This is a genomic window from Actinoplanes sp. NPDC020271 (genome assembly GCF_044388125.1).
Lineage (GTDB): Bacteria > Actinomycetota > Actinomycetes > Mycobacteriales > Micromonosporaceae > Actinoplanes.
This window is the reverse complement of sequence record NZ_JBIRWQ010000005.1, coordinates 114788-172458: the sequence shown is the minus strand read 5'-3', so window position 1 is coordinate 172458 and position 57671 is coordinate 114788. Positions and strand designations below refer to the sequence as shown.

Below are 57671 nucleotides of genomic sequence, written 5' to 3'. Positions count from 1 at the left end.
TCGCCTTCGACCTGCCCCTGTGCTACCTGCTGCTGGGCGCCGACGGCCTGATCCGCGACGGCGCGCCGCTGGTCGCGGCGTCCGCGCTGGCGCTGTACGCCCTCACCCGGATCCAGCGCACCTCAGCCCGGGCAGCCGCCTGAGTCAGGTCTGCCGGTTCCCACCTCGGTCACCGAGCGAGTTCGGCCCGCCGTTTGATGTGGGTCGCGCGTTCCACCAGGAGTCGCTTCAGATAGGGAGCGAGCACCAACCGGGTGACCACCGCACCCAGCGGCCCGAGCGGTGCCCGGATCGTCATGCGGTCCGTCATCCGGGTCGTTCCGTTCCCGAGGTCGTCGAAACAGTGCTCGTGACGCATGACCCGGAACGGCCCGCGGGTCTGCTCGTCGACGAAGCGGAACGGCCGGCGATACGCCGTGATCCGGCTCGTCATCCGCCAGGACCGGCCGAGATGCCGGGCCTGGAACGTCACCTCGTCGCCGAGGCCGAGCCGCCGGTGCCCGGTGCTGGTCGTCGCCGTCTCCCCGCTCCCGGCCAGCGACTGAGCGTGCACGTCGACGTCGAGCTCCAGGTCGAAGACGGTGGCCGCGGGGGCGTCGATGACGGTCACCACCTCGATCACCCGGGCAGCCTACCCACCTCGGTGACGCGGGAGACGAAACGGCGGGGGTTTCCGGGGTGGGCACGGGACGGCGGCTAGTCTCGCGGCGTGCTGATTCTGCTGCCGCCCTCCGAGGGGAAGACGCCCGCCGCCCAGGGTGACCCGGTCGACCTGGACCGACTGTGGCGGCCCGAGCTGAGCGCGGCGCGCAACCGGGTGCTGTCCAAGCTCGTCGCGATGTGCAAGCGGAGCAGCGCGCGGTCGGTCGCCGACTCGCTGAAGGTGCTGGGGCTCAGCGACGGGCAGCGCGGGGAGATCGCGCGGAACGCGGAACTTCTCGAGGCGCCGGCGGCCCCGGCGGTCGAGGTGTACACCGGGGTGCTCTACGAGGCGCTGGACGCGGGGACGCTCGGCGACGCCGCGCGGGCGTGGCTGTTCGAGAGCGCGGTGGTGTTCTCCGGCCTGTGGGGCGTGGTGCGGCTCGGGGACCGGATCCCGGCGTACCGGTGCTCGGTCGGGGTGACGCTTCCGGCGCCGGTCGGGGGGCTCACGGCGTACTGGAAGAAGGGTCTGGCGGGTTTTGATCCGGACGGCCCGGTGCTGGATCTGCGCTCGGGCGCCTATGCGGCGATGTGGGCGGCCCCCGCGGGGAGCGCGGCGCTGCGCGTCCTGCACGAACGCACGGTCGGCGGCGTGACGAAACGGTCCGTGGTGAGCCACTTCAACAAGGCGACCAAGGGCCGGCTGGTGCGCGCCCTCGCGGTCGAGGGCACACAGCCGGAGAACGTGGACGAGCTGGTCACGGCGATGCGGGACCTGAAGTTCACGGTCGAGGAGCGGCCCGCCGCGGAGGGCAGGCCGCGCCAGCTCGACATCGTGGTGGCCGAGCTGTAGCCGCGCCGGGAAGCCTTACTGCGCGGCGAGGATGTCGACGACGAAGCGCAGGTCCTGGTCCTTGTAGGCGAGCGCGGCCGGCACGTCCATCTGGATCCGGCTGCCGACGGTCTGGCCGGGGATGCCCTGGTCCCAGCCGGCGATGAGCTTGCCCGCGCCGATCTGCGAGGTGAACGGCTCCTTCCGGCTCCAGGAGGAGTCGATCACGGCGCCACCCTTGTACGGGATCAGCTTGTAGTTGAACGTCACCGTCTGCCCGGACCGGACGACCGGCCCGGTGCCCTTGACCAGCGGCGTCACGACCAGCTGGGTGAGCGGCCCGCCGGTCCCGGCCGGCACCTCGGGCTCGGTGGCGAGCGGGTCGGCCGAGGTCTGCGCGGCCGCCGGGCGCGGCTCGTCACCGCCGGAACGGACCACGGCGAACACGACGATCAGCGCCACGAAGACGAGCGCGCCGGCCACCCCGCCCAGGATCGCTTGGCTGCGGCGTTTGCCGGCCGCGGCAGTCCGGTCACTCATCCACGAACTCCTCAAGACGTAGGTCAGATCGGGAAACTCCGGACACCGTACTCGGAGTCATCCGGAAAGCCGCAGGTAACTCCCCCGAATCGCCGATGCGGATGATCAACCGTATGGGCCGTACCCGATCCCGCCCTTCACGCCCCGCACGGAAGATGAGATCGTTTCACCCGCCGCCGTCCGATCTTTGGGCCGAATCACCGGAGTCTGGGAGAAGCGTTGCTGCGCCGTCGTCGCATCGAGGTGCCGGATGTGCTGCTCAAACCGGGCCGCCCCCGGTGGCGGGAACACCTCGGCCCGGCCGTGGTGATCCTGGTCGGTGTGCTCGTCGTCGTCCTGGTCGGCGTCGCGGCGATGGTCAGCCGGTCCAGCGGTCACGCGGACGCCGGCCCGGTGGTCGGTGCGGTGAACGACCCGACCGCCGAGCAGGTGCCGATCCCGCTGCCCAGCCCGTCGATCTCGACGAGTCCCGCCCCGATCAACGCGATCACCATCGAGCAGGGCGCGGTGCCCGATACGGTCGATCTCAGCAACGAGGGCACGATCGACTGGGTGCACTGGGGCGAGGACGGCATCTACTCGCTGGAACGCGACGCCAAGGGCGGGTTCGCCATCCTGGAGGGCACGCCGTCGGCGCCCCGGCAGCGGCACACCCTGAGCCCGCAACGGTTCACCTGGACCGGCGGCACCCCGGCGGCCGGCAACGAGGGCACGACCAGCGGCGTGCGCACCTGCGGCGCCGGCAACGGTTTCACCCTCACCGCGCCGGCCACCACCGAACCGAGCAAACTGCGGCTCTACCTCGGGGTTTCCGGCGGGCAGGGCCTGCTCAAGCTCAAACTCACCACCGGTGGCCTGATCACCGGCGGAGAAACCGTGACCAGTCGGCTCGTCGGCGCCGGCAGCTCGCTGACGACCGCGCGGTACTCCATCAGCTATCGCGCGACCCGTCCTGGCAAGATCTCCATCGAGTGGATCACCGAGAAGACCTCCGGCTCCGGCTGCGGTGGTGTCGCACTCGAAGCGGCGAGTCTCTCCTAGGACATTTTTTCAAACTTCATTCCGTACGGGACCGGTGCGCGTGCCTCGCCACCCACCGGGAAAGGGGAACAGGGTGTTCGCGGGCTGGGGATCGCGGGTCGCCCGCCTCCGATGGCCGGTGCTGATCGTCACGCTCGTGACGATCATCGGCGCCGGAGTCTGGGGCCTGGGCGTTTTCGGGCAGCTCACCGAGGGCGGATACGCCGATCCCCATAGCGAGTCGGCGCGCGCCGCCGACGTCGTCGCGCAGGCCACCGGCGGTCAGGGCGGCGACGTGATCGCCATCTGGACCCCGGCGCGGGGAACCACGATCGACGACGCCGCGCTGACCGAGCGGGTCAAGGACCGGCTCGGGGCGCTACCCGAGTCGGCGGTGACGGCGACCGTCTCGTACTGGGACGCCAAGGACCCCGCCTACGCGGCGAAGGACCGGTCCAGCGCGGTCGCGGTGATCACGCTCGCCGGCGAGGACGACGCGGACAAGCTCGACGCCTACGGGACGGTCGCGAACCAGTTCACCGTCGACGGCGCCACCGTGCAGCTGGCCGGCGGCATCCCGCTCGCGCACACCAGCAACGAGCGGTCCACCGACGACCTCGGATCGGCCGAGCTGATCTCGATGCCGATCGTGCTGATCCTGCTGCTGTTCATCTTCGGATCACTGATCGCCGCGTCGCTGCCGGTGATCGTCGGCGGCTGCGCGGTGCTCGGCTCGCTCGGCGTGCTCCATGCGATCAGTCTCGGACACGACGTGAACTCGTTCGCGGTGAACGTGGCGAGCCTGCTCGGGCTCGGCATGGCCATCGACTACGGCCTGTTCATGGTCGGCCGGTTCCGCGAGGAGCAGGCCGCGGGGCACGACCCGGTCGAGGCCGTCCGCCGCACCGTGGGCACCGCCGGGCGTACCGTGCTGTTCTCCGCGACGCTGCTGATGACCGCGCTCGCGGGTCTGCTGCTCTTCCCACAGGGATTTCTCAAGTCATTGGCGTACGGCGGACTGGCCGCGGTCTTCCTCGCCATGCTGCTCTCGTTGACGCTGCTCCCGGCCATCCTCGCCATCCTCGGGCCGCGCGTCGACCGGCTGCCCGTCCGGCTCCCCGGCCGCGGCAAGGCCGACGGCGGCACCGGCTGGCAACGGCTCGCCGGGTTCGTCCTGCGCCGCCCGGTCGTCGTCGCGATCCCCATCCTGATCGGCCTGATCGTGCTCGCGTTGCCGATCCGCGACGTCCGGTTCGGCGAGAACGACGAGCGGGTACTGCCCGCCGGGGACCCGTCCCGGGTCGCGGTGGAAACCCTCAAGGCGTCGTACCCGCAGTTCAGCAGCGACGGCGTGCAGGTCGTCATCCAGGGCCCGCCGGCCGCCTCGTCGAAATTCGCCGCCTCCTCCAAGTTCGCCGCCGAACTCGCCAAGATCCCGGGCGTGGCCGCGGTCAACCCGGCCGGGGCGGGCACCGACGTGCTGGTCTACAACGCCGCCCTGACCAGCACCGACTCGTTCAGCACGTCAGCCCGCCAGGTCGTCGACGCGATCCGCGCCCTCCCCGCCCCGGTCGGCACGCAGGTCCTCGTCGGCGGCGTCACCGCCCGCAACGTCGACAGCCTCGACGCCATCGGCGACCAGCTCCCGCTGATGATCGGACTCCTGGCCGGGGCCACGCTGCTGCTGATGTTCCTCGCGTTCGGCTCGATCCTGCTGCCGATCAAAGCGGTGATCATGAGCGGGCTCAGCCTCAGCGCCACGTTCGGCCTGCTCGTCTGGCTGTTCCAGCAGGGCCACGGCGCCGGGCTGCTCAACGTCACCCCCGCGCCCCTCGAAGCCGGGATCGTCGTCCTGATGGCCGCGGTCGTTTTCGGCCTCTCCACCGACTACGAAGTGTTCCTGCTGTCCCGGATGGTCGAAGCCCGCAGCAAGGGCGCCACCACCGCCGAAGCCGTCACCACCGGCCTCAGCCGCACCGGCCGGGTCATCAGCGCCGCCGCCCTGCTGCTCATCGTCGTCACCGGGGCGTTCGCGCTCTCCACGATCACCACCATGCGGTTCGTCGGCGTCGGCATGATCATCGCGCTGGTGCTGGACGCCACCGTCGTGCGCATGCTGCTGGTCCCGGCGGTGCTCGCGCTGCTCGGAGACGCGGCCTGGTGGGCGCCGGGCCCGCTGCGGCGACTCCAGGAACGGGCCGGGCTCGCCGAACACGCCGGGGAACCCGAAGACCCGGCAACCGAGATCATTCAGTACGACGGGATCGCCGCGCATCCGGCGGAGAAGCCGTATTCGGGGGGCGACGCCGCGACGACCGTGCTGCCGGTGGTCACGGCGGACGAGGAGTCGCTGGTCACGGCGCCGGACGAGACGTCGATCATCGTTTGGGATCCGGACGGTGAGGATGAGGCGGACGGGGCGGCCTCCTCGGATTCAGGCGAGAAGGCGATCGTTTCCGGTCAGGATGCCGCCGCCGAGACGCAACTCCTTCCCGTTGTCACCAGTTCTTCCGACTCGGTCGACTCGCCTTCCGACTCGGTCGACTCGCCTTCCGACAGCGTCGACTCGGTCGACGCACCTTCCGACAGTGTCGGCTCGGTCGACTCGGCCGACGCTCCTTCCGCAAAGCCCGCCGAAGAGGCACCTCAGCCGTCGGCCGAAGCCGATCAGCCCACCGAACCCACGCCCGAGCCGAAGCCTGAACCCACCGCCGAGCCGGAGCCTGAACCCACGGCCGAGGCGGAGCCTGCGCCCGTGAAGGAAGCGGAGTCCGGGCCCGCGAAGGAAACCGAAGCAGCCGCCGACGTGGACTCCGCGCCCGAGAAGGCAACGCCCGAGATAACGGACAGCGAAGCCATCTGGGCCCAGGTGGAGGCGACCCTGACGGCCGGCGCCGAAGCGGTGGCCGCCGCCGAACCCCAGCCTCAGCACTACATCTCGGAGGACTCCCCGGCCCCGGCTGAGGAGACCCCGGAGCCCTCGGACGAAGTGGTGACCGAAACCGCATCCGAGACCCGGACCGAGTCCGAGGCGGAAGCCACCGGTGAGTCCGGAGCCGAGCCTGAGGCCGAGGCTCCTGGGACCGAGGACGCCGACGTCACGGAGCAGTCCCCGGCTCCCGAAACCCGGGACCGGGAAGCCCGGGACCGGGAAGCCCGGGAACCGGATACCTCGGAGCCGGAGCAGGACGGGAAAGCCCAGGACCTGGACCAAGACAGCGCGGACGAGGAGCAGAAGCCGGAGGCAACGGCGCCCGAAGCCGCGGGGCTGAACGAGAACGAGGTGGTCGAGGCGGCGCCGGCCAGCGCGATCCCGGCCGAGGTCGCGGATGCCTTCACCTGGATGTCCGATCCCCGGATCGCCGGGATCGTCGGCGGCGGGGAGGACGCCGGCCCGACCACGGCTTCGGATTTCACCTGGCTCGCCGCTACGGCTTCGCTGCCCACCATCTCGGCCGAGCCGGAAGAGGCGGGGCAGACCGTCCCGGCCGCGCCGGAAAACCCGGAGCACAGCGCCCCGGCCGAGCCGGCGGACGCGGAGCGAGCCGCCCCCGAGCCGGACGATTCTGCCGTTGCGGCTCCGGAAGCAGTCGAGTCGGCGGCTGCGGAACCGACCGGGCCGACCGTTCGTCGTCCGCAGACGCTGGACGACTGGCTGGGTGGCCGGGCCGGCGACGCACGGACGCGCAGGCCGACGACCGAGGTCGCCGCGGTACAAGCCGAGGCACCGGACACCGCCGAGGTGGAGGCCGCGGGAGCCGAGGGCGAGGCGGCGGAAGATGCGGAAGCCCCGGCCGCAACGGTCGACGCGCCGGAAGCCGCAGAGGCCACGAGCGACGCAGTGGAAGCCGTAGAGGCCCCCGGCAACGCGGTGGAAGCCGCAGGGACCACAGGCAACGCGATGGAAGCCGCAGGGACCACAGGCAACGCGATGGAAGCCGCAGGGACCACAGGCAACGCGATGGAAGCCGCAGGGACCACGAGCGGCGCCGTGGAGCGTGTGCGGCCGGTGAGTCCGGTCGCCGCCCGCCGCCCGCAGACGCTGGACGAATGGCTGCACGGCAGCCCGGGACAGCCTCGCCCGACCAGCCTCGACGACTGGCTGGCCGCGGACAACCGCCCGGTCAGTTCGGCCGGTCCGCGCCCGCAGAGCCTCGGGGACCTGTCCGGCCGGAACGATCGGCGAGTGGGCTCGGCCAGGTCGTCGTTCCAGGGTTCCGGCGCGAACGCCGGGGCCGGCGAGAACCGTCCGCAGAGCCTCGGCGACCTGCCCGCCGGCGGGAAGCCTCCGGCGGGTGAACGGCGCCCGGCCACGCTCGCCGACCACTCCCCCACCACGAAGCACGCTCGCCGCTCCAACGGCGGCCCCGCACACCACGACCGCCCGGAAACCACCGACCGCACCGGCACCGGCGACCGGACGGGCAACGCGGAACGGACGGGCAACGCGGAACGGACGGGCAACGCGGAACGGACGGGCAACGCGGAACGGACGGGCAACGCGGAACGGACAGCGAGCACCGACCGGGTCGGCAACGGCGACCGGACGGCGAGTGGCGGGCCGGGCGTGAAGGACGGGCTGAGCGACCAGGACCCGATCGCCCCCTGACGCCGGGACCGCTTCACCGCAGGGAAGCCCGCCACCCACCGTGGCGGGCTTCCGCTTTCCCACGGGGTGCGGCTCACCGCCGTACCCCCGACATAAATCGGGAGAGCGTGAGAAAAGCCGCAGGAGCTAGCAAAAGCAAACCGGTTTTGTGGTCGATAGGGGCGCAGGTAATAAAGTGCCAGCGGCACTACAGCTGATGAGGAGAAGTGGCGCATGACCGGCAGTGACCCGACCCTGGGCGTGGATCCGGATCGCCTGGCGATCTGCCTCGCCGTCCTGGCCGAGGCGGAGAATCTGCCGGTGGAGCATCCGGACGCGGTGGCGTTGCGGCGGGCCACGGCCGGGCTGTTCAAGACCGCCAAGATGCAGCGGCGCAAGGAGCGGCGGCAGGCCGTGCTCGACAACGATCGGGCGGTGACCGAGGCGACCGCGACCGGCGCGCCGGGGCGGATCGACGACGAGACCGCCGGGATTCCGTTGACGAGTTCGACCGCCGGGGCGACCGCAGGGGTGCTGAAGCAGGCGCGCGGGTGTTACGTGTGCAAGCAGCGGTACACGGTCGTCGACGCGTTCTATCACCAGCTCTGCCCGGATTGCGCGAAGCTGAACCACGAGCGGCGGGACGCGCGGACTGATCTGACCGGGCGGCGGGCGCTGCTGACCGGCGGGCGGGCGAAGATCGGCATGTACATCGCGTTGCGGCTGCTGCGCGACGGGGCGGATCTGACGATCACGACGCGTTTCCCGCACGACGCGGTGCGGCGGTTCACCGCCATGCCCGACAGCGCCGACTGGATCGACCGGCTGCACGTGGTCGGCATCGATCTGCGGGACCCGGCGCAGGTGGTGGGTCTGGCCGACTCGGTGGCGGCGCGCGGCCCGCTGGACATCATCGTCAACAACGCGGCGCAGACGGTGCGGCGCACCCCGGGGTCGTACTCGGCGATCGCGGCGGCCGAGGCCGAGCCTCTGCCGTCCGGCAAACTGCCCGAGTTGGAGTACTTCGGGAGTGCCGGCGTCTCCCCCGCGGCCGTGCTGACCGCGGGTTCGTCGACGCTGACCGCGCAGCAGATCACCGAGCTGGCGCTGACGGCGCGCTCGGTGGCGATCGACGCGGGCGGTCTGGTGCCGGACACCACGGCGACCAACAGCTGGAGCGACCGCGTGCACGAGGTCGACCCCTTGGAACTGCTCGAGGTGCAACTCTGCAACGTGACCGCGCCGTTCATCCTGATCAGCAAGCTGCGACCGGTGATGACCCGATCACCGTTCCCCCGGCGGTACGTGGTGAACGTCTCCGCCATGGAGGGCATCTTCGCCCGCGGTTACAAGGGGGCGGGTCACCCGCACACGAACATGGCGAAGGCCGCGTTGAACATGCTGACCCGCACCAGCGCCGTGGACATGTTCGCCGACGGCATCCTGATGACCAGTGTGGACACCGGCTGGATCACCGACGAGCGCCCGCATCCGACGAAGATGCGGCTGCACGAGGAGGGGTTCCACGCACCGCTGGACCTGGTGGACGGCGCGGCCCGCGTCTACGACCCGATCGTGCGCGGTGAGCAGGGCGAGGACGTCTACGGCTGCTTCCTGAAGGATTACGCGCCGGTCGCCTGGTAGTGCCGCGGGCCGCACCCCTGACCAGGGGGTGCGGCCCGTTCCGAACGGAGTTACGGCTTCGGCCAGGTGGGCGGGTGATCGTTGTCCCGCGGCGGCCCGTTGCGGTCGTCGTTACCGCGTGGGCCGTTGCGGTCGTCGTTACCGCGTGGGCCGTTGCGGTCGTCGTCACCGCGTGGGCCGTTGCGGTCGTCGTTACCGCGTGGGCCGTTGCGGTCGTCGTTACCGCGCGGGCCGTTGCGGTCGTCGTCACCGCGTGGGCCGTTACGGTCGTCGTTGCCCCGAGGCCCGTTACGATCGTCGTCACCGCGCGGCCCGCCGCGGTCGTCCCACGGGCCGTTGCGGTCGTCGTCACCCCGCGAACCGTTACGGTCGTCGAACGGTCCCCGGTTCGGGAAGCCCGGCCGCCCGTGCGGCCCGCGGACGTGGAACGTCTGACCGGCGAAGTCCGGCCGGTACGGCCATCCGCCCGGCCACGTGCCACGCCAGTCGTTCCACTGCCAGTCGTCGTCGTCCACGACCAGCTGGAACACCCAGCCCCGCCATCCGTAGTTGATCGGATCGCAGTCGTAGTCCCACCAGGCGTGGAACCGTTTGCCGGTGAATCCGGCCCGTTCACACGCCCATTCGGTGCGGTAGTACCCGACCACGTGCTCGCCGAAGGCCCGGCCGGCGGTGCTGCCGCCGGTGGACGACTGGCCGGCCGCCGGGGCGGCCTGCGCCGGGCCCATGCCGATCATCGCGCCGGCCGCGAGGCTCATGCCGGTGAGCGCGAGGAAACGCTGTGCCTTTTTCATGTCACACCTTTTCCGGACATAACGTTATTGCGTAGTCAGCGCATCACGCTCGTCCGGCGGGTTCCGGCGTTTCCGGCGATCTAGTCCGTTCGACCGACCCCCGACGTGTCCGAAAGTGCCCGATAAGCCGGGCGGAGAACCTCGTTCAGCGGCCGTCCACGATGGGCGAGCCGCGGCGGGTCCAACTGATCGAGCAGCGCGTCGGAACGGCCACCGGCAACGTCCTGAACAGGTGATTCACCAAGATCCAGGGACCGGCCCCAGAACGCGTCGGGGTCGCCGGCGTCGATCAGCGGCGGCTCCGGCTCGGCGGAGGTTTCCGCCCGGGTGACCGTTTTCGCATCATCGGCGACCTCGGAGTCGTTTACCGCGGCCTCCTCGCGGAGACGGCGCAACCGCATCAGCAGCTCGTCCCGGTGCCGGCCGCGCCAGGTGAACACCTCGAACGGATCCGACTCGAACGCCCGGGCCAGCGCGTAGATCGTCGCCGCGAGGTGGATGCACGGCACCGGCCAGCGTTCGCAGGTGCAGTCCATCGCCACCTCGCCCAGAGACAACGGCAGCAGGGTCAGCCCGGCGTCGCCGAAAACCGCCTCGATGCCCGGCGGCATCCGCCCGTCGAGGAGCCCGGCGACGAACCGGGCCTCCGTGACCAGGGCAGACTCGACCCGGGCCCACTCGGCGGCGCCGAACGCCCGGACCGCGATGCGCGATCGGAACGCGACCGGGTCCTCCGGCCCGCGGACCAGCGCGACGGCCAGGCTGCTGGAGACGGTCAGGCTGCGCACGTGCCCGGCCCGTTCGTCCCGCCGCCCGCGCGCGAACGTCGGCCCCATCCGCAGCGACTCGAACATCCCGAGAAACGCCGGCGCGAAGTCACTCAACGACTGCCTCCGGGGCCAGGGCGAACAGGTCGCGCAACTCGGAAGTCGACAACGCGGTCAACCAGCCCTCCCCCGACCCGACGACCCGCTCGGCGAGCACGCCCTTGTCGACCAGCAACTGATCGATACGTTCCTCCAGCGTGCCGAGGCAGACCAGCGTGTGGACGTGCACGTCCTTGCGCTGACCGAGCCGGAACGCCCGATCCGACGCCTGTGTCTCGGTTGCCGGGTTCCACCAGCGGTCGACGTGCACGACGTGGTTGGCCGCGGTCAGGTTCAACCCGGTGCCGCCGGCCTTCAGCGACAGCACGAACACTCCCGGCTGATCGGCCTCCTGGAACGAGGAGACCATCGCGTCCCGGGCGCCCCGTGGTGTCCCGCCGTGCAGGAAGGGAACCGTCACCCCGAACCGGGCGGCCAGGTGCGGCGCGAGCATCCCGCCGAAGCGCGCGAACTGGGTGAAGACCAGCGCGCTCTCCCCCGCCCCGAGCGCCCGGTCGACGATCTCCTCCAGCCGGTCGACCTTGCCGGAGCGGCCGGGCAGCGGCGACGCGTCCTTGAGCAGCAGCGCCGGGTGCACGCACACCTGTTTCAGCTTGGTCATCGCGGCCAGGACGACACCCTTGTGGCGTTCCTGGTTCCAGTCCGACAGTCGTTCCACCAAGTCGTCGAGGACCGCCCGGTAGAGGCTGACCTGCTCGGTCGTCATCCCGCACAGATGCCGCACGTTGCGTTTGGCCGGCAGGTCACCGGCGATGCCGGGGTCGGCCTTGGTGCGCCGCAGCAGGAACGGCCGGGTCGCCTGCCGCAGCCGCGCGGCCGCTTCCTCGTCCTGGTAGCGCTCGATCGGCACGGCGAACCGCGCGCGGAACGTGTGCGCGGACGCGAGCAGCCCGGGATTGACGAAGTCCAGGATGGACCAGAGCTCGGCCAGCCGGTTCTCCACCGGGGTTCCGGTCAGCGCGATCCGGTTGCGCGCGGGGAAACGCCGGACGGCCCGGGAGGCCGCGCCGGCACTGTTCTTGATGTGCTGCGCCTCGTCCAGCACCACACGATCCCAGGTGCAAGAAGCCAGGACATCGGCGTCGAGCACCGCGGTCGCGTAGGTGGTCAGCACAAGATCGACATCCGAGAAGGAATGGGAACGATCCGAACCGTGCAGCACCTTGACCCGCAGGGACGGGGCGAACCGGGCGGCCTCGCGCTGCCAGTTCCCCAGCACGGACAGCGGGCAGATCAGCAGCGCCGGCCCGTCGCGCCGATGCAGCAGCAGCGTCAGGAGCTGCACGGTCTTGCCGAGCCCCATGTCATCCGCCAGGCACGCGCCCAGCCCCAGGGAGTCCATGAAGACCAACCACGAGAAACCCCGGATCTGGTACGGCTTGAGCACGCCCGTGAGCCCAGCCGGTGGGTCGACGAGCTCCAGCCGCTCGTCCAGCTCCCCGCTGAGCAGGTCGGCCAGCCATCCCTCGCCGCGCGCGTCGGTCACCGGCAGTGGCAGCTCCTCGGGCGGCAGCAGCCGGGTGACGCGCAGCGCCTCACCGGCCGTCATCCGCCCGCCGCCGCGGGCCAGGAACGCGAGCCCGGCCGCGAGCCGGTCGGCGTCCATGAACACCCACCGCCCGCGCAGCTTGACCAGCGGCACTTTCGCCCTGGCCAGGTCGGCCAGATCATCCTCGGTCAGGGTGCGGCCGCCGAGCGCCAGCCCCCACTCGTAGTCGACCAGGTCGCGCAGCCCGGTCGTGCGGTCCTTCATCACGTTCGGGATCGGGGCCGGCGTGCGGACCTGCAGCGACAGCCCGAGCCCGGAGCTGCGCCGCCACCAGGCCGGCAGCAGCACGCCGCAGCCGGCTTCCGCCAGCACCGCGGCGTGACTGAGGAACCCGTGCGCACCCTCGGTGTCCAGGATCATCTCGGTCGGACGGGCGCCGCGCAGCGCGTCGCCGAGCGCCGGCCACAGGCGCGCGGCCCGGGCCAGCCCGGCCAGCAACCGCTCCTGCGGGTGGGAGGTCCAGCGGCGCAGCGGCGCGAAGTCGTCGCGCCAGATGTCGGCCGCCGGCACCAGCACGCTCGGCTCGTCGGCGGCCTGCAGCAGGAACTCCAGCCGCCAGGCGTCGTTGGGCAGTTGCACCTCGGCGGGCATCACCGGCTCGTGCTCGCGCGGGTCGCTGAGCCGGAAACAGACGCGCACCTCGGAGCCTCGGGCGGCCTGCGCGAACCAGGCGTCGAGCGTGCGGATCAGCTCGTCCAGCTCGTCGTGCGGCGCGGCGAACCCGGGCTCGCCGGTCAGGGCCGCGAGCCAGCCGCCGTCGGCCAGAGTCATCCCGGTCTCGGCGAGGCGGGTGCGGACGAGACCGTCGACCAGCCGTTCCAGTGCGGCGGTGAGCAGCTCGGCCGCGCCGGCCACGTCGGGCGCGGTGTCGCCCGGGCGCGCGGGACGGGTCTCGGCGCCGAGCGCGGTCTCGGCGCGGCAGGCCGGGGGCATCCGGTCGAGCAGGGTGGCGTGCCGGGCCGCGTCGGCGCCGATCAGAACCGGTCGCCACCAGGCCGCCGGGCGGGCGCCGTCGAGCCGGACGCCGGGCAGCACCCGGCCGCGCGCGACCAGGCTCGCGGCGAACCCGCAGAGCTCGATCAGCCAGCGGACCGACGGGGCGACGCGCCCGTCGAACTCGGCGGCGAGGTCGGCGTCGAGGAACGGGACGCCGACGGACGGGACCCGCCAGACGCGGGCGCGCCGGACGCCGCGGCGTGGCGGGAGACCGACCTGCGGCGAGGGCAGCGGGCCGGCCCCGGTCGACGGGAGCGTGAGCAGGGCGGGCTCGCGCCGCTCCCCGCTCGGCAGCTCGGCGGCGGGGACCGCGAACGGGTGCCAGGGCACTCCCCGGGCGCCGGTCGGGACCGGGGCGGGCACGCTGTCCTCGGCCCACAGGTCGAGGCTGCCGTCCCGGCTGACGAACCCGTGCAGGACCCGGACGCCGGACTCTCCGGTGGGCAGGACGGTGCTCATCCGTACGCCGGAATCGTCTGTGATCGGAATCTGCACGGGCCCGACCCTAGCCCTGCCGTCTGACATTCCCGTTCGACGCACCGGTTTCGCTTCCCTGGAATAAGATTCCTGGGAATCCAGTTGGGCCGGGCCGGCATGGGTCGCGCGTTCGACGGCGGCTACGCGGAGTACGTCGTGGTGCCGAGCACCCAGGTGATCCCGTTCACGTCGAACCTGCCGTGGGACGTGATCGGATCGGTGCCGGACACGCTGCGGGCCACGCGGGTGCACGCCGACGCCCACCGCGACATCGAAGCGAACCGCATCAGCGGCAAGGCCGCCGGCCTCATTCCAGTGACCAGGTGATCGTGGGCGGGCGGACCCGGGCGCACCGCGGGCCGCCCTCCTCGTCGGTCAGGCTCAGGCGCCCGACCAGCACGCCCTGATCGTCGGCGGCGGCGCGCAGCGGCAGGCCGGGGATGTCGCCGAACAGCAGCTTGGCCCGGCGGAACACGGCGAACTCGTCGCCGTCGACCGCACCCCAGCTCAGGTAGAGGAAACGGGCGCCGGGCGGGCCGTGCACCCACGGGCCGCCGACGTCGAGCAGCTCACCGACCTCGCGGACGGTGACCTCCAGCTCCCACACCGCCTCCGGCTCGGTCACCGGGACGCGCCCGACGACCTCCTTGCGGCGCTGCATGCCGACGTGCACGTTGCCCAGTCGCAGCTCCGGCGACTGCGGCAACTCCCGCCCCTCGATCCGGATCCGCATCCCGCCACGATAGAGGCTGTACAGTCGCCAGCCGTGACTACGGAGCAACCTGACTGGGCGGACACGATCCACCGCCTGTGGGCCTCCGTGTCGACGATCACCTCCCGCGAGGAACTCTCCGACCTGGTGCTGCCGCCGCTGCTCGGCATGCCGGGCGCGGTCGGCGCGTGGGGGCTGCGGCACACGACCGGGGCGGCGATCGACGTCTACCGCTGGGCCGGGCTGCCGCTGGCCGGGGCGGCACGGTCGGCCGCGCTCGCGCTCGCCGGCGGGGAAAGCAAACACGACTGGTTGGCGGAGCACGGCGTACGGCACGTCGCGGTCACCCGCTTCGACGTCGGCGGCGACGTCGGCGGCACGATGATGGTGCTCCTCGACGAGACCGGTGACCCGGAACTCGCCGCGGTCCGGCTGGGCCAGGTCGCGGACGTCACCCGGGAGGCGATCCGGCGGCTCGCCGCGCACCGGGCCGAGCAGGCGCAGCAGACCCGCGACGCGCTGCTCGCCGAGGCGTCGTTGCAGATGGACGCGGTGCTCGACCGGGCCCAGACGATGCGCCGGGTCGCCCGGATGGCCGTGCCGGCGATCGCCGAGGGCTGTCTGGTCTACCTCTGCGAGGACACCGGGCCGGAACTGCGCAGCGCGGTGCACATCGACATGCGGCGGCTGAACGCGCTGCTCGCCGGTGAGCGGATCGCGGCCCGCCTGCAGGCGCTCGCCCGGGACGCCGTGGGTGGACGGCCGGGCGTGCGGGCCGTCCCCGGCGCCGGGATCGTCGACGTGCAGGTGTTGCGCGCCCGGGGGCGTACGTCCGGGGTCCTGATCTTCATGTTCGACCGCAACCGCAACGACGTGCCGCCGGCCCGTTTCCTGCGCGACCTGGCCCACCGGGCCGCGCTGGCGCTGGACAACGGCGAGCTCTACGAACAGCGCCGCCGTGAGGTCGTGGCGATGCAGCAGCACCTGCTCCCCCGGCGGCTCCCGAGCGTCGACGGGCTGGAGTTCGCCGCCTCGTACACCGTCGGTGACCGGGTGATGGAGGTCGGCGGCGACTTCTACGACGTGGTGGTGCGGGCCGACGGCGTGGTCGCCGCCCTGATCGGTGACGTCTGCGGCCGTGGCGTGGACGCGGCCGCGCTGACCGGCATGTCCCGGCACACACTCGGTGCGCTGCTGCACGAGGGGCTGTCCCCGGCGCGCGCGCTGAGCCGGCTGAACGACTCGCTGCGGCGGGAAGGGTCGTGGCGGTTCCTGACCGCCGGGATCGGGCTGTTCCGGCCGGACGGCGACGGGTTCACCGTGCAGTGGATGTCGTGCGGGCATCCGGCGCCGCTGATCCTGCGCCGGGGCGCGCCCGCGGAGGCCGGGCGCGGCGGCGGCACGCCGATCGGAGTGATCCCCCGGCTGCGCATCGGCCGGTCCCGGATCCGGCTCGGGGCCGGGGACACGCTGGTCATGTACACCGACGGGCTGACCGAGAGCCGCGACGCGCAGGGCCGGATGTTCGAGGACGAGGCGCTGCCGCAGGCCCTCGAAAGGTTACGAGACGTTCCACCGGAGACGCTGGTCCGGGAGTTGAGTGCTGCCGCGGCCGGGTTCGGGGTGAGCGGCGCCGATGACATCGCCGTCCTAGCGATCGGGGTTGCACTGTGACGGAACTGGTTCTGGTCGTCGAGGACTCGCCGGCGGACGTGGAGGCGATCGAGCGGGCGATCAGCCGCTCGCACCCGCAGTTGCGGCTGGAGTTCCTGCGCTCCGGCACCGAGGTGCTGACGCGGCTGACCGCGCCCGGCGCCGCCCTGCCCACGATCATGCTGCTCGACCTGAACATGCCGGGCGAGGGCGGCCTCGCGGTGATCCGGCAGGTCCGCGCCGACGCCACGCTGGACGGCATCCGGATCATCGTGTTCACCTCGTCGGAGGACCAGGCCGAGGCGGACGCCTGCTACGCGGCAGGCGCGGACAGCTACATCTACAAGCCGGTCAACTTCGCCCTGTTCCAGACCGTGCTGCGGCAGACGCTGGACTACTGGGGGAACGTCGCCCACATCGTCGTGCCACCACCCGGGGACTCCTCGGCCCAGACCTGACCGCCGTGCCGCTCGACGATCCGGCGCACGATCGCCAGCCCGGCACCGGAACCCTCGGCGCTCGGGTGCAGGCGCCGGAACAGCTCGAACGCCTCCTCCCGCAGGTGCGCGGGCATGCCGATACCGTTGTCGCGGACGTAGAGCGCGTCGTTCTCCACGCCGACGGTCACCGTGCGGGGGCCGTCCTCGCGGGCATACTTGGCCGCGTTCACCAGCAGGTTGACCAGCACCTCGTCGAGCAGCACCGGGTCGGCGACGATCGGCTCCGGATCACCGGCCAGCGTGACCTCGACGGCGGCCGCCTCCAGCCGCGGGCCGGCCACGTCCATGGCCCGGGCCAGCGCCTCGCGCGGGGTGATCGGCTCCCGGTGCAGCTCGGTGCGGCCCAGCCGGGAGTAGTACAGCAGCGAGTTGAGCAGCTCGTCCATCCGGCCGGCCAGGCGCTGGATCGCCGCCAGCCGACGCTCCGTCACCTCGTCGAGCCGGCCCGCGGTGTCCTCGGCGATGAACGTCGCGTAGTTCGCGATCCCGCGCAACGGCTCCTTCAGGTCGTGGGCGGCGGCGTGTGCGAACGAGTTCAGGTCCACGTTGCTGCGGCTCAGCTCGGTGTTGAGGGCGGCCAGACGGTGGGCGTGGGTCAGGGCGATCCCGGTCAGCGAACGGCCCAGCTCGGCGGCCGTCGCCAGGTCGGTGGGGCTCCAGGGGGTGCTGCGGCCGCGGACCGTGGCGAGGAAGACCGCGGTGGAGCCCCGCGGGGTGAGGCGTTTGCCGTTCGGTCCGAGGACCACGGGGGTACGGGGGTCGGCGGCCCAGCGGCGGGCGACGGTGCGCTCGCGGCGCAGCCAGACGACGCAGTCGCCGTCGGCGCCGATGGGCAGGACCAGGGCGCCGGCGAGATCCTCCCCGCCGAGCCGGCCATCGTTCTGGTCGCCGAGCCGGTCGCTGTGCCAGAACGCGTTCGTCGGCAGTTTCGCGACGACCTCTTCCGCCCGTTCTTTCGAGATGTTCCCGGTGGACGTCACGATGCCGCCGAACCGAACCGCCACCGCGTCACAATCGACGACCTGCGCCAACCCGGCCGGGGACAACCCGCTCGCCAGGTCGACCGAGATCCGCTCCAACAGCCGGGCGATGGCGATCCGCGATCGTTCCCGGACAGCCGCCTCGTCCCGCGCCCGCAGCCCGGCCAGATGCAGTGACAGCGCCACCCCGAAGAACTCGCACGCCGCCCGGACCGTCGGACTCAGCGCCTTCGGCTTGCGCCCGTGACACGCGATCAGGCCCCAGAGCCGCCCGTCGGAGAGCAGCGACACCGACATCGACGACGTGACCTCGATGTTCCGCAGGTACTCCAGGTGGAACGGCGACACCGTACGCAGCACCGACTGCGACAGGTCGAGCGGCTCCCCGGTCTCCGGCAACACCTCCGGCACCAGCCGCGCGGTGGCGTCCCCGACGTCGGCGATCACCCGGATCCAGTTACGTTCGTACAGCGCACGGGCCTGCGGCGGAATGTCGGTGGCCGGGAACCACAACCCCAGCCACGGCTCCCAGTCGTCGACCACGTCCTCGGCGATCACCTCACCCGGGCCGTCGACGGCCTCGAACCGGTAGGCGACGACCCGGTCGTACCCGGTGATGTCCCTGATCTCCCGCACCGCGGCCCGGGCCGCCTCGGCGACCGTGGTCGCCCGCTGCAATCGCATCAGCGCCTGCCGTACCAGCAGCGCACCCATCGCCTCCGCGGCGGCCGGCTCGAACTCCAGCACCAGCAGCCCCTCGGCCCGGTGCACGGTCACGTCGAATCGCTGGTCATCTCCGGGCAGCGTCACCGGCATCATCGCCGTCTGCCCGGTGTCCGCATCCGCCAGCGTCTCCAACAGCCCCCGCGGGGGGGGGGGGGGGCCCGCCGCGCCCGCCCCCGCCCCCCCCCCCCCCCCCCCCCCCAACACGCAGCGCCGGCCGATACCGACGGCGGCCCCCCCCCCCCCCGCCCCCCGCGCCCGCCCCCCCCCCCCCCCGGGCGGGCGCGGCCCCGGCCCCGCCCCCCCCCCCCCCCCCCCCCCCCCCCCCCCCCCCCCCCCCCCCCCCCCCCGCGACTCGAGATCCTCGCACGGCCCGAGCATCCCGGCCGCATTCTCGCTGGTCATGACGATCCGTCCGGCGCGCGCCGCCACCAGCGCCCCGTGCGACTGCACCCCGCCCAGCCGATGGATCGGCTCCCGCACACAGGCCGTCAGGTCGAACGGCGTGCCGACCTCCCGCTCAGCGGCCTGCGCACGCTCCGACAACCAATCCATTGAAGACCTTTCATGTCCCATCCGGTCCGTGGCCCCTCTCCGCCGTTCCCGTGGGGCCGGGCCGGCGATCTGGCCGCTACGCGTCCACCACGATCGCCGCCCGCTTCATTCTCCGTGGGTGGTTCCGCTCGCCCCCGACCCGACCCCTCCCCGCCGGCGCCCGGGGCTGCTTCACGAGCCCGGAGACATCGTTCAGCGCCGGCCGGACTCCGGCGGCCGGTCCTCAGGGGCGGTTCGCGGGGGGCTCGTAGTGCGCTGCGGTGGCGACTGGAGGGGCTCGGCTCGTGGGGTGCGGGTTCGGGTTCGGGTGGCGGTGTGGCGGTGGCGGTGATGGGAGGTTTTTCGGTTTTGGGGGTTTTATACTTGATCTTTACGGTGGCTGGCGGTGGAGGTCGGGTGGCGGAGGTCTACCGGAGCGTGAACGCCGCGGGGAGCGTCGCCGCCGCGGCGAACGAGCGTGGGGAGATGTTGCGCCGGGCAGGACGGCCCGGGGAGGCGGCCGGGCACTTCGAGCGGGCGCTGGAGGCGCTCGGGGCGGTTCGGGAGCCGGATCCGGGGACGCATTCGGCGATTCTCAACAATCTGGCGCTGACCGCGTATCAGCAGGGGGATCTTCCGCGGGCGCGGCGGTGTCTGGTGCGGTCGCTGGCGGTCGGGCCGCTGGTCGGGGATCCGGCCGGGCGGGCGATCACGTTCGACAATCTCGGCGTGGTCGAGGTCGAGTTGGCCCGCGAGGCCACCCGCCGGCCCGCGCCCGGGGAACGAATCGGGTCGGATGGGACTGCGGACGAGGACCGGGCCGGACGGGCGGCGGTGCATCTGGCCGAGGCCGAGCGGTGCTTCGCGGCGGCGGAGCGGCTTTTCCGGAGTGTGCTGCCGGAGGCGGTGGACGACTACTTGCGGTCGGTGCTGAATCGGGTGGACCTCGCCGAGATCCAGGGTGCGGCCGAGCGGATGGATCGGCTGACGCGGCACGCGGCGGAGCTGGCCACGCATCATGCGGTGGCGCCGGAGAACGCGCTGGAGGCGGTGACCATGCGCGGCAAGTTCCTGCATCGGCGCCGGGGCCGGCCGCGCAGTGCGGTGGAGTTGATGACCGCGCGGCTTCCGGGGCTGCTGGCGGACTGCCCGGCCGAGCGGAGCGCTTCGGCACTGGTCGTGCTGCTCGCGGCCGCGGGGGCTACCGGGGACCCGGCGCTGGTCCGGGACGTGACGACACGGATCACGGAGCTGGGCGGCTCACCCCCGGCGGCGAGCACCACCGGCAGCAGCACCCCGGCGGCAAGCACCGCCAGGACCGCCGCGACGGTGAGCACCGCCTGAGGCTCACCGGCGGCAACCACCGCCCGGGGGCATGACGGCGGTGAGTACCGTCCGCGGCGCGCCGGGGCGGAGCGGGCCGAGGTGGGGAACAGGGCGGCGGGAACGGGCGCGCGGGGTTAACGTACGTTCATGGGAGCGGGCCGCTGGCGACGGGTGCGCCTACCCCTGCCTGCCCTGCAGTCGACGATCACCGCGCACGTCTGGTCGCCGCCGAGCGACTCCGACCGCCTGCTGGTCGCCCACGACGGGCCCGACTACCAGGGTCTGGCCGAGCACGCCGCGCTGGCGAACCGCTATCACCTGGCCCTGCTCCCGGCCCGGGACCGCGATGACTGGTATTCGGCCTGCCCGGCGTACGCGCAATCCCTGGGTCTGGAGATTCTGCCCCGTCTCCGCTCGCGCCTGGGGACGCGCAGTGCGGTCGGTGCCGGCGCGAGTCTCGGCGCGCTGGCGATGTTGCACGCGCAGCGCACCCATCCGGCGAATTTCGCCGGGCTGTTCCTGCAGTCGGGAAGTTTCTTCCAGCCGCGTCACGATCGGCAGGAGTCCGGGTTCCGGCATTGGCCGCGGATCATCCGGTACGTGCGCCGGGTGCTCGCGGCGAGTCGCGGACCGGCCGTGCCGGCGACGCTGACCTGCGGTGACACCGAGGAGAACCTGGCGAACAACCGCGATATGGCGGATGCCTTGCGAATTCAGGGGTATGCGGTGACCCTCGCCGTCGGACCGGGCGGGCACGACTGGCCGACGTGGCGTAACGCCCTGGATCCACACCTGACCGCCCTGCTGAGTGAAGCCTGGCCCGAGTAGAACGTGGAGGCGACCGTGGCCGACGTCGAGCACACCATCGGGTTGCTGCTGGGCACCGAGGACGACTGGCCACGGGCCTTCGAGTCGCTGTTGCGGCGGCTCGGCACGGTCTCCGGGCCGGACGGGCGTTCGCATCGGACGCGGCCGGTGCGGGTCACGATCGAGCCGTTCAACTTGCGCTACCGGCCGCAGCACGACCTGGTGATCGACCGGCTGGCCTACTGGTACTACCACCCCCGCGAGTGGCTGAAGAAGATCGCGCTGATGGACGGCGTGTACCTGTTGAACAGCCCGTTCACGTTCCAGTCGATGGAGAAGCACGCGGCGTACTGCGCGATGATGCGGCTCGGGCTGAAGGTGCCCGAGACGGTCCTGGTCCCGTTCAAGAATCCGCTCGACAACTCGCGCTGGGCGTACACCGCGGCGCGCTACAACCGGCCGTTCGATCTGGAGGCGACTGCCGCGCAGGTCGGCTACCCGCTCTACATGAAGCCGTATGACGGCGGTGCCTGGGTCGGCGTTTCCAAGATCAAGAACTCGGAAGAGCTTCATGCGGCGTACGACGCGTCGGGCGAGCGCCTGATGCATCTGCAGGCGTCCGTCGAGGGTTACGACGTGTTCGCGCGTTCGCTGACGATCGGCCCGGAGACCATGGTGATGCGGTTCCGGCCGGATCAGCCGATGCACGCGCGCTACGAGGTCGACCACAACTTCCTGTCGGACGCGGCCGGCGACGAGGTGGTGACGATCTCACGTCTGGTCAACGCGTTCTTCCGGTGGGAGTTCAACTCGTGCGAGTCGCTGGTGCGCGGCGACGACGTGTTCCCGATCGACTATGCGAACGCCTGCCCGGACGTGGCGCTGACCTCACTGCACTACTACTTCCCGTGGGCGATGACGGCGCTGCTGCGGTGGACGGTCTTCTGCGTGGTCACCGGGCGGAGGATGCGACTCGACACCGACATGGGGGACTATTTCGCCGTGGCCGATGATCCGGATCGGTCGTACCGGGAAAAGCTCGTGGGTTATCGGGATCTTGCCGACCGCTATTTCGAGATCGATCGCTACCGGGAGTTCTGCGCGAAGCACCTGAGCAACGTGGACGACATCGTCTACGACTGGGTGAGCTCGGAGGAGTTCCGGTGCATGCTGCGGGAGACCGTGCGGGCGATGTTCCCGGTGCACGAGCACGAGAAGTTCCTCGCGCACTTCCACGGGCTCATCGATGCCTGGATTCGGGACCAGGGGCGTTGACGCGGTAACACAGTGGTCATCAATATGTTCCCATGCATCCATGGGAGCGCTCCCGCGCAATCGCCGCTTTTGCGGCACTCCTCCTGGTCGGAGCCGCCGCTCCGGCGCATGCCGATGAACCGGGCCAGAATGCGACAGAACAGGTCGTCAACGGCGGATTCGACGGCACGGCCGACCCCTTCTGGTCCACCGCGGGCATGCCGATCGCGCTCAGCGACGGCCGGGCCTGCGTGGACGTGCCCGGCGGGACCACCAACCGCTGGGACGCCGCGATCGGGCAGAACGACATCGACCTGGTCGCCGGCGAGACGTACCGGTTCAGTTTCGACGCGAGCGGGGACGCCGGACACGTGGCCCGGGCGATCACCGGGCTCGCGGTCAGCCCCTACGACACCTACTTCGAGCAGTCCCCCGTGCTGGGCGACACGCAGCACTACGAGTACACGTTCACCGCCTCGACCAGCACGAACCAGGCGCAGGTCGCGTTCCAGGTGGGCGGCAGCGCCGACCCGTGGCGGTTCTGCGTCGACAACGTCTCCCTGCTCGGCGGCGTGCCGCCCGAGGTCTACGTGCCCGACACCGGGCCGCGGGTGCGGGTCAACCAGGTCGCCTACCTGCCCGACGGGCCGAAGGCGGCCACGGTCGTGACCGAGTCGACGACACCGTTGCCGTGGGTTCTGTCCGACAAGAACGGAAAGATCGTCGCCAAGGGCAAGACCTCCCCGTACGGCGTGGACGCCAGCTCGGGGCAGAACGTCCAGACGATCGACTTCAGCCGGTACACGCGAAGCGGCACGGGCTTCACGATCACGGCGGACGGTGAGACGTCGCGTCCGTTCGACATCGACAAGTCGGCGTACAAAGCACTGCGCACCGACGCGCTGAAGTTCTACTACACCCAGCGCTCGGGCATCGAGATCCGCGACGACCTGCGCCCCGGTTACGGCCGCGCCGCCGGTCACGTCGACGTCGCCCCGAACCAGGGTGACGGCAACGTGCCCTGCCAGGCGGGCGTCTGCGACTACACGCTCGACGTGCGCGGCGGCTGGTACGACGCCGGTGACCACGGCAAGTACGTCGTCAACGGCGGCATCTCGGTGTGGGAGCTCCTCAGCGAGTACGAGCAGTCCCACGCCGTACGCTCGGTGAACCTGACCATCCCGGAAAGCGGCAACCGCACCCCGGACATCCTCGACGAGGTCCGCTGGGAGCTGGACTTCATGCTCAGGATGCAGGCCCCGAACGGCATGGTCCACCACAAGATCCACGACCAGGCCTGGACCGGGCTCCCGCTGCTGCCCTCGCAGGACCCGCAGCCGCGCGAGCTGCACCCGGTCTCGACCGCGGCGACCCTGAACCTGGCGGCGACCGCGGCCCAGGCCGCGCGGATCTACGCCAAGTACGACCCGGCGTTCGCGAAGCGGGCCCTGGCCGCGGCGAAGAAGGCCTACACCGCCGCGAAGACGAACCCGATCGCGCTCGCACCGGAGTCCGACGGGGTCGGCGGCGGGGCGTACAACGACGCGAAGGTCTCCGACGAGTTCTACTGGGCGGCCGCGGAGCTGTTCATCACGACCGGGGAGAAGGCGTACGCGAATGATGTGATCTCCTCCCCCGAGCACACCGCCGACGTGTTCGGGGCGGGCGCCTTCGACTGGGCCTCGACCGCCGCCGCCGGGCGGCTCGACCTCGCGTTGGTCCCGAACCGCCTGCCCGGGCGCGACAAGGTCCGGCTCTCCGTCGTCCGGGCCGCGCAGAAGTACCTGGCGATCCAGCGGTCGCAGGCCTACGGCGTGGCCTACGCCCCGGCCGGCAACTCCTGGGACTGGGGCTCCAACAGCATCATCCTGAACAACCTGGTGGTCGTCTCGGCCGCGCACCAGATCACCCACCGGAGTGAGTTCCGCGACGGCGTGCTGACCGGCCTGGACTACCTGTTCGGCCGCAACGCGCTGAACCAGTCCTACGTCACCGGGTACGGCGAGGTCAGCTCGCAGAACGAGCACAGCCGCTGGTACGCCCACGAGCTCGACCCGGCTCTGCCGCATCCGCCGGCCGGCACCCTGTCGGGTGGCGCGAACTCGTCGATCCAGGATCCGCTCGCCCAGGAGAAGCTGAAGGGCTGCGTCGCCCAGTTCTGCTACATCGACGACATCCAGTCCTGGTCGACGAACGAAGAGGCGATCAACTGGAACGCGGCGCTGGCCCGGGTCAGCGGTTACGTGGCAGAAATCCGCTAGTTCACCTGCGGTAGCGGCGGCGATTCGTGGCGTAACGTGCGAAACATGCAGGCACTGCGCTTCGCCGCCGCTCTCTACCGGCGCCAGCTCGCCATCCACTACTGGGGCCGGGTACGGCGGGACCCACTGTCCCGCCTGCACCTGGCCGAGGGACGGGTCAACCCGTACGCCGTCTACGACGAGGTCCGGGCGATCGGCCCGGTCGCACCCACCCGGCTCGGCAACTACACGTCCGCGACCCACGCGGTCTGCAACAGCGTGCTGCGGGACCGGCGGTTCGGCCCGCGGGCGGTGGAGATGAACGGGCCCGGCGCGCCCGGCGACGAGATCGACATGTCGATGCTGGACAAGGACCCGCCGGAGCACACCCGGCTACGGCGCCTGGCCCAGCCGGCGTTCAGCCCGAAGCAGATCGCCGGGTACCGGCCGCGGGTCGAGCGGCTGGTCGGCGACCTGCTCGACGCGGCCGCGGCCCGGGGCACGTTCGACATCGTGCACGACTTCGCGGCGCCGCTGCCGATCGCGGTGATCTCCGACCTGCTCGGCATCCCGGACGCGGACGCGGACGCGTTCGCCGAACACGGTGCGGTCGTCGGCAGCGCCCTCGACGGTGTCCGGTCACTGCGGCACGCGGCCGCCCTCATGGCCGCCAGCAACGCGATGGACGAGGTCTTCGTCCGGCTGTTCGCGCTGCGCCGCCGGGAACCGGCCGACGACGCGGTGAGCCGCATCCTGGCCGCCGAAGGTGATCAGATCCAGTCACACGAGCTGCTGCCGCTGTGCCGGCTGCTGCTGGTGGCCGGCTTCGAGACCACGGTCAACCTGATCGGCAACGCGGTCAACGCGCTGCTCGACCACCCGGAGCAGTGGGAGACGCTGCGGGCCGACCCGGCCGGGCTCGCCGACGCCGCCGTCGAGGAGACGCTGCGGTTCGACTCGCCGGTGCAGCGGACCGCCCGCTGCGCGCGGGAGGACGTCGAGGTGGCCGGGCACACGGTCCGCCGCGGCCAGTTCCTGGTCTGCCTGCTCGGCGGGGCCAACCGGGACCCGGAGGTCTACACCGACGCCGACCGGTTCGACCTGCACCGCGTGCCGGAAGCGGACCACCTGGCGTTCTCCAGCGGCATCCACTACTGCGTGGGTGCTCCGCTGGCGCGGCTGGAGGCCGGGATCGCGCTGCGGATGCTGGCCGAGCGGATGCCCGGGCTGCGGCGGGCCGGGGCCCTGACCCGGCGCGACGCGAGCATCATCCGCGGGCCGCTCACGTTGCCGGTGGCGACCGGCCGGCCCGCCGTGCTGACCGCTTAGAGGGCGCCCGACGGCTTTTTCAGCGGCCTCGGGAAGGCGAGCCGGAGCGAGGGGCCGCGCGCATCCGATCGAAGAGGTTGCGGGTGGCACGCTGGATGCGGGCGTCCGTGTACGGCGACTTCACCAGCGCCAGCGGCCAGTGGAACGTTCCCGCGTCGAACATGATCGTGCCGCGCGGGCTGACGCTCAGGCTCGTGTTCTGCACCAGGGCGCCGCGTTTGGCGTCGGTGAACGGGCTGGCCGACAGCACGGTCCGCTGCGCGCCGAACCCCATCGGGATGCCCGGGAAGACGCCGTCGGCCTCCCCGCCGACCAGTTTCGGGATGGTGTCGCCGTCGCGCAGGCCGGTCCCGGCCCAGAGCCAGTGCCCGGCCTCGCGGACCACGAGCGGGACCGGCTTGTCGGGGATGCCGTTGTACTGCACGCCGAGCAGCCGCCCCTCGGCGTGGGCGTGGCCGGAGCCGAGATCACGCCACAGCTTGGTCGGGCCGAACCGGCCGGGTGACGGGTCCACCGCGTCCTTGTAGCAGGTCACCACCCGGCCGGCCGCCTCCAGCCGCACGTTCCAGTAGGCGTTGTTGGCCCCCAGGAACGCACAGTGCGTGCCGCCGCGGAACGCCGCCTCGACCACCTCGCGCATCGCGCCGGACCAGTACTCGTCGTGCCCGGAGAAGACCAGGCCCTTGTGCCGTCCCGGGTCGACGCGACCCTCGTGCAGGTCGACGTTGGTGGCGTAGGTGACGTCGTAGCCGTTGCGCTCCAGCCACTGCGCGGCGGCGACGTCCATGGCGAACAGCTTGGGGCGGCCGCCGTTGGCGAACGGGCGGTTGAACGACACCCGGTACGCCCGGTTCTTGATGTCGCCGACCTTGCCGGGCGCGGCGTACCCCCGGTAGAGGTTGCGGCCGGTACGCCCGTCCATCGGCCACATGTTGTACGCCGAGTACGTGTTGAACGGCAGCACCATCACGAAGTCCGACTTCCGCTGGTCCTCCCGGACCACGAACGGGGTGACGGCCCGATGCCCGTCGGCGGTCTCGAAGACCGCCATGTAGATCCCGGAGGTCCAGTACGCCGGGACGCTCAGCGTCCACGAGACCGGCCAGTCGCAGTCGACCAGACCGGTCACCGGGTCCGGTTTCGGCACCGCGCGCGGCTGCCCGGCCAGCTCACCGCTGGCGCCGACCTGGCGGCTCCGGCCCGCACCGATCCGGAAGACGGTGACGGTGAACGGCTGCGGACGGGCGACGGTCACGTGGAAGCCGATGGTGCCACCGGCGTTCACCGAGGTGGCCGACGCGTACCCCTGGATCTCGCGGATCTTGTCGGTGACGTTGAGCGGCAGGCGCATGACGTCGACCGCGGCCGGGGCCGTGCGCGGGGTCGCCCGCGGGCGCTCCAGGAAGTTCGAGCGGGGCACGCTGCTCGCCTCGGCGGGCACGGACAGGCCGGTGGCCACCGCTCCGGTGCCCAGAGCGAAGAACTTCAGCACGGTACGACGAGCTGAGCGTGACAACCGAAACACCTTCCCCGTGGTGGCCGCTCGTCGCGCGAAGCCGACCGCCGGCTCCGCTCGCTGCGGCGAGCCGAAAGCTAGCACAGGAAAGCAACAGGAAAGTCGGGTGTCGATGCCGCCTCGGAGCCGCCGTCGTTTTCCGGCCGGAACAACGGTAAGCAGTCGGCCCGGGGCACCACCGGTGCCCGGCCGCCGCGGCGCGTCGACCGGAGTCCCCCGGTCCCTGAAGGCGCGGTAGCCGCCGTTCCCGACGCCCAGGGCACGGGACGAGCATGGCCGGCGACACCCGCTCCACCAGCCGTTCGGCTGTCGTCACCAAACGGGACGGGACGCCGGGGCAGGACAGCTCGTGATCAACTCGCGGTGCTGACCGTTGTTTCCGGCCGGGGAGCCGCCGGCGGCCCCTCAGATGCCGAAATGCCGGGTGCCGGTGAGTCCCAGCAGCTCGGTCAGGCCGGTGACCCGTAGCTGACGGTGCACGAACTCACTCGGGTTGCGCAGCTGGAAGCCGCAGCCGATGTCCCGCGCGGCCCGCTGACCGGCGACGAGGGCGCCGATGCCGACCGAGTCCATGAACGTGACGTAGGTCAGGTCGACGATCATCACGGCCGGGCGGTCCCGCTGCAGCGTGTCCAGCAGGGTCTCGCGCAACGACTCGACGGTGGCCGAGTCCAGACTGCCGCGCACCTCGACGACCGTGGTGCCGTCGGCCTGCCGCCGTGTCGTGATCACGGCCTCGCCCATTGGACCTCGCCCACCGATCATCCGAGTCGGGCGATTTGCCCGATCTGAACACCGTACCCGTCCCGATGCAACCCTCGCAGGCTGCCGCGCGGTTTGCCGTAAGCGCCGGACAACCCGTACGCCAAGCGGGTTTTGCAACTTGAAAGAGGGAAGTTCACACATCGCGCCGATCACCTCGGTGAGCGGGTTGCGCCCCGGTCAACGCGGGATGACGGTGATCTGACGCGTCGAAGGGGGAACGGTATGGCCAGGCCGGGACTGTTCGCGATCCGGGACGTCGGATCGCTGATCCACGAGACGTCCGAGGAGGGCACCGAGCTCAAGAAGGCGGTCGGCGTCACCCAGCTGACCGCGATGGGGGTCGGCGCGATCATCGGCACCGGTATCTTCGTGGTGATCGGCAAGGGCTCCGGCATCGCCGGGCCGGCCGTCATCCTCTCGTTCGCGCTGGCCGCGGTGGCCTGCGTGTTCTCGGCGCTGTCATATGCGGAGCTGGCGTCGTCGATCCCGGTCTCCGGCAGCGCGTACACCTACACCTACGCCACCCTGGGCGAGATCGTCGCCTGGATCATCGGCTGGGACCTCATCCTCGAGTACGGCGTGTCGGTCGCCGGCATCGCGATCGGCTGGGGCGGCAACCTCAACGCGTTCCTGGACGCCGCGTTCGGGTTCAGCCTGCCCGACGCGATCAGCAAGTCCCCCGAGGACGGCGGGGTCGTCAACCTGCCGGCCGTCTTCATCGTCCTGGCCATCACCCTCCTGCTGATCCGCGGCGTGACCGAGAGCGCCCGGGTGAACCTGGTGATGGTCGTGGTCAAGCTGACCGTGCTGATCTTCTTCCTGGTGGTGGCGTTCGCGAACTTCAGCACCGGCAACTTCCACCCGTTCGCGCCGGCCGGGATGGACGGCGTCACGGCGGCCGCGGCAATCATCTTCTTCGCGTACATCGGGTTCGACGCGGTCTCCACCGGCAGCGAGGAGGCCCGCAACCCGGCCCGCGACCTGCCCTGGGCGATCATCGGCTCGCTCGCCATCTGCACGGTGTTCTACGTGCTCACCGCGGTCGGCGCGCTCGGCATCGCCAGCCCCGACCAGATGAAGGACAGCGACGCGCCGCTCGCCGCCGCGCTGGACCAGGGCGCCGGGATGAGCTGGGCGGCCGGGATCCTGGCGCTCGGCGCGGTCGTCGCGATCACCAGCGTGGTGCTGGTGATCTTCTACGGCCAGACGCGGATCTTCTTCGCGATGTGCCGGGACGGGCTGCTGCCGCGCCGGATGGCCAAGGTCAACCAGCGCTTCGGCACACCCGCCCGCCTGACGGTCACGCTCGGGGTGCTGATCGCGATCCTGGCCGCGCTGGTCCCGCTCGGCACCATCGTGGAGCTGGTCAACATCGGCACGCTGTTCGCGTTCGTCCTGGTCAACATCGGGGTGATCATCCTGCGGCGGACCAAGCCGGACATGCCGCGGCCCTACCGGGTGCCGTGGTCGCCGGTGCTGCCGATCCTCGGGGTGGCGTTCGCCGTCTACCTGATGTCGGACCTGCCCCTGGACACCTGGATCCGGTTCGTCGTCTGGCTGGCCGTCGGTCTGATCATCTACGCCGCTTACGGCTACCGGCATTCCCGCGTACGGCAACGAGCCGCGGCCGTCGCCGCCGAGCCGGCCGCGCTCGAGGAGCCCGGACCGGACCGGCGTGACGAGGACCGGTCATGACCGCGCCCGTCATCGTCGGCGCCGATCACAGTCCCGGCAGCGCCGGCGCCCTGACGCTCGGCCGCTGGCTGGCCACCGCGCAGGACGCCCCGCTGATCGTCGCGGTCGTGCACCCCGCACCGTCCGCGATCGGCTCCGGCCGGGTCGACGCCGAATGGGTCGCCGACCGCCATCAGGCCGCGCGGCGCATCCTCGACGAGGCCCGGTCCGCCCTGGCCGACCCGCCCGGCGTCGACTACCGGGTCGTCGCGTCCACCTCGGCCGCGCACGGCCTGCACGACCTGGCCGAGCAGTCGGGCGCCGCGATGCTGGTGGTCGGCTCCGGGGCCGCCGCACCGGCCGCGCGGATCTTCGCCGGCAGCACCGCCGAACGACTGCTGGCCGGCAGCGTCTGCCCGGTCGCGATCGCCCCGGCCGGTGGCGCCGCACCCGGGTCGGCCGGGCGGATCGGCGTCGCCTACGTGGACACGCCCGACGGGCGGGCGGCGTTGAACGCCGCGGCGGGGCTGGCACGGCGTACCGGAAGCCCGTTGTTGCTGGTCACGGTAGTGGCCGGTGGGGACGCGGCACTGCCGTTCATGATCGGCGACGACGCCGAGCGGGCGTTCCTGGACACCGCCCGGGAGACGTACGAGGAAGCCCTGCGCAAAGCCGCCGCGACCGTCCCGGACGTGCCGGTGACGTGCGAGCTCCGCGCCGGTGACGTGGTCGAGGAACTGGCCGCCCTGGACGAGGTGGACGTGCTGTTCTGCGGGTCCCGTGGCTACGGGCCGGCACGCCGCGTGTTACTCGGCGGCGTGTCGGGCCGGCTTCTGCGACGGGCCGGCCGTCCGCTCATCGTGGTGCCGCGCGCCTGAGTTGTTCCCCACGAAGGTGGGCTCCTCCGCCGCCCGCTGATCCCAGGCGGGCGGCGGCGGGTTCAGGTCGACCATCGGCACGTAGACCCGGGCGTCCACCGCCTCGCCCAGCAGCAGCGCCGCGACCAGCGCGGTCGGCCGGTCCTCGGGCTCGCGCCGCAGGCAGCGGTAACACAGGTCGAGCACCTCGGGCGGCAACCCGTCCACGGCCGGCAACGGCTCCGGGTCCCAGTAACGCTGGGCGTGGATCAGCTCCGTGGGCGACCTCGTGGTCCACGGATGCCGCCCGGCCAGGCAGTGGTAGAGCAGCGAGCCGAGACCGAACATGTCACTGGCGGGGGTGGCCGGGCGCCCCTCGAAGCGCTCCGGGGCGACGTACGCGGGGGTGCCCATGACCGGGCCGTCCGGGTCCGGCTCGGGTGCCCCGACGGCCGCGGCGATGCCGAAGTCCAGCACCTTCGCGCCGCTCGGGGTGAGCATCACGTTGGCCGGCTTGATGTCGCGGTGCACCACCTGCTCGGCGTGCGCGGCGGCGAGCGCGGCCGCCACCTCGGCGCAGATCCGCACCGCGATCCGCCAGTCGAGCCGGCCATCGGCCAGATGCCGGCTCAGCGTCTGCCCCTCGACGAGCTCCATCACGATGTACGGCACGTCGCTGCGCCCGGGTGCCGGGGACGTTCCGAAGTCGTGCACCCCGGCCACGTTGGGGTGCGCGAGGCGCGCCGCCGAACGGGCCTCGGAGCGGATCAGTTCCACCCCGGCCTCGCCGAGCGTGCCCTCGACGGCCGGAGCCATGATCTTGACGGCGACCGGCCGGTCGAGGACCTGGTCGTGCGCGCGCCAGACCTCGGACATCCCGCCCAGGCCGATCCGGTGCACCAGCTGATAGCGCCCACCCAGCGTCCGCACAGAGCTCCCCTCACCGTCGGGGCCTCGATACCCGTGCCCTCTGGGGCACAAACGCACGAAAATGGCGGAACCAAACCTTGTGGGTCCGGTTCCGCCATGTAATACGTCTGCTGCTGTACGCAAGCCCTGACGCCTGATCAACGCTAAGGCACGGACGTTCGGTTCCCCCACAGGCCCCCACCGAGAGTGACGACCCTTACAGCATGAACCCGGCCTGAGCAGGAGTTAAGGTGACAACAAGCGTCACAGAACGCGATCAGACCCTCTCGGTACGAAGATCGTGCGCCCCGTCCGCCCGGGTCGCCTCGTAGTAGATCCGCCGCCCGCCGCCCGGCAGGTCGACCAGGCTCAGGTACCGCAGCCCGTACGGCTCGTGCGGGCTGCCGACCGGCTCGTGCTCCTCGGCCACCAACTCGGAGAACGTCCCGTCGGGCAGTCGCGTGCCCCGGGCCACCCCGGTGCGCTCCTCCCAGTTCTCCCCGGCCGTGGCCCGCCCGTCGTAGGCGACCGTGATCTCGTCCCCGTTCACCTGGACGGAGGACACCCGCACGCCGCGCGCGTCCCACCGGCCGGGCCGCGGGGCGAGCGCCGTCCGCCGCCGGGTCCAGTGCACGCCGTCCGGGCTGGTCGCGTACTCCGTGGTCATCCGGTCCGCGTCGTCCCAGGACTCCAGCGGGTGCACCGACGCCCACAGGTGCCAGCCGTGCTCGTCATGGTGCAGCACCGGATCCTTCCAGCCGGCCGTCTCGTCCCCGGCCAGCACCGTCACCGGCTCCGCCGTGGCCAGGGCCTCCGGGGTGGCCGCCTCCAGCAGCTCCACCCGCCAGTGCTTGGTGCCCGGGGTGGCCGCGCTGACGTAGAGCCGCCACCGCCCCTCCGGCGTGCGCACCAGGGCCGGCCGTTCCAGCGACTCCGCCCCGAACTGGTCCTTGGAGACCTCGGCCACCACCGTGAAGCTCACGCCGTCGGCCGAGCGGGCGATCACGTTGGCGATGCCCCGGCCGGCCCCGATCGGCAGCCGCAGCCGGTAGGCGAGCCAGACGTGGCCGTCGGCCACGATCGAGCTGGGCGCGCCGGACCACGCGCCCGGCTCGGTGCCCGGCGGCTCCACCACCACCGTGGCGTCTTCCCCGCTCGGCAGTGGCAGGGTGGTGGTTCCGACGGTCACCGGACCTCCTGAGGATCGATGTGGGCCCGGGCGTGCCGGTCGACGCTCAGCCAGTCGTCGAACCGTTCGCCCGTCAGCTCCTGGAGCAGCGCGATGTCCGCGCTGAAGTGTGGCAGCAACTCGGCCCGCTCGGCCGGTGTCGTGACCGGGCGTGTCCCCTTCTTGCGGTGCAGCAGCGTCAGCAGCGGACCCCGGGCGGCCAGCCGCAACGGCACCGGGAACCGGTGACCGACGTTGCCCCCGGCACGCAGCAGGCCGCGCAGCACGGCGTTGACCGCGTTGTCCTCGACGACGTGCCGGTTGACGTTCTCCTTCGGGATCGCGGTGAGCACGCCGGTCCGCACCCCGAGGAACGAGCAGACCCGGTCGAGCGTGGCGGCCGGGGAGTCCTTGAGTTCCTTGTAGCGCAGCAGGAGCACCTGCTCGCGCGGGAACCGCTCGTAGAGATGCTCCAGCTGCTGCCCGTAGCGGCCCAGCCCCAGGTAGTGCCAGAACTGCGCCCAGCCGGCCGCGATCCGGTCCGGCTCGGCCCGGCAGGCGGCCAGGAAGTCGGCCTCCGGCTCCAGGCCGGCGTTCCACAGATGGGTCCAGTTGGAGTGGGCGCGGTCGACCGGGTCGCGCAGCAGCAGGATGATCCGCGCGTCCGGGGTGAGCTTGCGGATCCGGTCGTGGGCCCCGGGGTCGTGCAGGTAGAACGGGGTCGCCTCACCGAGCAGCGCACCGGCCGGCGCCTTCGCGAACAGCGCCTCGTAGTCCTTGCGCCGCCAGATGTGCTCCTGATAGGTCTGCACGTCGCCGGGGCCGCCGTGATCCGGTGGCGGCCCGTCGGAGAGGAAGAACTTCGGCTCCTTGACCGGCGACAGGTAGAGCTCGGGATGACCCACGAGCGCCGCGTGCAGGGCAGTGGTGCCGGCCTTGGGCACGCCGGCTATCAGAAAGTCGGGAAGCGCCATGGAACCTCCTCACGGGAAAGTGAGGTAAGCCTACAGGGATACTAGGCTTTCGCACGCCCGTCCGGCGACCGCCGGCGCCACCATCGCGAACGACGGAACCGGGAGCACTCCCCCGGGGCGCAGGTCACACACTCACTGCCGGGCCGGTAATGCCGGTGCGCCGCGGCCGGATGACCGCACACACAGGAGCCGCTGTCAGTCGTCATCACCCGCGAGAATACCCCCGCCGTCTAGCCAATTCTCATTACACCGCGTAATCTCGGCATGCTCCCGGCACGCCTGCCAGCGCGAATGTGGTCACTATTCAGTGACGCACCGTAGTGACTGAACTTTTTCGCGACGGCGCGCGTACCGGGAAACGACACCGAATTCGCTTCACCCCGGGAGCGTGCACCATGTTCCGGCTCATCCAGCTGCACACCGAAGCCGGTGTGCCACGCATCGGCGTCGACCCCGACGGATACGTCAGCGCCCGCGCCGCCCTGGCCCGTTACCGCACCCAGCCGGCCACCTACTTCGCCGTCGGCCGCTTCGACCACGAGGGCACCCTCACCGAAGTGATCCTCGACCCGTCCTGCGGCCTCGACGGCGCCTGCCAGCGACCCGCGTCGGTCATCCACGCCAAGACCTTCCAGCGGCTCTGCGAGGCCTGCGCCAGCGGCATGGACGTGCTCACCGTCCCGCAGCTCGCCCGCCGCCTCGGCATCGCCTGCCGCCTCGCCCCGCCGATCGCCCGCCACCGGCAGAACACGCTCGGCGGCCTGCGCTCCCCGGCCGGCAACCGCATCGCCCGCGAATTCGCCGACCACCTCCACGACCCGGCCTGGCGCCGCGAACTCTGCGGCGAACTCGGGCAGACCCCGACCGCCCTCAACGGCCTGCTGATCGGCGCGGGGGCGCTCAGCCACCGCCAGGTCCTCGACCTCTACCCCGCACTCTGCGCCCTCGGCGAGGAACTGCCCGACGGCGTCCGCGCCGACCTCTCCCGGGCGACAGCGCGCCCCCTCTCCCCGGCCGGCGTGGCAGGCCTGCGACTCGGTCTCGGTTAGACCCTTCTCCCGTACGCCGATGATCCGCCCGTCCGCAGGCGACACGGCCCGGCCCGGGCCTGCGGACGGGCGGCCACCCGTCGTACCGTCAGGGGATCTTGATCCGCAGGACGGAGCCGGTCGCGCGGCAGATGCTGCAAGTGGTGACATAGGCGGCGTGGCCCTGGATCGTCAGGCCGCCGGGGAAGCGCAGGCCGGCGATGATCACCTGGCGGGTGCGCCGGGGGCCGACCCTGATCAGAGCACTGGACTCCAGGACGTAGAGGTGGCCGTCCGAGGACCAGGCCAGATCCGTCACCGGCGGACCGGCGGCGTAGGGCTCCGGGTTCCCGTGCGGCGGCAGGCGCCGGACGCCCGTCCCGCCGCCGGTGTAGAGCGCGCCGTCCGGGCCGCGGGTGACCGACGTCGTGCCGTGGTCGGCGAAGGACGCGATCGTGCCGGCCCGGCCGCGGATGCCGAGGCGCTGCAGCGCACCGCCGCCGGGGCTGACGACGATGCGGCTGCGCCCGTCGGCGACCAGCGCGCCCGGACCGGTCGTGTACTGCGGCGTGCCGCCGTCGTCGACGCTCACGTCCGAGGGCCCGACCGCCTCCGCACCGGCCGGGGACGCCTGGGACGGGAGACCGGTGACGATCCGCCGCACCTGACCGTTCCTGATCGCAGTTATCGCGCCGGTGGGGCCGGCGCAGATGTGACCGCCGCGCCGCTCCGGGACGCACGGCCCGCCGCGCCCGGCCTCGGCGACGTAGAGCGTGCCGTCCGCGCCGGAGGCCAGGCCACGGGGGTTGTCCAGGCCGGTCGCCACCACCTGTGACGACGGCACCGGATTGACCAGAAGACCGGCGAGCAGCACGCCGCCGATCGTCGGACCCAGGGTGATCATCTGCTTCCTCTCGGTAGCCACAATGGACTCCGAAAGGTTCCACTGCCGGACACGGGCGGTGAGCCGCCGAGTCGTAGATCCGACCGCGCTACGGTCATCCGATGGGGAGCACGCTGGCGGAACTGGTGGATCGGGCCGGGGCGCTGGCCGCGGACGGGCGGCGCGCGGTGCTGGGCATCGCCGGGCCACCCGGCGCGGGCAAGACCACCCTGGCCGAGGCGCTGGTGGCCGCACTCCCGGAGTCGTGGGTGGCGCACGTGCCGATGGACGGCTTCCACCTGGCCGACGCCGAGCTCGACCGGCTCGGCCTGCGCGATCGCAAGGGCGCGCCGGAGACGTTCGACGCCTGGGGCTACGCGTCGCTGCTGCGGCGGTTCCTGGCCGGTGCGGACGAGATCGTGTACGCGCCGGGCTTCGAGCGCGTCCTGGAGCAGCCGATCGCGGGGGCGATCCCGGTGCCGCGATCGGTCCGCCTGGTGATCACGGAGGGGAACTATCTGCTGCTCGGCGAGGGTCGCTGGGCCGGCCTGCGGGACGTGTTCAGCGAGGTCTGGTACGCCGGCCTCGACCAGCAGGAACGGCTGCGGCGGCTGATCGCGCGACACGTCCGGTTCGGCAAGGAACCGGCCGCGGCCGCGGCCTGGGCGACCGGGACCGACGAGCGCAACGCCGCGCTGATCGCCACCACGCGCGGGCGCGCGGATCTGGTCGTCCCGTCGGCACTGCTCAGTTCGCTGGGAGCTGATCCCGGAAGCGAGTTTTTGTCGTAAGCCGGTGGCATGCTTGCTCGCATGTCAGTGGAAGAGGCGGTCGAGGCTCCGCAAGCGCAGCCGCGACGGCGAGGGGCCGGCGCCCGGTTCGGTGTCATTCTGGTCGCGGTGCTCGCGTTGCTGTTCGGCGTGCCGTGGGCCACGCTCGTCTGGTCGGGCAACGCCTGGCCGACCCCCGTGTTCGTCGTCGGCACGGTGCTGTTCGTGCTGGTCGCGGCGGCATTCCCGGTCCTCATGCTCCGCGGGCACGGCCGGCACGACGACCGCAGTTCGCGCATCGCCGACACCACGCTCGGCGTGGTCTGGCAGCTGTTCGTCTGGTCGGTCCTCGGTCAGGCGGTCGGGCTGGTCCTCGCGCTGGCCGGCGTCGGCGACCCGGTCCGCTCCCGCGTCGTCTCCGCGCTGGTCCTTGTCGTCTCGGCGGTCCTGCTGCTCTGGGGTCACCGCGAGGCCATGCGTGTCTCCCGGGTGCGGAGGATCGACGTGACCATTCCCCGGCTCGGGCGCGGGCTGGACGGGCTGCGGGTCGTGCTGATCACCGACACGCACTACGGGCCGATCGACCGTTCGCGCTGGTCGCGCGGCGTCGTCGACGTGATCAACTCGCTGGAGCCGGATGTCGTGGCGCATACCGGTGACATCGCCGACGGCGAGGTGCCGGAGCGGATCTCGCAGGCGTCGCCGCTCGGTGACGTGCGCGCGTCGATGGCCCGGGTCTACGTGACCGGCAACCACGAGTACATGAGCGGCGCCCAGGGCTGGGTCGAATACATGTCGTCGCTGGGCTGGGAGGCGCTGCACAACCGGCACCTGATCGTCTCCCGCGGCGGCGACTCGCTGGTCGTCGCCGGCGTCGACGACCGGACGGCGGCGAGCTCCGGCGTCCCCGGCCACCACATGGATCATGAGGCGGCGCTGGCCGGCACCGATCCCGACCTGCCGGTCCTGCTCCTGGCGCACCAGCCGCAGCAGATCACCGGCGCGGTCGCGCACGGCATCGACCTGCAGCTCTCCGGGCACACGCACGGCGGGCAGATGTGGCCGTTCCACTACCTGGTGCGCATCGACCAGCCGGTGCTGCAGGGGCTGACCCGGCACTCCGAGCGGACCCAGCTCTACACCAGCCGCGGGACGGGTTTCTGGGGGCCGCCGTTCCGGATCTTCGCGCCGAGCGAGATCACGCTGCTGACCCTGCACGCGGAGCAGTAACGCGCTGATCGGGCGCGTCCGGCCCGTGTCGCCCAGCCGGGCGGCGCGGGCCGCTGTCGTCCCCGAGCCGGGCGGCGCGGGCCGCTGTCGTCCCCGAGCCGGGCGGCGCGGCCCGCTGTCGTCCCCGAACCGGGCGGCGCGGCCCGCTGTCGTCCCCGAACCGGGCGGCGCGGCCCACTGTCGTCCCCGAACCGGGCGGCGCGGCCCGCTGTCGTCCCCGAACCGGGCGGCGCGCGGCGGCGGAGACCGTGATCACGTTGCGGCCGGGTAGTTCCTGGCCGGGCGAATTGCCGGGAATAAACCGGTTGAGCGTGGTCGGCGGGACCGCACAGGATGGGGTACCGCCTCTCCCATCGTCCCAGAGGACTTCGTATGCGTCTGCTTCGCGACCTGTGGGTTACCTCCCGAAGTCGCACAGCGCTCGCCGCGTTCTTGATCGTGCTCGGCGCGGCCGGGTCGTCGATTGCGCTGGCGCTGGCCGGGTCGGTGCTGGTCAACCGCTCCTTCTCACTCTTCACCGTGCTGGCCGGGGCGCTCGGCGCGGCCGTGCTCAGCGACGTCTTCGTCGGCCTGATCGCGGCCCGCCTGACCGCCGACTGGGCCGCCCGCGTCCGTCGTGGACTCAACCGCGTCGCGTTCGGGCAGGACGTCCCGACGCTGGAGAACACGCCGGTCGGCGAGCTGCTCGACCGGATCGACTCGGACGTCTACCAGGTCGGCTCCGAACTGCGCGGCAGCGGCGTGCGCATCCTGCAGTCGATCGCGGTCGCCACGCTCTCGATCGTCACCGCGTTCTTCGTCTGGTGGCCGGCCGCCCTCGCCATGCTGGCCGTCGTGGTCCTGATCTTCCTGACCATGAACAAGCCCATCCAGCGCATCGGGCCGGTCCGCATCTCCGAGGAGGAGGCCTGGTCCGACCTGGCCGCCGTCATGGAGGAGGCGATCCACGGGCAGGACGACGTGCGGACGAGCCTGGCCGCGCCGTACGTGCAGCGCCTCTTCGCCGATCGGGCCCGGGAGGTGCTGGCCCGCGGGCGCCGCGTCTGGCGCTCCTCGGCGCGGGTGACCATGTGGGCCGGGGCGATCACCCGTACGCTCATCGCCTCTCTCGTCGTGGTGGGCGCGTGGGCCCTGGCCACCGGGCACATCGACGGCGCCCGGCTGACCGCGGTCTGGCTGTTGGCGCTCGGCTTCGGCGGCACCCTGGAGCAGGTCACCCGGATGGTGCCCGAGCTGCAGAACGCGCTCGGCGCGTGGGGCCGCGTGCAGATGCTCGCCGCGACCCCGCAGGAACCGACCGAGGGCGTGCCGCCGGTCGACGGTGACCTGATCGTGCGGGACCTGACGTTCCGCTACGGCGAGGCGGACAGTGGACGACCGGCCGCTCTGCGAGACGTGAGCCTGACGTTCGCGCGCGGACGGTCGTACGCGCTGATCGGTCGCACCGGGTCGGGCAAGTCGACCCTGGCCAAGGTGCTGACCCGGGCCGTCGACGTGCCGCCCGGGACGGTGTTCCTCGGCGGCGTCGACATCAACGACCTCGACGTCGAGGGTCTGCGGCGGTACACCGCGATCGTCCCGCAGCGCACCGAGATCCTAGCCGGCACGCTCGCCGAGAACATCGCGCTCTTCGACGAGACGCTGCAGCCCCGGGCCGGTGACGCGGTCGACGAGCTGGGCCTGTCGGCCTGGGTCGCCGGGCTGCCGGACGGCATCGACACCAAGCTCGGCGAGGGCGGCTACAAGCTCTCGGCCGGGCAGGAGCAGCTGGTGGCGTTCGCGCGGATCCTGGTCCGCGACCCGCAGGTGGTGATCCTCGACGAGGCGACCGCCCGGATGGACCCGGTCACCGAGTCGTGGGTGCAACGCGCCACCGACCGGCTGCTGCAGGGCCGGATCGGCGTGATCGTCGCGCACCGGCTGTCGTCCGTGCAACGCTGCGACGAGGTGGTGGTGCTGGCCGACGGCCAGGTGCTGGAGTCCGGTCCGCTGCGCGAGTCGAGACGGTTCGCGGAGCTGATGGCGAGCAGCAACCTGACCGTCCCCGCCCCGGCGCAGCCACAGAACGGCGGCGTGCTGGTCGAGGACCGCGACTGGGACACCGCCGTGCAGGTCGAGCTCGGGCCGGACGCGCTGGGCAACCCGCTGCCGACGGTCGAGCCGCCGCCGCTGCCGGAACCGCCGCCGACCCGGACCATGCGGGAGATCGCGCGGCTGGCCACCAACGACGCGCGGTACGGTCTCGGCGCGGTCGCACTGTTCTTCCTGATGGTCCTGTTCGGGCTGGACGGGGCGGTGCTGCCGCTGCTCTGGGCCGACGTGGTCGACGGCGCCGGCAACCCGCTGCTGCCGGCGACCGGGATCGCCGTGGCGCTGCTCGCGCTGATCCCGACGCTCTACTTCACCGGGGCCTGGTTCCCGGAGTGGTGGGTGCGGCAGATGCTGCGGATCAGCCTGCGCCTGGTCAACGGGCAGATCGGCCCGCGCCGGGTCAGCAAGCACACCCCGGCCGAGGTCGTCGCTCAGGGCGGTGACACCGAGCGGGTGGTGATGCTCGCCGACAACCTGATCGACAATGGCGTCGCGCTGCTCACCGTGATCGCCATGACGGTGACCTCGCAGTCGCCGGTGCCGGCCCTGTTCTTCCTCGGCACGATGCTGGTCTCCGGCCTGGCCGCGACCCTGTTCGGGCCGCGGCTGGAGGAGGCCGCCCGGCGGACCGTGGCGGCCCGCGCGGCGTTCGCGACGTCGCTGGTGTCGTCGCTGTCGGCGGCGCGCACGGTCAAACTGGCCGGCGCGACCGAGCCGGTCCTGGGCCACCTGGCCCGGCTCGACGCCAAGCGCAGCGAGCTGCAGTGGCGGGAGATCGCGATCCAGGTGTGGGCGCGGTCCACGCCGTCGATCGCGAGCGGGCTGCTGCCGATCGGGGTGTGGGCGCTCTACCTGAACGGGCGGCTCAGCGCGGCGGCCACGCTGATCGCGGTGGCGACCCTCGGGTCGGCCCGCTGGTTCGCGTGGACCACGGCGTCGCTGGTCTCGCACTTCCCGTCGGCCCGGGTGTGGACGAAACGGACGGTTGCCATGGCGGGCGCCGGGGAGTACTCCTCGGACGTGCCCGGCGTGGACATCTCGACCGGCACGGCACCGGCTCCGCCGGTACCGGCGCGGAATCCGCTGCGGTCACTCGAGCTGCGCGGCTTCAGCGCCGTCCACGAGAACGGCGCCCAGGGCGTACGGGATGTGGACCTCACCATCGACCGCGGTGAGCTGGTGCTGGTGGTCGGTCCGGTCGGGTCGGGCAAGTCGTCGCTGCTGCGCGCCCTCGCCGGGATCGTGCACCACACCGGTGACCTGCGCTGGAACGGCGAACCGGTGGAGGACCCGGAGCTGTTCCTGCGGCCGAACCAGGTGGGGTACGTGGCGCAGCTGCCCCGCGTGCTCTCCGGGACGGTGGCCGACAACATCCAGCTCGGACACGAGGTGGATGCGGCCGACGCGGTCTCGGTGGCCCAGCTGGACCACGACCTGACCGCCGCCGGTGGCGGGTTGCAGCTGCTGATCGGGCACAAGGGCACGCGCCTCTCCGGTGGTCAGCTGCAACGGCTGGCCCTGGCCCGGGCCCTCGCGCCGCGGACCGAGCTGCTGATCGCCGACGACGTGTCGTCGGCGCTGGACGTGACGACCGAGCTGGAGTTGTGGCGGGCGTTGCGGTCGCACGGGGTGACCGTGGTCGGTTCGACGTCGAAACGGGCGGCGCTGGCACAGGCGGACCGGGTGGTCGTGCTGATCGGCGGCAAGGCCGAGGATCAGGGGACGTGGCCGGAGCTCGAGGACCGCTGGGGTCACCTGGCCGGCTGAGTCCTGACCGGGCCGCGCGGCCGGTGTCCGCGGCCGACCGTGACCTGCGCCGCCGCGTGACGGCGACGGGGCGGTGCGGGCCCAGTTCGCGCCAGGGCCGAAAGTCACCGCCCACCCACAACCGGATCCGGACGACGGGGTCGCCGGCATCCGGCTGATGGTCGCCGAGCCGGCCGTGCGCGCGGAAATCCTGCGCGCCGGCGCCGACGCGGAACGTCCGTTTCCCGGACAGCCGCCGTGGACGTCCCCGGCGGTCTTCGCGATCCGGCGACCGGCGGACTGCGGGTTCCCGGTTACGGGCTGATCCCGCCGTTCCGGCACCAGCGCACCGAACGTGGCATGATCGCTTGGGCGCCGTTCCCCGACGGCCGGAATCTGATCACCGCCTCGACGACCGCCCGACCGGCCGGCGCGGAACCGGTGACGCTCGCCGAAGTCCGGGAAGCGCTGGCCTACGTGCTCGGCGTCGAGGTGCCGCTGCTGCCACCGACCGGGCCGGAACCGCACACGCTGCGACGGCTCGAAGGCGGCAACACGCGGATCGCCGACAGCTACCGCCGGGGGCGCGTGATCCTGCTCGGCGTCGCGGGCGTCGCGTGCGCGGGCCGCGTCGCGGGCGTCGCGTGCGCGGGCCGCGTCGCGGGCGTCGCGTGCGCGGGCCGCGTCGCGGGCGTCGCGTGCGCGGGCCGCGTCGCGGGCTGCCGCCCGACGCCGCAGCTAGCTGTCGATCTGGGACTCGAGTTGCTTGACGACGCTGGTCACGGTGTCGGCCGGGATCGCGAACCCCAGTCCCACGCTGCCGGTGCTGTCCCCCGAGGTGGCGATGGCGACGTTGACCCCGACGACCTGGCCGGACGTGTCGACCAGCGCGCCGCCCGAGTTGCCCTGGTTGATCGCGGCGTCGGTCTGCAGCAGGCCGGACAGTTTCTCGTCGCCGGTGTCCAGGCTGCGGCCCTTGGCGGAGACGATGCCCGAGGTCACCGTGCCTTCGAGGCCGAGCGGGGCGCCGAACGCCAGCACGGTGTCACCGACGGCAACACTGTCGTCGGTGCCGAACGTGACCGGGGTCAGCCCGGTGAGCCCGCTCGCCTGGACCAGCGCCAGGTCGTGCGTCGTGTCGGTGGCCACGACCTCGGCCGGGACCGTGCGACCGTCGGAGAGCCGGACACTGACCGTACCGTTCGAGGAGATCACGTGGTTGTTGGTGAGGATCAGCCCGTCCTCGCCGAGGACCACGCCGGAGCCGAGCGACGACTCTCGGGTGCTGTCGACGAGCACGGTCACGATGCTCGGCTGAACCTTGGCGACGACCGGCGCGAGCTCGTCCCCCTCGGTGACGGTCGTGGAGGCCACGGTCGTGCCGGAGGCGCTCGTCGCAGCCGACGCCGAGCCGCCGTTCAGGTACTCCTCGGTGAGGAACGCACCGGCGCTGCTGCCGCCACCGATCAGCACGAGCACCGCGGCGCCCCCGGCGATCCGCCGCTTCCACCGCGGGTCACGCGGCGGCCGCACCATCACCGGCGGGATCGGGAACAGGTGTGCCGGCGCGCGATACGCCGCGATGTGGGAGGTGCGGTGCTCGTCGGCGTTGCGGTTCAGCAGCTCGGTCATGCCACCAACGGTGGACCCCGAGATTGTCCCGTCCCGATGAGCGCTCTGTGACTTCGCTGTGTGCCCCGGGTCCCTCGTACGGGTCGGTGCGGCATCCCCGCCACCTCGCCGGCCTCCTCTACGTTTTTCCGGTGAAATTCGGTTGTATCGCCCGTATCGTGGGCTCTGTCGTGCTGTTGCTCGGTTCGGTGACGGCCTGCTCGTCGGATTCCGACGCCATCTGGGTGGAGGGTCGGGTGCTGCCGTCAGCCTCACCCGGCTCAACGGCACCCGCCGGCGACACCTCCCCCGTAGCGCGGCCCGGTGACACGTCGTCCGCGGCGTCGCCCGGCGAACCGTCGCCCGCCATGTCGCCGTCACAGCCGGCCGGCGCGGCCGACCCGGACCGCTTCGTCGCGGCAGTCCGGCGCGAGCTGCCCGAACTGGCCCTGGACCGTCGCGACGAGGAGATCGCCGACCTGGGTTCCGAGGCCTGCGCGTCGATGCGCGCCAAAGATCAGGACACCCTTTCCGCGTACGGCGTGACCCCCTCCCAAGCACAACAACTCCGCACCGTGGCCCGGGCCGACCTGTGCCCCTAGGGCCGTTCCCGGTCGGCCGAAAGTAAGAGGGTCACACAGCAGATCGGGACCCTTGGCAGATGCCGGGCACAGCGAATCTCCGCAAGCTGGAATCACACAGCAATCGGGGAGGTAACGATGACCGCACGAGGTGTTCTCACCGTGGTCGGCAACGCCGTCGGTGGCCTGATCGGCTGGTCGGAGACCACGCCCACCGCGGACCCGGCGAGCCTGCGCGCCCTCTTCGCCGGCTTCGGCGTCCAGGTCGGCCCGGACTCTGCCGACCTGGTGGAGGCGGTCCGCGCGTTCCAGATCAGGCTCGGCCTGCCCGCCGACGGTGAGGCCGGCCCGCAGACGGTTCACCTGCTCGCCCGCTACGCCGCCGAGGCCCGCGAACTGACCGAGTTCCGCCAGGCCGCCTGATCGGGGCCGGCACGGCCACCGTCGACTCGATCGCCGCCTACTCGCCGACAGCGTGACTCGGCGGCCGCGTGATCAGGCCGTAGCACGACTCGGCGGCCGCGTGCCCGGGCCACCACGTGACAAGCCGCCACGACACAAGCCGCCACGACACAAGCCGCCACGAGACAAGCCGCCACCAGACAAGGCCGCCACGAGACAAGGCCGCACGTGACTCGGCCGCCCTTCGACCGGCCCCGGTTGTCGGGCCGGCCTTCACCCGGCCGTCGCCTGCAGGGCCTCTCGCACGGTCCGCGGCTCACGGTCGAGGAGCTTGCCGAGCAGCGGATCGACGCCGGCGAAGAACCCGCCCTCCGCAGCCTGGTAGAAACCCAGCAGGAATTGCGTCATCTGCGCCGGCTGGCCGGCCGCGTTCTGCGCGGCGACCCACTCCTGCTCCTCGATCCGCTGATATCGAACCGTCCGGCCGGACAGCTCGGACGCGATCTCGGCAAGCTCCGCGAAATTCGGCGCCGCGGGGGCGGTGATGGTGACCGGGCCGTCGAAGCCGCCGCCAGAGGCCAGGATCACGGCGGCTGCCTCGGCGGCATCCTCGCGAGCCGTCCAGGACACCGGCCCCTCGCCGGGCACCGCGATCACGCCCGTCTCCCGCCAGGGACCGGCGAGCCACTGCATGCTGTGCGCGTAGAAACCGTTGCGCAGCGACGTCCACGGGACCCCGGAGGCGGCCAGCAGTTGCTCGGTGGCGAAATGGTTCCGTCCCGGGGAGAACGGATTGTCCGGCGCGGCGGCCTGGTGGCTGGTGTAGAGGATGCGCCCCACCCCGGCGGCGACCGCGGCGTCGATCGCCGTGCGGTGCAGGCTCACTGTTTCGGCGGCGGGACCGTTGGAGGAGACGAGCAGCAGTTGGTCGGCACCGGCGAAGGCCGCCGGCAGGGAGCCGGGCTCGGCGTAGTCGGCCCGGCGGATCTCGATGCCGCGCTGCGCGAAGGACTCGGCCTTCGCCGGGTCCCGCACGGCGACCACGATCTCGCTCGCGGCGACATGCTCGAGCAGATGAGCGACGGTGGCGCCGTTGAGGGCACCGGTTGCCCCGGTCACAATAATCATTGATTCGCTCCTGCTGTTATCGGCGGTTACACGGCGACCGTAACAGCGAAAATCAGCGATAGCAAGCGGGTGTTATCGTTGGTTCGTGAGTGATGAGGCCAGATCCCGAGCTGAGGTGCGAGCTTCGATCGTCGAGGCCGCCGCCTGGCTGCTGCGCTCCGGTGGGCCCGGCGCGGTGACCACGCGTGGGGTTGCCGAGCGGGCCGGCATCCAGGCCCCGACGATCTACCGCCTGTTCGGGGACAAGGACGGCCTGCTGGAGGCGGTGGCCGAACACGTCATGGCCACGTTCGTGGCGGAAAAGGTCGCCGAGGTGGCAGCCGCCGCGTCCGCGGAGGTGGATCCGGTCGACGACCTGCGCAACAGCTGGCACCGGCAGATCGAGTTCGGGCTCGCCAATCCGGCCGTGTTCCGCATGCTCAGCGATCCGGAGCGGGTGCTCGGCTCCACCGCCACCCATCGGGGCCGGCAGGTCCTGGAGATGCGTGTCCACCGGCTGGCGGCGGCCGGGCGGCTGCGGGTTCCCGAGCCACGTGCGGTCGACCTCATCCACGCCGCGGGCGTCGGCACCGTTCAGAGCCTGCTGGCAACCCCACCCGAGCTACGCGACTCCTCGCTCGCCGACGCGATGATGGAGACCGTCCTCGGGCGCATCCTCACGGATGCTCCGGTGCCGGCGCTCGACGAGTCGGTGGTGGCGGCTGTTGCCCTCCGCGCCCTCACCCCGTCGCTCGGCATGCTGAGTGATGCCGAGCGCCGGGTGCTGATCCAGTGGCTGGACCGGATCACGGCAGCCCCCTCGGAGACAGCAGAGGAGAGAGCAACCGCGGACGACAGGGCAGCGGCTGCGGGGAACACGACATCAGTCAGGGAGGAAGGCATGATCGCCGGAACGGGCGAGTCCACCGAGACGGCGGGTTCACTCAGGTCGGCGGCGGTCCGATGAGGACCGTCCGCGCGGCCGGGGCCGGTCGGCCGACGATGACCGGGATGGAGCGTCGCCCCGGTGAGCTGATCACGTACTACGACGGCGCCACCGGGGAGCGCGTCGGGCTGACCGCGCCCGAGTTGGGCCGATGGAGTGCGGCGACCGCGGCGCTGCTGACCGGCGAGTGCGGGCTGCGACCGGGCAGCCGGGCCGGGGTGCTGCTGCCGCCGCACTGGCAGACCGCGGTGGTGCTGCTCGGTGCGTGGGCGGCCGGGTTGGAGGTGTCGTTCCGCGGCTGGAGCACAGCCGGGCTGAGCGACACCGGGCTGAGCGACACCGGACTGAGCGACACCGGACTGAGCGACACCGGACTGAGCGACACCGGACTGAGCGACACCGGACTGAGCGACACCGGACTGAGCGACACCGGGCGGGCCGACGACGAGCAGCCCGAGGGCCGATCGATCGACGACGGGCTGACCGGGGGCGGGTCGGCCGACGGCAGGCAGCCCGAAGACCGGCCGGCCGGGGGCGGGCCGGTGCTGGAGGTGACGTTTGTGGAGGCTCGCCGGGTGGGCAGCTGGCTCGACGACGTGCCGCGGGCGAGACATCAGTTCGTGCTCGGGGCCGCAGCTCACGGCGTACCCGATGATTATCGTGATTTTTTGCCGGCGGCGCGGGCGCATCTGGGGGCCGGGGCGCCGGTCGAGCGCGTTGCGGATGAGGCGGCGGCGGTTCCGGACGGGACGACCTTCGGAGAGTATGGCGCGGTGGCCGCGGCGGTCGCGCAGTCGCGCGGGATTGCCCGCGGTGATCGGGTGCTGATCGAGACCGATGCGTCGGAGGAGCCGCTGATCTGGCTGCTGGCGCCGCTGACCGCCGGGGCGTCGATCGTTCTCGGCGCGAACCTGGACCGGTCACAGCGCGAGGAACTGATGATCGTCGAGGGGGTGACCCGGCTGTTCTGACGACGATCTTCTTCTACTGTGGAGGTCATGGAGGTCTTCGATCAACTCGCTGCGAAATATCAGGGCGAGCACAGCCATAATCCTTACCAGGCCGCGCTGATCGAGCAGATCAGCGCGACACTTCCGGCCGGCACTTCGGTGCTCGACCTGGGCTGCGGCTCAGGCGTGCCGACCGCCAAGATTCTGACCGAGTCCGATCACCGCGTGGTGGGTGTGGACATTGCCGAGGGGATGCTCCGCCTGGCCCGCGAGCAGGTGCCCGGGGCCGAGTTCGTGCGGGCGAACTTCGCCGAGTTGCCCGCCGACTTCGGGCAGTTCGAGGCGGTGACCGCGTTCTTCTCGTTGCTGATGCTGAGCAAGGCGCAGATCGAGAGCACGCTCGACAAGATCGTCGGATGGCTCAAGCCGGGTGGCTACTTCGCGATCGGCATGGTCAACTTCGACGCGGACAGCATTCCGATCGAGTTCATGGGCGTCCCGGTGACCGTTTCCGGTTACTTGGAGCCGGATCTCAAGGCGGTGCTGGAGGCGCACGGTTTCACTGTTCGCACCATCGAGACGGTGTTCTTCACCCCCACTGACGGCCCTCAGGAGAGCCAGATCTTCGCGCTCGCCCAGATCCCGGAGTGATCACCCGGGCCGAGACGTTCGGGGCGTCTCGGCCCAGTCGGCTCACTCGTCGAAGTCGACGACGACCTTGGGCGACGCGGCTGTGCTCTGGCAGGTCAGGACGAATCCGGCGGCCAGCTCGGCGTCCTCCAGTGCGAAGTTCCGCCGCATCGTCACGTCCCCCTCGATCACCCGCGCGCGGCAGGTGCCGCAGACTCCGCCCTTGCAGGCGAACGGCAGGTCCGGCCGCGACCGCTGTACCCCGTCGAGCAGTGTCGTGCCCTCCTCGACGGTGACGGTGGTGGCACGTCCGTCCAGGTGGACGGTGACCTCGCTGCTCGGGCCGTGCGGCGCCGACTCCGGGCGCACCGGTTCGGGCGGGGCCTCGTCGACCCAGAACAGTTCGCGGTGGATCCGCTCCGGCGCGACCCCGGCCTCGCTCAGCACGTCGACGGCGTCGGTCACCATCCCGTACGGCCCGCACAACCACCAGTGGTCGACCGCGCCCACGTCGATGAGCTGCGGCAACAACGCCCGGAGCCGCGGCGCGTCGAGCCGTCCGGAGAGCAGGTCGGCCTCGCGCGGCTCGCGGGACAGCACGTGCACGAGTTCGAGGCGGGCCGGATGGCGGTCCTTCAGGTCGGCGAGTTCCTCGGCGAACATCACGGTGTCGGTACGCCGATTGCCGTAGAGCAGCGTCACCGCGGTGTCGTCCCGGCGCAGCAGCGAGGCCGCGATCGACAGCACCGGGGTGATCCCGGATCCGGCCGCGATCAGCACGTGCCGCCCGCCGGTCGTCAGGTCCGGGGTGAACGACCCGGACGGCGGGGCGACCTCCACCTCGTCGCCGGGCCGCAGGTCGTGCACGAGCCAGCGGGAGATCACGCCGCCGGGCACTTCACGCACGCCGATCCGGGGCGGGCCGCCGGCCGGGGCGCAGATCGAGTACGTCCGGCGTTCGTCCCCGCGGCGGACGGTCAGCGACTGCCCGGGCCGGAACGCGAACTGTCCGTCCAGTTCGGGCGGCACGGCCAGGGTGACCGCGACCGCGTCCGGGCAGAGCCGGTCGATCGCGGCGACCCGCAGCGCGTGGAAACCGATCGCCACCTCAGATCTCCTTCATGTGCTCGAACGGCTCCCGGCAGTCCGCGCAGCGTCGCAGTTCACGGCAGGCGGTGGCGCCGAACGTGGCGACCGCGTCGGTCCGCGCCGACCCGCACAGCGGACAGCGGATCGCGTCGGTCCGCGGCGTCAGGGTGATCGGAATCGGTCCGGAGGCTCGGCGCGGCGCGGCTCCGGGTGGCGCGATGCCGGCCTCGGCGAGCTTGCGGCGGCCGCTCTCGGTGATCCAGTCGGTGGTCCACGCGGGCGCCAGGACGGTCCGCACCTCAATCGCCCCGAACCCGGCCGAGCGCAGCGCTGCGGCGATGTCCTCGCGGATCGTCTCCATGGCCGGGCAGCCGGAGTACGTCGGCGTGATCGTCACCGTCACGCCGTCGCCGTGCTGGTGCACCTCGCGCACGATCCCCAGCTCGGCGAGGGTGACCATGGGCAGTTCAGGATCGGTCACCGCGCCGACGACCTGTTCGGCGATCACCACGCGCCTCCGGGGACGGATCGCGTGAGTTCCTGCATCTCGGTGAGGATCTCGGTCAGCGCCGCGGAATGCTCGCCCTGGCGTCCGCTCTGCGCCGATTCTTCGGCATAATCGGATTCCTCCAGCGTCGCGGCGGTCAAGACCTGCGTCAGTACGGCGTCGAACTCTTCCCGCACCAGCCCCGGGTCGACAGCGACACCTCCCAGCCGCAGCTCGACCTCATGAGGCCGGAACAGTTCACCGGCAAACGGCGCGATGTCCGCCATCGCCGCGGCCATCAGCGAGTGCGACAGCGGAGTCCCGTCCCCGAGCCGGACCACCCACTGAGCCGCATAGTCCCGGTGATAGGTCAGCTCCTTGACCCCTTTGGCCGCGATCGCCGCGAGCATCGGATCCCGCGAACCGCTCAAGCGATCAAAAACCGCCAGCCGCCATGTCGTGAACACCAACAGGCGCGCCATGAGCTGCGCGAAGTTTCCATCCGCCCGCTCGACGAGCCGCACATTACGAAACTCGTGCGCGTCCCGCCCGTACGCCAGATGGTCTTCTCCCCGGCCTCCGCCCTCCGCCATCCCGGCCCGGGTGAGCAGCAACCGCGCCTGCCCGAGCAGGTCGAGTGCGATGTTGGCGATGGCCAGCTCGTCCTCCAGCTCGGGCGCCCGGGTCACCCACTGCTGCAGCCGGTGCGACATGATCAGCGCGTCGTCGCCGAGCATCAGGCAGTAGGTCATCAGGTCGGCCCGGTCCACCCCGTCGGGCAGGTCGGCCGGCACCCCGGCAAGCGGGTCCGTGAACCCGGTCCCGTACGCCCATCGGGCGTCGTCATCGTGGTCGGTGAGCGAACCGTACGCGGTCGGAACGGACAAGTGAGGTCCCGGCTGCTCAGTGTCGTCGAAGGTCATCAGATGTGCGGCACCGAGTCGGGAATGGCGTAGTACGTCGGGTGCCGGTACACCTTGTCGGCGCTCGGCTCGAAATATGCCGCCTTGTCGTCCGGATCGTTCGCCACCACGTCGTCGGAGCGCACCACCCAGATGCTCACGCCCTCGTTGCGCCGGGTGTAGAGGTCCCGGGCGTGCTGCACCGCCATCCGGTGATCGGCCGCGCGCAGCGACCCGACGTGCACGTGGTTCAGGCCCCGCTTGGCCCGCACGAACACCTCGAACAGCGGCCACTCGTGCTTGATCTCATCGCTCATCGTCCACTCCCGTGCTTGACCGCGTGCGCCGCAGCCGCCTCGCGCACCCACGCGCCGTCGCTGTCGGCTTGCTTCCGACGGGCGATCCGCTGCTGGTTGAGCGGCCCGTCGCCCGAGATGACCTTCTTCAGTTCGTCCCAGTCGGGCCGACCGAAGTCGTAGTGCGAACGGTCCGCGTTCCACCGCAGCTCAGGGTCGGGCAGCGTCACGCCCAGGGCCTCGGCCTGCGGCACCGACATGTCGACGAACCGCTGCCGCAACTCGTCGTTGCTGTGCCGCTTGATCTTCCAGGCCATCGATCGGGCCGAGTTCGGCGAGTCGCCGTCGGGCGGGCCGAACATCATCAGCGACGGCCACCACCAGCGGTTCACCGCGTCCTGGACCATGTCGCGCTGCTCAGCGGTGCCGCTCATCATGGTCATCAGCAGTTCGTAGCCCTGCCGCTGGTGAAAGGACTCCTCCTTGCAGATGCGGATCATGGCCCGGGCGTACGGCCCGAACGAGCTCCGGCACAGCGGCACTTGATTGCAGATGGCCGCGCCGTCCACGAGCCACCCGATCACACCGACGTCCGCGAAGGTCAGCGTCGGATAGTTGAAGATCGACGAGTACTTCTGCCGGCCCTCGATCAGGCGTTTCGTGAGGTCACCGCGGTCGGCGCCGAGCGTCTCCGCGGCCGAGTAGAGGTAGAGCCCGTGCCCGGCCTCGTCCTGCACCTTGGCGAGGAGGATCGCCTTGCGCCGCAGCGTCGGGGCGCGGGTGATCCACTCCCCCTCGGGCTGCATGCCGATGATCTCGGAGTGGGCGTGCTGCGCAATCTGCCGGATCAGCGTCTGCCGATACCCGTCCGGCATCCAGTCCCGCGGCTCGACCCGCTGATCCTTCGCGATGGTCGCCGCGAACGTCGCCTCAGACATGGTGCCGGCTCTGCAGCGTGAAGAAGCGGCCCGACACGAAGTAGTCGTCGGTCAGTGACGCGGTCGCCGCCGGGTTCGCCCCGGTCCCGTGCAGGTCGCTGAACGCGGCGGTCTGGTTCACGAACACCCCACCGGTCAGGTTCTCCGACAGATGCACGCCCGCGTCCAGCGCCGCCTCCCGAGCCGCGCTCAACACCTCCGGCGACGTCGAGTGCACCAGTGCCGTCAACGCGCCGTGCGCCCGTACCGTCTCGGTGAAGATCCTCAGACTGTGCTCGGTCGAGTCCGTCGTGATCAGAAAAGACACCGGACCGAACCATTCCCTGGTGTACGTCTTGTCGTCCGAAGTCTCCGCCGCGACCACCACCGGCGTCCGGATCGTCGCGCCGGGGAACTGCTCGTCGGTCACCACCTCGGAGCCGCGCACCACGCCCGCCCAGCCCGAAGCTTCGGTGAGCCGGGCCAGCACCCCGTCGTTGACGATCGCCCCGAGGGTGCCGGCCGCCCGCTTCGGGTCGCCGAGCAGTTTCCCGAGCGCCGTGGACAGATCCGCCCCGAACTGCTCCGGCGTGCGCACCCCGTCCTCGGTGGTGATGCCGTCGCGCGGGATCAGCAAGTTCTGCGGGGTGGTGCACATCTGCCCGCTGTACAGCGACAGCGAGAACGCCAGATTCCGCAACAGGCCCTTGTAGTCGTCGGTGGAGTCGAGCACGACCGTGTTGAGCCCGGCCTTCTCGGTGTAGACGACGGCCTGGCGCGCGTTCGCCTCCAGCCAGTCGCCGAACTCACTGGAGCCGGTGAAGTCCACGATCCGTACGTCGGGATGGGTGGCGATCGTCGCCGCGATCCCGTCACCCGGTTGCTCGGCGGCGAGGGTGACGACGTCGGGGTTGAGGCCGGCCTCGGCGAGCACCTCACGGCAGATCTGCACGGTGATCGCGAGCGGCAGGACCGCGCCGGGGTGCGGCTTGACGATCACCGGGTTGCCGGTGACCAGGCTCGCGAACAAGCCGGGGTAGCTGTTCCAGGTCGGGAACGTGGTGCAGCCGATCACCAGGGCGACGCCGCGACCGACGACCGTGCCGGTCTTGGTCATGCTCAGCGGGTCGCCGCCGCGCTGCGGCTTCGACCAGGACGTCTGCGCCGGCATGCGGGTGGTCGCGGCGAGCGCGTACGCGATGGCTTCGAGGGCCCGGTCCTGCGCGTGCGCGCCGCCGGCCTGGAAGGCCATCACGAACGCCTGGCCGGAGGTGTGCTGCACGGCGTGCGCCATCTCGAAGATCCGTGCGTTGATCCGCTTCAGGATCTCGGCGGCGATCCCGGCGCGCCCCTGCGGCCCGACGGCCCGCCAGGCCGGAATCGTGGCGCGAGCGGCTGCGACCAGCGCCAGCGGGTCGGCCTTGGGATAGGAAACGGCAAGTTCGATCCCGTACGGCGAATGCTCGGTCGACACGGAGCCGGACGCTCCGGGCACCTCGATCGGGAACGGCTTGCCGAGCAGGGCGGCGAAGGCGCGCTCACCGGCGGGCGCGGCGTCCTCGCCGTAGACGGACTTGCTCGGCGATTCGGGGAACGCGGACCAGTAGTCGCGGGCTGCGGCTGCTGCGATGGCGCGCTCGAGAAGCTCACGGTGGGTGGCGTACAGGTCTGCGGGTGAGGTCACCTCTCCGTTTTACCAACCCTTCGGTCGGTTATTCAAGTCCTATGGTTTCGCGCATGACCACTCCCCGTCGCCGCGGCCGGCCCGGACACGACCTCGACGCGGTGCTGGCCGCCGCGGTCCGGCTCTTCAACACCCGCGGCTACGACGCGACCAGCATGTTCGACGTGGCCGAGGCGCTGGGCATCACCAAGTCGACGCTCTACCACCACGTCAGCGGGAAGGAGCAGCTACTGTCGATGGCCGTCGACCGGGCCGTCGACGGTCTCTTCGAGGCGGCCGCCAACATCCAGGACCATCAAGGGCCGGCCACAGTACGTCTTCAGGAGCTGGTCAGAAGCAGCGTCCTGGTCCTCGCCGAGCGGCTGGAGTTCGTCACCCTCCTGCTCCGCGTGCGCGGCAACACGCAGGTCGAGCAGCACGCGCTCGCCCGTCGCCGCGAATTCGACACCCTCGTCACCGACCTGGTCAAACAAGCACAGTCGGAAGGCGGCATCCGCGCCGACGTGGACCCGGCCACCGCCGCCCGCCTGCTCTTCGGCATGGTCAACTCGCTGGTCGAGTGGTACCGCCCGGAACGCGGCCGCCCCGACGCCTTGGCAGCGACGGTGGTCCGGCTGGCTTTCGACGGACTTCGGACAATAAACGCCAAAAATGATCAAGGTGTTGAACAAGAACAATGAGTTAACCTTGCCCCACGCGGGCACGATCCGCCCCGGGACCGGGTGTCATCGCCGCCAACGGCGTCGGCGGTGACGCTCCCGCGCAGGCTCGTTCTCGGCCCGCTCTCCGGCGCCCGGCCCGCTTTCCGCACTCGCGTGCCGGCCCGCCTTCCGCCTTCCCGCGGCCTGGCCTGGCCTGGCCTGTGCTGTCGCCGGCCTGGCCTGGCCTGGCCTGTGCTGTCGCGCGCGTCCAGCCCGCTTTCCGCTTTCCGGCGCCCGACCCGGCCTGTGCTGTCGCGCGCCCGGCTCGCCTTGCGCTTTCCGGCGCCCAGCCCGGCCTGTGCTGTCGCGCGCCCGGCTCGCCTTGCGCTTTCCGGCGCCCAGCCCGGCCTGTGCTGTCGCGCGCCCGGACGGCACCCGGAGGGGTCACGTCACTTCGCGACCATCAACGGCAACTCGGTGATCGGCGGCGGGCGCCGCTGCGCTCGCAAACGTAGACGTCACGGATTGCGTGCAAGGGCGTGTGGAGCGTTGGTTTACACCATTGCTCGTGAGTTTGGTGACATTACGGAGCCGGCCGGGCGATGCCCCGAATCGGCTGCACAGATAGCAGGCGAGAATTCTCATATACGGAAAAACTGGGAAGATCAAAAATTGGCCGTACGGGGTGACCGGCGAGATAATTCATGTATGCGACAGCTTGCTTTGTTCTCTCCGGCGCAGTTGGCTCCACTGCGGGACCGGACGAAGCGTCGTAACTATTCTGTGGAGGCGGAGGAATTTCGTCGGACTCATGAGTGGCATCGTTCCTGGGGGCTGGCGCGACGGCATGCGGGGAAGCTGCGGCGCCTTTACGGTCATGTTCCTGACGATGCGGAGGTGATGGCGGCCTGGCGTGAGCGCACCGGCTCAGCGGTCCCGGGTGATGTTCACGAGCTGGGCTCAACAAGGCCTGCGCAGACTCTGGACAGGGCAGAGCGACTCGCATTCGACAAGCTCACGAGGACTGAGCCTGCGGCGCCTGGGCCTGAGGCGACTGAGCGCACCACAACCGAGGCGGCGGCAACCGAGCCGGCGGCAACCGGGGCAGAAGTGGCCGAGCCGGAGGCAGTCGAGGTTCGACCTGTTGTGGCCGAGGATTCCGGCGCTGCGCCGGCCTCGGAATGCGGCGCTCGAGTTCGCGAAGTCGGCCTTCGCCCGGAACAGATCGGAGAGTCGGCACAGACCGAAGAGTCATCACAGACCGAAGAGTCATCACAGACCGAAGAGTCACCGGAAATGGGATGCGGGAATCGACGGCGGAGACGTTGCTTAATCGGCGATTATTTACCCCGCCCGCCAAGACGCCGCGAGCTGTTGTCGACGCCAAAAACTATCCGCTCCGGCACGCGAGAGCGTGAAGTATTCCGGGGTTCTCAGTTTCATGCCGGCATTTCGCGCGGCTCTGATTCCGGAATGTCGGCGAGGCGATTCTTCCCCGCACGAAGAAGAAGAAGAAGTCGACCGAGCACTCTCGCCGAGCGAGTTCTAATCGAGATCGCCGCTTGTGGGATCGTAGAGTTCGGGCCGGTTCGCGAGCGTGATTTCCACGCGCTCCTCGCTGCGCAGGGACTGCACCGCCGCGTCCGAGACCACTGCGGCGGCGTAACCGTCCCACGCGCTCGGGCCGTCGGGCACGGCGGCGGCTGCCCATTCGCGCAGTTCCACGTCGTAGGCGGCGCTGAACCGTTCCCGCCAGTCAGCGGGCACGGGGCTGGTCAGGTGGCCTTCACGGCGTACTGTGATCGGGTTTTGATCGGCCAGCGCGACCGTGCCGTTCTCGCACAGGATTTCGCCGCGGATGTCGTAGCCGTAGCGGGCGTTGACCGAGATCTCGACGTCGACCAGCATCTCGTTGGCGAGTTCGAGCACGAGCAGCACCGGGTCGGTGATGCCGCCGGCGTTGCGGCTGGGGCGGGGGCGCAGCACGCGGACCGCGGTGATCTCGGTGCCGAACATCCAGCGGACCATGTCGATCTCGTGCACCGCGGTGTCGGTGATCGTGTTCTCCGGCTGATAGAAAGCGGGCACGCCGGCGTTGCGGTGCGCGCAGTGCATCATGAGTGGCGCGCCGATCGTGCCGCTGTCGAGGACGTTCTTCAGGGCGCGGTAGGCCGTGTCGTAACGCCGCATGTAGCCGACCTGGACGAGCCGGCGGCCGTGCGCGACTTCGGCCTCGACGATGCGCAGGCATGCTTCGGGGCTGGTGGCCAGCGGCTTCTCGCAGAAGACGGGTTTGCCGGCCGTGACCGCCGCCAGCACGTACGTCTCGTGGGTGTCGCCCCAGGAGCAGACGACGACCGCGTCCACGTCCTCGGCGGCGACGACCGCGAGCCCGTCGGGGTGCACGGCAGCCCCGGTGGTCGCCGCCACCCGGGCTGCCGCGCCGGTGTCCACGTCGGCGACGGCGGTGACCGTCACCCCGGAGATCACCGAGGTCAGACGCCGGACATGATCGCGCCCGATCATGCCGGCGCCGACCACCCCGACCCGCATCATCAGCGTTCCAGCTCGCGGGAGAGTTCGGCCAGTTCGTCGCCGCCGGCCATCAGCGTTCCAGCTCGCGGGAGAGTTCGGCCAGTTCGTCGCCGCCGGCCATCTGTGTGGTCAGGTCCTCGAGGGTGACGTTGCCGCGAGCGGCGTCGAGGACGGTCGCGCCGCGTTTGAGGATCACGAAGTGGTCCCCGACCAGGTAGGCGTGCTGCGGGTTGTGGGTGATGAAGACGACCCCGAGGCCCGCGTCACGGGCGGCGGCGATGTATTTGAGTACGACGCCGGACTGTTTGACGCCGAGCGCCGCGGTCGGCTCGTCGAGGATCAGCACGCGCGCGCCGAAGTAGACGGCCCGCGCGATGGCCACGCACTGCCGCTGCCCGCCGGAGAGCGTGCCGATGGGCTGATCGATATCGGCCACGACGATGCCCATTTTGCGCAGTTCCTCGTCGGCGACGCGCCGCATCTCGCGGATCCGCATGCCCGCGAGCGGGAAGCGTCCGGCGACCAGTTCGGAACCGAGGAAGAAGTTGCGCCAGACCGGCATCAGCGGGACCACGGCCAGGTCCTGGTAGACGGTGGCGATGCCGAGGTCGAGGGCTTCGCGGGGCGAGCCGAGCCGCCGTTCGGTGCCGTCGACGGTCAGCCGGCCCTCGCTGTGCGGATGCAGCCCAGAAATGATCTTGATGAGCGTGGACTTGCCGGCGCCGTTGTCGCCGAGCACGCAGGTCACCTCGCCCGCGCGGACCTGCATGTCGACGCCGCGCAGCGCCCGGATCGGGCCGTAACTCTTGCCCACGCCGGCCAGCTCGACGAGCGGCTCGCCGGGCTGCAACCCCCGGTCGGCGTGCTCAGCCAGGGTGTCGGTCACGACGCCCGCCCTTCCACCGCGAGGCTCATCGCGAAACCCATGACGTCCGTCACGACGTCTGTCCTTTCGTCGCGAGGCGCTTCACATACGTGTTGACCAGCACCGCCAGCAGCAGCATCACGCCCAGGAACGCCTTGAACCAGTTCGGGTCCCACCCCGCGTACACGATGCCCAGACTCGTCATCCCGAAGATGAACGCACCGATCGCCGCCCCGATCGCGTTGCCGTAGCCGCCGGTCAGCAGCGTGCCGCCGACCACCGCCGCGATGATGTAGAGGAACTCGTTGCCGACGCCGTTGCCGGCCTGCAGCGTGTTGAAGCGGTAGAGCGTGTGCATGCCCACGAACCAGCCCAGGAACGACACCGCCA

Annotated in this window: 50 protein-coding genes and 1 pseudogene (2 of these 51 running past the window's edge); 26 read left to right on the top strand and 25 right to left on the bottom strand. The window is 71.3% G+C overall.

Annotated elements, in window-relative coordinates:
- Positions 1–143 carry the 3' end of a hypothetical protein gene (locus tag ACH442_RS13565; protein WP_396338276.1) on the top strand. It extends 673 nt beyond the left edge of the window, so only the last 143 of its 816 coding nucleotides appear in the window; its start codon lies beyond the left edge, outside the window; it ends in the stop codon at positions 141–143.
- Between the two features lie 26 nt (positions 144–169).
- Here ACH442_RS13565 and ACH442_RS13560 read toward each other — a convergent pair whose 3' ends face one another.
- Entirely contained in the window at positions 170–622 is a 453-nt protein-coding gene (locus ACH442_RS13560; RefSeq protein WP_396338275.1) for an SRPBCC family protein, read from the bottom strand.
- An 87-nt stretch (positions 623–709) separates the two neighbouring features.
- On the opposite strand from ACH442_RS13560, the gene ACH442_RS13555 reads away from it, so the two are divergent.
- Complete coding sequence (locus ACH442_RS13555) at positions 710–1495, top strand: YaaA family protein (RefSeq protein ID WP_396338274.1); 786 nt, start codon at positions 710–712, stop codon at positions 1493–1495.
- 15 nt (positions 1496–1510) lie between these two features.
- On the opposite strand, the gene ACH442_RS13550 is transcribed toward ACH442_RS13555, so the two are convergent.
- Complete coding sequence (locus tag ACH442_RS13550; protein WP_396338273.1) at positions 1511–2014, bottom strand: FKBP-type peptidyl-prolyl cis-trans isomerase; 504 nt, start codon at positions 2012–2014, stop codon at positions 1511–1513.
- 219 nt (positions 2015–2233) lie between these two features.
- On the opposite strand from ACH442_RS13550, the gene ACH442_RS13545 reads away from it, so the two are divergent.
- The 3 genes from ACH442_RS13545 to ACH442_RS13535 all read left to right on the top strand — a co-directional run bounded on the left by ACH442_RS13545 (position 2234) and on the right by ACH442_RS13535 (position 9266).
- Entirely contained in the window at positions 2234–3055 is an 822-nt protein-coding gene (locus ACH442_RS13545; RefSeq protein WP_396338272.1) for a hypothetical protein, read from the top strand.
- Positions 3024–7643, top strand: a complete 4620-nt coding sequence (locus ACH442_RS13540; RefSeq protein ID WP_396338271.1) for an MMPL family transporter — start codon at positions 3024–3026, stop codon at positions 7641–7643. The genes ACH442_RS13545 and ACH442_RS13540 overlap by 32 nt, the downstream gene beginning before the upstream one ends.
- Before the next feature lie 213 nt (positions 7644–7856).
- Positions 7857–9266 (top strand): SDR family NAD(P)-dependent oxidoreductase, encoded by a 1410-nt coding sequence (locus ACH442_RS13535; protein WP_396338270.1) that lies wholly within the window; start codon positions 7857–7859, stop codon positions 9264–9266.
- 50 nt (positions 9267–9316) lie between these two features.
- Here ACH442_RS13535 and ACH442_RS13530 read toward each other — a convergent pair whose 3' ends face one another.
- The 3 genes from ACH442_RS13530 to ACH442_RS13520 form a co-directional block, all read right to left on the bottom strand.
- Entirely contained in the window at positions 9317–10060 is a 744-nt protein-coding gene (locus ACH442_RS13530) for a hypothetical protein (protein ID WP_396338269.1), read from the bottom strand.
- Positions 10061–10140: 80 nt separating this feature from the next.
- The gene (locus ACH442_RS13525; protein WP_396338268.1) at positions 10141–10944 is read right to left on the bottom strand and encodes a hypothetical protein; all 804 of its coding nucleotides are present in this window, start codon (positions 10942–10944) and stop codon (positions 10141–10143) included.
- Positions 10937–13951 (bottom strand): DEAD/DEAH box helicase, encoded by a 3015-nt coding sequence (locus tag ACH442_RS13520; RefSeq protein ID WP_396338596.1) that lies wholly within the window; start codon positions 13949–13951, stop codon positions 10937–10939. Before ACH442_RS13520 ends, ACH442_RS13525 begins: the two co-directional genes overlap by 8 nt.
- Before the next feature lie 135 nt (positions 13952–14086).
- Between ACH442_RS13520 and ACH442_RS13515 the strand changes: the two genes are divergently transcribed.
- Positions 14087–14296, top strand: a complete 210-nt coding sequence (locus ACH442_RS13515; protein ID WP_396338267.1) for a hypothetical protein — start codon at positions 14087–14089, stop codon at positions 14294–14296.
- Here the strand turns inward: ACH442_RS13515 and ACH442_RS13510 are convergent.
- Positions 14277–14702 carry a DUF5990 family protein gene (locus tag ACH442_RS13510; RefSeq protein ID WP_396338266.1) on the bottom strand — a complete coding sequence of 142 codons (426 nt, stop codon included), beginning with the start codon at positions 14700–14702 and terminating at the stop codon, positions 14277–14279. The genes ACH442_RS13515 and ACH442_RS13510 overlap by 20 nt on opposite strands.
- A 33-nt stretch (positions 14703–14735) precedes the next feature.
- On the opposite strand from ACH442_RS13510, the gene ACH442_RS13505 reads away from it, so the two are divergent.
- On the top strand, positions 14736–16355 hold the full coding sequence (locus ACH442_RS13505; protein ID WP_396338265.1) for a PP2C family protein-serine/threonine phosphatase: 1620 nt from the start codon (positions 14736–14738) through the stop codon (positions 16353–16355).
- Positions 16352–16792, top strand: a complete 441-nt coding sequence (locus ACH442_RS13500; RefSeq protein WP_396338264.1) for a response regulator — start codon at positions 16352–16354, stop codon at positions 16790–16792. Before ACH442_RS13505 ends, ACH442_RS13500 begins: the two co-directional genes overlap by 4 nt.
- Here ACH442_RS13500 and ACH442_RS13495 read toward each other — a convergent pair.
- Positions 16729–18672 carry an ATP-binding protein gene (locus ACH442_RS13495; RefSeq protein WP_396338595.1) on the bottom strand — a complete coding sequence of 648 codons (1944 nt, stop codon included), beginning with the start codon at positions 18670–18672 and terminating at the stop codon, positions 16729–16731. The genes ACH442_RS13500 and ACH442_RS13495 overlap by 64 nt on opposite strands.
- A gap of 246 nt (positions 18673–18918) precedes the next feature.
- Positions 18919–19092: pseudogene (locus ACH442_RS13490) on the bottom strand (hypothetical protein); the annotation flags it as partial.
- A 396-nt stretch (positions 19093–19488) separates the two neighbouring features.
- On the opposite strand from ACH442_RS13490, the gene ACH442_RS13485 reads away from it, so the two are divergent.
- From ACH442_RS13485 to ACH442_RS13465, 5 genes are all read left to right on the top strand, one after another.
- Positions 19489–20415, top strand: coding sequence for a tetratricopeptide repeat protein (locus tag ACH442_RS13485; protein WP_396338263.1), 927 nt, complete (start codon positions 19489–19491; stop codon positions 20413–20415).
- 129 nt (positions 20416–20544) lie between these two features.
- On the top strand, positions 20545–21225 hold the full coding sequence (locus tag ACH442_RS13480) for an alpha/beta hydrolase (protein ID WP_396338262.1): 681 nt from the start codon (positions 20545–20547) through the stop codon (positions 21223–21225).
- A 15-nt stretch (positions 21226–21240) separates the two neighbouring features.
- On the top strand, positions 21241–22479 hold the full coding sequence (locus tag ACH442_RS13475) for a RimK family alpha-L-glutamate ligase (RefSeq protein ID WP_396338261.1): 1239 nt from the start codon (positions 21241–21243) through the stop codon (positions 22477–22479).
- Positions 22480–22511: 32 nt separating this feature from the next.
- Positions 22512–24719: a glycoside hydrolase family 9 protein gene (locus tag ACH442_RS13470; RefSeq protein ID WP_396338260.1), complete on the top strand. Its 2208-nt coding sequence runs from the start codon at positions 22512–22514 to the stop codon at positions 24717–24719.
- Between the two features lie 45 nt (positions 24720–24764).
- On the top strand, positions 24765–26027 hold the full coding sequence (locus tag ACH442_RS13465) for a cytochrome P450 (protein WP_396338259.1): 1263 nt from the start codon (positions 24765–24767) through the stop codon (positions 26025–26027).
- A gap of 19 nt (positions 26028–26046) precedes the next feature.
- Here the strand turns inward: ACH442_RS13465 and ACH442_RS13460 are convergent, their stop codons facing one another.
- Together ACH442_RS13460 and ACH442_RS13455 are read right to left on the bottom strand one after the other, a co-directional pair.
- Positions 26047–27543, bottom strand: a complete 1497-nt coding sequence (locus ACH442_RS13460) for a N,N-dimethylformamidase beta subunit family domain-containing protein (RefSeq protein ID WP_396338258.1) — start codon at positions 27541–27543, stop codon at positions 26047–26049.
- A gap of 405 nt (positions 27544–27948) precedes the next feature.
- Positions 27949–28275 carry an STAS domain-containing protein gene (locus tag ACH442_RS13455; RefSeq protein ID WP_396338257.1) on the bottom strand — a complete coding sequence of 109 codons (327 nt, stop codon included), beginning with the start codon at positions 28273–28275 and terminating at the stop codon, positions 27949–27951.
- Between the two features lie 255 nt (positions 28276–28530).
- Here ACH442_RS13455 and ACH442_RS13450 point away from each other — a divergent pair, with 255 nt between their 5' ends.
- Both ACH442_RS13450 and ACH442_RS13445 read left to right on the top strand, forming a co-directional pair.
- Positions 28531–30003, top strand: coding sequence for an amino acid permease (locus ACH442_RS13450; RefSeq protein ID WP_396338256.1), 1473 nt, complete (start codon positions 28531–28533; stop codon positions 30001–30003).
- Entirely contained in the window at positions 30000–30860 is an 861-nt protein-coding gene (locus ACH442_RS13445; protein ID WP_396338255.1) for a universal stress protein, read from the top strand. Before ACH442_RS13450 ends, ACH442_RS13445 begins: the two co-directional genes overlap by 4 nt.
- On the opposite strand, the gene ACH442_RS13440 is transcribed toward ACH442_RS13445, so the two are convergent.
- The 3 genes from ACH442_RS13440 to ACH442_RS13430 form a co-directional block, all read right to left on the bottom strand.
- Complete coding sequence (locus ACH442_RS13440) at positions 30789–31769, bottom strand: serine/threonine-protein kinase (RefSeq protein WP_396338254.1); 981 nt, start codon at positions 31767–31769, stop codon at positions 30789–30791. The two genes, ACH442_RS13445 and ACH442_RS13440, sit on opposite strands and share 72 nt — an antisense overlap.
- A gap of 256 nt (positions 31770–32025) precedes the next feature.
- Complete coding sequence (locus ACH442_RS13435) at positions 32026–32937, bottom strand: hypothetical protein (protein ID WP_396338253.1); 912 nt, start codon at positions 32935–32937, stop codon at positions 32026–32028.
- Complete coding sequence (locus tag ACH442_RS13430) at positions 32934–33890, bottom strand: sulfotransferase family protein (protein WP_396338252.1); 957 nt, start codon at positions 33888–33890, stop codon at positions 32934–32936. Before ACH442_RS13430 ends, ACH442_RS13435 begins: the two co-directional genes overlap by 4 nt.
- Positions 33891–34285: 395 nt before the next feature.
- Here ACH442_RS13430 and ACH442_RS13425 point away from each other — a divergent pair, with 395 nt between their 5' ends.
- Positions 34286–34939 carry a hypothetical protein gene (locus ACH442_RS13425; protein ID WP_396338251.1) on the top strand — a complete coding sequence of 218 codons (654 nt, stop codon included), beginning with the start codon at positions 34286–34288 and terminating at the stop codon, positions 34937–34939.
- An 88-nt stretch (positions 34940–35027) separates the two neighbouring features.
- Here ACH442_RS13425 and ACH442_RS13420 read toward each other — a convergent pair whose 3' ends face one another.
- Positions 35028–35843: a ScyD/ScyE family protein gene (locus ACH442_RS13420; RefSeq protein WP_396338250.1), complete on the bottom strand. Its 816-nt coding sequence runs from the start codon at positions 35841–35843 to the stop codon at positions 35028–35030.
- Positions 35844–35923: 80 nt separating this feature from the next.
- Between ACH442_RS13420 and ACH442_RS13415 the strand changes: the two genes are divergently transcribed.
- The 4 genes from ACH442_RS13415 (at position 35924) to ACH442_RS13400 (ending at position 41963) form a co-directional block, all read left to right on the top strand.
- Entirely contained in the window at positions 35924–36592 is a 669-nt protein-coding gene (locus ACH442_RS13415; RefSeq protein ID WP_396338249.1) for a nucleoside/nucleotide kinase family protein, read from the top strand.
- Between the two features lie 21 nt (positions 36593–36613).
- Complete coding sequence (locus ACH442_RS13410) at positions 36614–37801, top strand: metallophosphoesterase (RefSeq protein WP_396338248.1); 1188 nt, start codon at positions 36614–36616, stop codon at positions 37799–37801.
- Between the two features lie 372 nt (positions 37802–38173).
- Entirely contained in the window at positions 38174–41659 is a 3486-nt protein-coding gene (locus ACH442_RS13405; protein WP_396338247.1) for an ATP-binding cassette domain-containing protein, read from the top strand.
- A 73-nt stretch (positions 41660–41732) separates the two neighbouring features.
- Entirely contained in the window at positions 41733–41963 is a 231-nt protein-coding gene (locus ACH442_RS13400; RefSeq protein WP_396338246.1) for a hypothetical protein, read from the top strand.
- Positions 41964–42376: 413 nt separating this feature from the next.
- Here ACH442_RS13400 and ACH442_RS13395 read toward each other — a convergent pair whose 3' ends face one another.
- Positions 42377–43270, bottom strand: a complete 894-nt coding sequence (locus ACH442_RS13395) for a S1C family serine protease (protein ID WP_396338245.1) — start codon at positions 43268–43270, stop codon at positions 42377–42379.
- 347 nt (positions 43271–43617) lie between these two features.
- Here ACH442_RS13395 and ACH442_RS13390 point away from each other — a divergent pair, with 347 nt between their 5' ends.
- Both ACH442_RS13390 and ACH442_RS13385 read left to right on the top strand, forming a co-directional pair.
- A complete protein-coding gene (locus ACH442_RS13390) occupies positions 43618–43851 on the top strand; it encodes a hypothetical protein (RefSeq protein WP_396338244.1) in 234 nt (77 codons plus the stop codon).
- A 117-nt stretch (positions 43852–43968) separates the two neighbouring features.
- Positions 43969–44253, top strand: coding sequence for a peptidoglycan-binding protein (locus ACH442_RS13385; protein WP_396338243.1), 285 nt, complete (start codon positions 43969–43971; stop codon positions 44251–44253).
- Between the two features lie 252 nt (positions 44254–44505).
- Here ACH442_RS13385 and ACH442_RS13380 read toward each other — a convergent pair whose 3' ends face one another.
- The gene (locus ACH442_RS13380) at positions 44506–45360 is read right to left on the bottom strand and encodes an NAD(P)H-binding protein (protein WP_396338242.1); all 855 of its coding nucleotides are present in this window, start codon (positions 45358–45360) and stop codon (positions 44506–44508) included.
- An 85-nt stretch (positions 45361–45445) separates the two neighbouring features.
- On the opposite strand from ACH442_RS13380, the gene ACH442_RS13375 reads away from it, so the two are divergent.
- Genes ACH442_RS13375 through ACH442_RS13365 form a run of 3 tightly spaced genes read left to right on the top strand, consistent with a single transcriptional unit; the run spans position 45446 to position 47886 of the window.
- Positions 45446–46306, top strand: coding sequence for a TetR/AcrR family transcriptional regulator (locus ACH442_RS13375; RefSeq protein WP_396338241.1), 861 nt, complete (start codon positions 45446–45448; stop codon positions 46304–46306).
- Positions 46307–46350: 44 nt separating this feature from the next.
- Positions 46351–47256, top strand: coding sequence for a TIGR03089 family protein (locus ACH442_RS13370; protein ID WP_396338240.1), 906 nt, complete (start codon positions 46351–46353; stop codon positions 47254–47256).
- Positions 47257–47283: 27 nt separating this feature from the next.
- Positions 47284–47886, top strand: a complete 603-nt coding sequence (locus ACH442_RS13365; RefSeq protein WP_396338239.1) for a class I SAM-dependent methyltransferase — start codon at positions 47284–47286, stop codon at positions 47884–47886.
- 42 nt (positions 47887–47928) lie between these two features.
- On the opposite strand, the gene paaE is transcribed toward ACH442_RS13365, so the two are convergent.
- The 6 genes from paaE to paaN form a co-directional block, all read right to left on the bottom strand.
- Positions 47929–48972, bottom strand: coding sequence for a 1,2-phenylacetyl-CoA epoxidase subunit PaaE (gene paaE, locus ACH442_RS13360; protein ID WP_396338238.1), 1044 nt, complete (start codon positions 48970–48972; stop codon positions 47929–47931).
- A 1-nt stretch (position 48973) separates the two neighbouring features.
- Complete coding sequence (gene paaD, locus ACH442_RS13355) at positions 48974–49465, bottom strand: 1,2-phenylacetyl-CoA epoxidase subunit PaaD (RefSeq protein ID WP_396338237.1); 492 nt, start codon at positions 49463–49465, stop codon at positions 48974–48976.
- The gene (paaC, locus tag ACH442_RS13350) at positions 49459–50235 is read right to left on the bottom strand and encodes a 1,2-phenylacetyl-CoA epoxidase subunit PaaC (protein ID WP_396338236.1); all 777 of its coding nucleotides are present in this window, start codon (positions 50233–50235) and stop codon (positions 49459–49461) included. Before paaC ends, paaD begins: the two co-directional genes overlap by 7 nt.
- Before the next feature lie 128 nt (positions 50236–50363).
- A complete protein-coding gene (paaB, locus tag ACH442_RS13345; RefSeq protein WP_396338235.1) occupies positions 50364–50660 on the bottom strand; it encodes a 1,2-phenylacetyl-CoA epoxidase subunit PaaB in 297 nt (98 codons plus the stop codon).
- Positions 50657–51577 carry a 1,2-phenylacetyl-CoA epoxidase subunit PaaA gene (paaA, locus tag ACH442_RS13340; protein WP_396338234.1) on the bottom strand — a complete coding sequence of 307 codons (921 nt, stop codon included), beginning with the start codon at positions 51575–51577 and terminating at the stop codon, positions 50657–50659. The genes paaB and paaA overlap by 4 nt, the downstream gene beginning before the upstream one ends.
- Entirely contained in the window at positions 51570–53240 is a 1671-nt protein-coding gene (gene paaN / locus ACH442_RS13335; protein ID WP_396338233.1) for a phenylacetic acid degradation protein PaaN, read from the bottom strand. Before paaN ends, paaA begins: the two co-directional genes overlap by 8 nt.
- A 53-nt stretch (positions 53241–53293) precedes the next feature.
- Here paaN and ACH442_RS13330 point away from each other — a divergent pair, with 53 nt between their 5' ends.
- Entirely contained in the window at positions 53294–53920 is a 627-nt protein-coding gene (locus ACH442_RS13330) for a TetR/AcrR family transcriptional regulator (RefSeq protein WP_396338232.1), read from the top strand.
- A 1506-nt stretch (positions 53921–55426) separates the two neighbouring features.
- Here ACH442_RS13330 and ACH442_RS13325 read toward each other — a convergent pair.
- The 3 genes in view from ACH442_RS13325 to ACH442_RS13315 are tightly spaced (at most 49 nt apart) and all read right to left on the bottom strand, a layout consistent with a single transcriptional unit that may run on beyond the window.
- Positions 55427–56437, bottom strand: coding sequence for a Gfo/Idh/MocA family protein (locus tag ACH442_RS13325; RefSeq protein WP_396338231.1), 1011 nt, complete (start codon positions 56435–56437; stop codon positions 55427–55429).
- A gap of 49 nt (positions 56438–56486) precedes the next feature.
- Positions 56487–57302: an ATP-binding cassette domain-containing protein gene (locus ACH442_RS13320; RefSeq protein WP_396338230.1), complete on the bottom strand. Its 816-nt coding sequence runs from the start codon at positions 57300–57302 to the stop codon at positions 56487–56489.
- A gap of 49 nt (positions 57303–57351) precedes the next feature.
- A protein-coding gene (locus ACH442_RS13315; protein ID WP_396338229.1) for an ABC transporter permease crosses the window boundary here: on the bottom strand, positions 57352–57671 show its 3' end. It continues 721 nt past the right edge of the window; only the last 320 of its 1041 coding nucleotides appear in the window; its start codon lies off the right edge, out of view; the stop codon is at positions 57352–57354.

Excerpts from the sequence above, each read along its gene's own strand:
- paaB (WP_396338235.1), bottom strand. The coding sequence starts at position 50,660 with ATGAGCGATGAGATCAAGCACGAGTGGCCGCTGTTCGAGGTGTTCGTG.
- ACH442_RS13480 (WP_396338262.1), top strand. The coding sequence starts at position 20,545 with ATGGGAGCGGGCCGCTGGCGACGGGTGCGCCTACCCCTGCCTGCCCTG.
- ACH442_RS13410 (WP_396338248.1), top strand. The coding sequence starts at position 36,614 with ATGTCAGTGGAAGAGGCGGTCGAGGCTCCGCAAGCGCAGCCGCGACGG.
- ACH442_RS13415 (WP_396338249.1), top strand. The coding sequence starts at position 35,924 with ATGGGGAGCACGCTGGCGGAACTGGTGGATCGGGCCGGGGCGCTGGCC.
- ACH442_RS13510 (WP_396338266.1), bottom strand. The coding sequence starts at position 14,702 with ATGCGGATCCGGATCGAGGGGCGGGAGTTGCCGCAGTCGCCGGAGCTG.
- ACH442_RS13380 (WP_396338242.1), bottom strand. The coding sequence starts at position 45,360 with ATGATTATTGTGACCGGGGCAACCGGTGCCCTCAACGGCGCCACCGTC.
- ACH442_RS13365 (WP_396338239.1), top strand. The coding sequence starts at position 47,284 with ATGGAGGTCTTCGATCAACTCGCTGCGAAATATCAGGGCGAGCACAGC.
- ACH442_RS13325 (WP_396338231.1), bottom strand. The coding sequence starts at position 56,437 with ATGATGCGGGTCGGGGTGGTCGGCGCCGGCATGATCGGGCGCGATCAT.
- ACH442_RS13515 (WP_396338267.1), top strand. The coding sequence starts at position 14,087 with ATGGGTCGCGCGTTCGACGGCGGCTACGCGGAGTACGTCGTGGTGCCG.
- ACH442_RS13445 (WP_396338255.1), top strand. The coding sequence starts at position 30,000 with ATGACCGCGCCCGTCATCGTCGGCGCCGATCACAGTCCCGGCAGCGCC.
- ACH442_RS13385 (WP_396338243.1), top strand. The coding sequence starts at position 43,969 with ATGACCGCACGAGGTGTTCTCACCGTGGTCGGCAACGCCGTCGGTGGC.
- ACH442_RS13535 (WP_396338270.1), top strand. The coding sequence starts at position 7,857 with ATGACCGGCAGTGACCCGACCCTGGGCGTGGATCCGGATCGCCTGGCG.
- ACH442_RS13390 (WP_396338244.1), top strand. The coding sequence starts at position 43,618 with ATGTCGCCGTCACAGCCGGCCGGCGCGGCCGACCCGGACCGCTTCGTC.
- ACH442_RS13450 (WP_396338256.1), top strand. The coding sequence starts at position 28,531 with ATGGCCAGGCCGGGACTGTTCGCGATCCGGGACGTCGGATCGCTGATC.
- ACH442_RS13520 (WP_396338596.1), bottom strand. The coding sequence starts at position 13,951 with ATGAGCACCGTCCTGCCCACCGGAGAGTCCGGCGTCCGGGTCCTGCAC.
- ACH442_RS13430 (WP_396338252.1), bottom strand. The coding sequence starts at position 33,890 with ATGGCGCTTCCCGACTTTCTGATAGCCGGCGTGCCCAAGGCCGGCACC.
- ACH442_RS13470 (WP_396338260.1), top strand. The coding sequence starts at position 22,512 with ATGCATCCATGGGAGCGCTCCCGCGCAATCGCCGCTTTTGCGGCACTC.
- ACH442_RS13395 (WP_396338245.1), bottom strand. The coding sequence starts at position 43,270 with ATGACCGAGCTGCTGAACCGCAACGCCGACGAGCACCGCACCTCCCAC.
- ACH442_RS13370 (WP_396338240.1), top strand. The coding sequence starts at position 46,351 with ATGGAGCGTCGCCCCGGTGAGCTGATCACGTACTACGACGGCGCCACC.
- ACH442_RS13425 (WP_396338251.1), top strand. The coding sequence starts at position 34,286 with ATGTTCCGGCTCATCCAGCTGCACACCGAAGCCGGTGTGCCACGCATC.
- ACH442_RS13550 (WP_396338273.1), bottom strand. The coding sequence starts at position 2,014 with ATGAGTGACCGGACTGCCGCGGCCGGCAAACGCCGCAGCCAAGCGATC.
- ACH442_RS13405 (WP_396338247.1), top strand. The coding sequence starts at position 38,174 with ATGCGTCTGCTTCGCGACCTGTGGGTTACCTCCCGAAGTCGCACAGCG.
- ACH442_RS13330 (WP_396338232.1), top strand. The coding sequence starts at position 53,294 with ATGACCACTCCCCGTCGCCGCGGCCGGCCCGGACACGACCTCGACGCG.
- ACH442_RS13465 (WP_396338259.1), top strand. The coding sequence starts at position 24,765 with ATGCAGGCACTGCGCTTCGCCGCCGCTCTCTACCGGCGCCAGCTCGCC.
- ACH442_RS13530 (WP_396338269.1), bottom strand. The coding sequence starts at position 10,060 with ATGAAAAAGGCACAGCGTTTCCTCGCGCTCACCGGCATGAGCCTCGCG.
- paaA (WP_396338234.1), bottom strand. The coding sequence starts at position 51,577 with ATGTCTGAGGCGACGTTCGCGGCGACCATCGCGAAGGATCAGCGGGTC.